42 protein-coding genes and 2 tRNA genes are annotated in these 41,301 nt (G+C 59.4%); 24 read left to right on the forward strand and 20 right to left on the reverse strand.

Annotated features, from left to right (window positions below; genetic code table 11):
* The coding region (locus tag OKC28_RS16320) for a hypothetical protein (protein WP_270690356.1) at positions 1-266 on the reverse strand (266 nt) is incomplete at its 3' end.
* Positions 266-757: a cell division inhibitor SulA gene (locus tag OKC28_RS16325; RefSeq protein WP_099993470.1), complete on the reverse strand. Its 492-nt coding sequence runs from the start codon at positions 755-757 to the stop codon at positions 266-268. The genes OKC28_RS16320 and OKC28_RS16325, both read right to left, overlap by 1 nt.
* Before the next feature lie 23 nt (positions 758-780).
* Between OKC28_RS16325 and OKC28_RS16330 the strand changes: the two genes are divergently transcribed.
* The 3 genes from OKC28_RS16330 (at position 781) to OKC28_RS16340 (ending at position 4,052) form a co-directional block, all read left to right on the forward strand.
* The gene (locus OKC28_RS16330; RefSeq protein ID WP_256688262.1) at positions 781-987 is read left to right on the forward strand and encodes a hypothetical protein; all 207 of its coding nucleotides are present in this window, start codon (positions 781-783) and stop codon (positions 985-987) included.
* 2 nt (positions 988-989) lie between these two features.
* Positions 990-1,187 (forward strand): DUF4250 domain-containing protein, encoded by a 198-nt coding sequence (locus OKC28_RS16335; protein ID WP_005311031.1) that lies wholly within the window; start codon positions 990-992, stop codon positions 1,185-1,187.
* A gap of 387 nt (positions 1,188-1,574) precedes the next feature.
* The gene (locus OKC28_RS16340) at positions 1,575-4,052 is read left to right on the forward strand and encodes a glycogen/starch/alpha-glucan phosphorylase (RefSeq protein WP_256688263.1); all 2,478 of its coding nucleotides are present in this window, start codon (positions 1,575-1,577) and stop codon (positions 4,050-4,052) included.
* A gap of 65 nt (positions 4,053-4,117) precedes the next feature.
* Here OKC28_RS16340 and OKC28_RS16345 read toward each other — a convergent pair whose 3' ends face one another.
* Both OKC28_RS16345 and trxC read right to left on the reverse strand, forming a co-directional pair.
* Positions 4,118-5,503, reverse strand: coding sequence for an SLC13 family permease (locus OKC28_RS16345; protein ID WP_256688264.1), 1,386 nt, complete (start codon positions 5,501-5,503; stop codon positions 4,118-4,120).
* Positions 5,504-5,660: 157 nt separating this feature from the next.
* A complete protein-coding gene (gene trxC / locus OKC28_RS16350; protein WP_034523445.1) occupies positions 5,661-6,095 on the reverse strand; it encodes a thioredoxin TrxC in 435 nt (144 codons plus the stop codon).
* A gap of 141 nt (positions 6,096-6,236) precedes the next feature.
* On the opposite strand from trxC, the gene OKC28_RS16355 reads away from it, so the two are divergent.
* The 4 genes from OKC28_RS16355 (at position 6,237) to OKC28_RS16370 (ending at position 13,375) form a co-directional block, all read left to right on the forward strand.
* A complete protein-coding gene (locus tag OKC28_RS16355; RefSeq protein ID WP_096119589.1) occupies positions 6,237-9,038 on the forward strand; it encodes a response regulator in 2,802 nt (933 codons plus the stop codon).
* 141 nt (positions 9,039-9,179) lie between these two features.
* The gene (locus tag OKC28_RS16360; RefSeq protein WP_256688265.1) at positions 9,180-10,916 is read left to right on the forward strand and encodes an ABC transporter transmembrane domain-containing protein; all 1,737 of its coding nucleotides are present in this window, start codon (positions 9,180-9,182) and stop codon (positions 10,914-10,916) included.
* Positions 10,917-10,992: 76 nt separating this feature from the next.
* On the forward strand, positions 10,993-12,744 hold the full coding sequence (locus tag OKC28_RS16365; protein WP_270690364.1) for an ABC transporter transmembrane domain-containing protein: 1,752 nt from the start codon (positions 10,993-10,995) through the stop codon (positions 12,742-12,744).
* Positions 12,745-12,901: 157 nt separating this feature from the next.
* Positions 12,902-13,375, forward strand: coding sequence for a DUF4442 domain-containing protein (locus tag OKC28_RS16370; protein WP_058394447.1), 474 nt, complete (start codon positions 12,902-12,904; stop codon positions 13,373-13,375).
* A gap of 145 nt (positions 13,376-13,520) precedes the next feature.
* On the opposite strand, the gene ybcJ is transcribed toward OKC28_RS16370, so the two are convergent.
* The 4 genes from ybcJ to OKC28_RS16390 all read right to left on the reverse strand — a co-directional run bounded on the left by ybcJ (position 13,521) and on the right by OKC28_RS16390 (position 16,559).
* Positions 13,521-13,754: a ribosome-associated protein YbcJ gene (ybcJ, locus tag OKC28_RS16375; RefSeq protein WP_005311045.1), complete on the reverse strand. Its 234-nt coding sequence runs from the start codon at positions 13,752-13,754 to the stop codon at positions 13,521-13,523.
* Positions 13,755-13,929: 175 nt separating this feature from the next.
* Positions 13,930-14,334, reverse strand: coding sequence for a MaoC family dehydratase (locus tag OKC28_RS16380; protein ID WP_021138287.1), 405 nt, complete (start codon positions 14,332-14,334; stop codon positions 13,930-13,932).
* The gene (locus tag OKC28_RS16385) at positions 14,331-16,115 is read right to left on the reverse strand and encodes a class I poly(R)-hydroxyalkanoic acid synthase (RefSeq protein ID WP_270690368.1); all 1,785 of its coding nucleotides are present in this window, start codon (positions 16,113-16,115) and stop codon (positions 14,331-14,333) included. The genes OKC28_RS16380 and OKC28_RS16385 overlap by 4 nt, the downstream gene beginning before the upstream one ends.
* A 93-nt stretch (positions 16,116-16,208) precedes the next feature.
* On the reverse strand, positions 16,209-16,559 hold the full coding sequence (locus tag OKC28_RS16390; RefSeq protein WP_021138288.1) for a phasin family protein: 351 nt from the start codon (positions 16,557-16,559) through the stop codon (positions 16,209-16,211).
* Positions 16,560-16,876: 317 nt separating this feature from the next.
* On the opposite strand from OKC28_RS16390, the gene OKC28_RS16395 reads away from it, so the two are divergent.
* The 3 genes from OKC28_RS16395 (at position 16,877) to pdxY (ending at position 19,515) form a co-directional block, all read left to right on the forward strand.
* Positions 16,877-17,440: a VC2662 family protein gene (locus OKC28_RS16395; protein WP_005311053.1), complete on the forward strand. Its 564-nt coding sequence runs from the start codon at positions 16,877-16,879 to the stop codon at positions 17,438-17,440.
* A gap of 78 nt (positions 17,441-17,518) precedes the next feature.
* Entirely contained in the window at positions 17,519-18,274 is a 756-nt protein-coding gene (locus tag OKC28_RS16400) for a DUF429 domain-containing protein (RefSeq protein ID WP_256688268.1), read from the forward strand.
* A gap of 377 nt (positions 18,275-18,651) precedes the next feature.
* Positions 18,652-19,515, forward strand: a complete 864-nt coding sequence (gene pdxY / locus OKC28_RS16405; RefSeq protein ID WP_256688269.1) for a pyridoxal kinase PdxY — start codon at positions 18,652-18,654, stop codon at positions 19,513-19,515.
* Positions 19,516-19,539: 24 nt separating this feature from the next.
* On the opposite strand, the gene OKC28_RS16410 is transcribed toward pdxY, so the two are convergent.
* From OKC28_RS16410 to cyaB, 6 genes are all read right to left on the reverse strand, one after another.
* On the reverse strand, positions 19,540-19,881 hold the full coding sequence (locus OKC28_RS16410; protein ID WP_256688270.1) for an antibiotic biosynthesis monooxygenase family protein: 342 nt from the start codon (positions 19,879-19,881) through the stop codon (positions 19,540-19,542).
* Positions 19,882-19,998: 117 nt separating this feature from the next.
* Positions 19,999-21,117 (reverse strand): glycerol dehydrogenase, encoded by a 1,119-nt coding sequence (locus OKC28_RS16415; protein ID WP_256688271.1) that lies wholly within the window; start codon positions 21,115-21,117, stop codon positions 19,999-20,001.
* A 227-nt stretch (positions 21,118-21,344) separates the two neighbouring features.
* Positions 21,345-21,851 (reverse strand): GNAT family N-acetyltransferase, encoded by a 507-nt coding sequence (locus tag OKC28_RS16420; protein ID WP_256688272.1) that lies wholly within the window; start codon positions 21,849-21,851, stop codon positions 21,345-21,347.
* 196 nt (positions 21,852-22,047) lie between these two features.
* On the reverse strand, positions 22,048-22,440 hold the full coding sequence (locus tag OKC28_RS16425) for an NUDIX hydrolase (RefSeq protein WP_096119579.1): 393 nt from the start codon (positions 22,438-22,440) through the stop codon (positions 22,048-22,050).
* 25 nt (positions 22,441-22,465) lie between these two features.
* On the reverse strand, positions 22,466-22,978 hold the full coding sequence (locus OKC28_RS16430) for a DUF4823 domain-containing protein (RefSeq protein ID WP_021138296.1): 513 nt from the start codon (positions 22,976-22,978) through the stop codon (positions 22,466-22,468).
* A 79-nt stretch (positions 22,979-23,057) separates the two neighbouring features.
* On the reverse strand, positions 23,058-23,600 hold the full coding sequence (gene cyaB, locus OKC28_RS16435) for a class IV adenylate cyclase (protein WP_256688273.1): 543 nt from the start codon (positions 23,598-23,600) through the stop codon (positions 23,058-23,060).
* A gap of 79 nt (positions 23,601-23,679) precedes the next feature.
* Between cyaB and OKC28_RS16440 the strand changes: the two genes are divergently transcribed.
* From OKC28_RS16440 to OKC28_RS16460, 5 genes are all read left to right on the forward strand, one after another.
* Positions 23,680-23,988: a hypothetical protein gene (locus OKC28_RS16440; RefSeq protein WP_256688274.1), complete on the forward strand. Its 309-nt coding sequence runs from the start codon at positions 23,680-23,682 to the stop codon at positions 23,986-23,988.
* A gap of 41 nt (positions 23,989-24,029) precedes the next feature.
* On the forward strand, positions 24,030-24,875 hold the full coding sequence (locus OKC28_RS16445) for a DUF5718 family protein (RefSeq protein WP_059111961.1): 846 nt from the start codon (positions 24,030-24,032) through the stop codon (positions 24,873-24,875).
* 139 nt (positions 24,876-25,014) lie between these two features.
* A complete protein-coding gene (locus OKC28_RS16450) occupies positions 25,015-25,347 on the forward strand; it encodes a YnfA family protein (RefSeq protein WP_058394434.1) in 333 nt (110 codons plus the stop codon).
* 45 nt (positions 25,348-25,392) lie between these two features.
* Complete coding sequence (locus tag OKC28_RS16455) at positions 25,393-25,860, forward strand: GNAT family N-acetyltransferase (protein ID WP_059111962.1); 468 nt, start codon at positions 25,393-25,395, stop codon at positions 25,858-25,860.
* 31 nt (positions 25,861-25,891) lie between these two features.
* The gene (locus OKC28_RS16460; RefSeq protein ID WP_059111963.1) at positions 25,892-26,341 is read left to right on the forward strand and encodes an acetyltransferase; all 450 of its coding nucleotides are present in this window, start codon (positions 25,892-25,894) and stop codon (positions 26,339-26,341) included.
* Positions 26,342-26,410: 69 nt separating this feature from the next.
* Here OKC28_RS16460 and OKC28_RS16465 read toward each other — a convergent pair whose 3' ends face one another.
* Complete coding sequence (locus OKC28_RS16465) at positions 26,411-27,799, reverse strand: DEAD/DEAH box helicase (RefSeq protein ID WP_058394431.1); 1,389 nt, start codon at positions 27,797-27,799, stop codon at positions 26,411-26,413.
* Positions 27,800-28,016: 217 nt separating this feature from the next.
* Positions 28,017-28,493: a glutathione peroxidase gene (locus OKC28_RS16470; RefSeq protein ID WP_234577153.1), complete on the reverse strand. Its 477-nt coding sequence runs from the start codon at positions 28,491-28,493 to the stop codon at positions 28,017-28,019.
* A gap of 277 nt (positions 28,494-28,770) precedes the next feature.
* On the opposite strand from OKC28_RS16470, the gene OKC28_RS16475 reads away from it, so the two are divergent.
* The gene (locus tag OKC28_RS16475) at positions 28,771-29,379 is read left to right on the forward strand and encodes a 2OG-Fe(II) oxygenase (RefSeq protein WP_256688275.1); all 609 of its coding nucleotides are present in this window, start codon (positions 28,771-28,773) and stop codon (positions 29,377-29,379) included.
* 202 nt (positions 29,380-29,581) lie between these two features.
* Positions 29,582-30,571 carry a D-alanine--D-alanine ligase gene (locus tag OKC28_RS16480; protein ID WP_256688276.1) on the forward strand — a complete coding sequence of 330 codons (990 nt, stop codon included), beginning with the start codon at positions 29,582-29,584 and terminating at the stop codon, positions 30,569-30,571.
* Between the two features lie 61 nt (positions 30,572-30,632).
* On the opposite strand, the gene OKC28_RS16485 is transcribed toward OKC28_RS16480, so the two are convergent.
* Positions 30,633-31,046: a VOC family protein gene (locus OKC28_RS16485; RefSeq protein WP_256688277.1), complete on the reverse strand. Its 414-nt coding sequence runs from the start codon at positions 31,044-31,046 to the stop codon at positions 30,633-30,635.
* A gap of 167 nt (positions 31,047-31,213) precedes the next feature.
* Between OKC28_RS16485 and OKC28_RS16490 the strand changes: the two genes are divergently transcribed.
* Positions 31,214-31,981 carry a tRNA-uridine aminocarboxypropyltransferase gene (locus OKC28_RS16490; protein ID WP_219592300.1) on the forward strand — a complete coding sequence of 256 codons (768 nt, stop codon included), beginning with the start codon at positions 31,214-31,216 and terminating at the stop codon, positions 31,979-31,981.
* A gap of 198 nt (positions 31,982-32,179) precedes the next feature.
* Positions 32,180-32,959, forward strand: a complete 780-nt coding sequence (locus OKC28_RS16495; protein WP_005311090.1) for a TSUP family transporter — start codon at positions 32,180-32,182, stop codon at positions 32,957-32,959.
* Positions 32,960-33,007: 48 nt separating this feature from the next.
* Here OKC28_RS16495 and OKC28_RS16500 read toward each other — a convergent pair whose 3' ends face one another.
* Positions 33,008-33,865, reverse strand: coding sequence for a LysR family transcriptional regulator (locus OKC28_RS16500; RefSeq protein WP_256688278.1), 858 nt, complete (start codon positions 33,863-33,865; stop codon positions 33,008-33,010).
* A 60-nt stretch (positions 33,866-33,925) separates the two neighbouring features.
* Positions 33,926-34,843, reverse strand: a complete 918-nt coding sequence (locus tag OKC28_RS16505) for a DMT family transporter (protein ID WP_256688279.1) — start codon at positions 34,841-34,843, stop codon at positions 33,926-33,928.
* A 123-nt stretch (positions 34,844-34,966) separates the two neighbouring features.
* Between OKC28_RS16505 and OKC28_RS16510 the strand changes: the two genes are divergently transcribed.
* The 3 genes from OKC28_RS16510 to OKC28_RS16520 all read left to right on the forward strand — a co-directional run bounded on the left by OKC28_RS16510 (position 34,967) and on the right by OKC28_RS16520 (position 38,696).
* Positions 34,967-35,887 carry a helix-turn-helix domain-containing protein gene (locus OKC28_RS16510; RefSeq protein ID WP_423055841.1) on the forward strand — a complete coding sequence of 307 codons (921 nt, stop codon included), beginning with the start codon at positions 34,967-34,969 and terminating at the stop codon, positions 35,885-35,887.
* 262 nt (positions 35,888-36,149) lie between these two features.
* Positions 36,150-37,787 (forward strand): ATP-dependent endonuclease, encoded by a 1,638-nt coding sequence (locus OKC28_RS16515; RefSeq protein ID WP_021138311.1) that lies wholly within the window; start codon positions 36,150-36,152, stop codon positions 37,785-37,787.
* Between the two features lie 189 nt (positions 37,788-37,976).
* Positions 37,977-38,696 carry a hypothetical protein gene (locus OKC28_RS16520; RefSeq protein ID WP_017412051.1) on the forward strand — a complete coding sequence of 240 codons (720 nt, stop codon included), beginning with the start codon at positions 37,977-37,979 and terminating at the stop codon, positions 38,694-38,696.
* An 86-nt stretch (positions 38,697-38,782) separates the two neighbouring features.
* Here OKC28_RS16520 and glgX read toward each other — a convergent pair whose 3' ends face one another.
* Entirely contained in the window at positions 38,783-40,846 is a 2,064-nt protein-coding gene (gene glgX, locus OKC28_RS16525) for a glycogen debranching protein GlgX (RefSeq protein ID WP_256688280.1), read from the reverse strand.
* 196 nt (positions 40,847-41,042) lie between these two features.
* On the opposite strand from glgX, the gene OKC28_RS16530 reads away from it, so the two are divergent.
* Together OKC28_RS16530 and OKC28_RS16535 are read left to right on the forward strand one after the other, a co-directional pair.
* Positions 41,043-41,119, forward strand: a tRNA-Met gene (locus OKC28_RS16530).
* Between the two features lie 102 nt (positions 41,120-41,221).
* Positions 41,222-41,298: transfer RNA gene (locus tag OKC28_RS16535), tRNA-Met, on the forward strand.
* The last annotated feature ends 3 nt before the right edge of the window (positions 41,299-41,301 follow it).

The following is a 41,301-nucleotide window of genomic DNA, read 5'->3' on the forward strand; positions in this document are numbered from 1 at the left end:
TGAAGCCAAGGCCACAGAAATACAGTGTAAAAAAAGCCAATAAAAACAATGCCAGTCAGGCTTAACTGACTGGCATTAACCTCAGGGTCGCCTTTTTCTATCGCCCCGCAGGTTGGCGTTGGTACTGGTTCAGGTGCACAGACCAGACGGGTCACTTCTGCTTGGTCACTCTTCGATTGCCCTTTTCTGGCGCTCTTGCCTGATCCCTTCTCCCCTTGGTCCATTTCTTCACGGCGATTCCGAGTCTCCAGGCTGTTCTGGACCATCAGTGGTTGAGGTAGACATCCTGTCCGCCGTAGGCCAGCGGGCCGCTGTGCACGGGGAGTAGCGTTCCTGCAGGCTCGAAAAAGCGGGTCAGCACCCCGAAGCGTTGCCCCAGTTTGCTCAGCTTGACGCGATCCAGCGAAACCTGTGCAGGCAGCCAGGTCAAGACGGCTGCGCAGTGACCATTGCCCAGACTCTGCTCCAGCATTAGCTGCCAGTTCTTGATCTTGGGGCTGTGAACCACCAGCACCCGAGCGGGGTTGATCCCCTGAGCCTGCAGCTGTTTGGCCACTGGCAGGCCTGGCGGGGCAATCAGCAGGATCCAGCCCGTGTCGCCATGGCTCAACCTCACCAGCTCATCAAGCAATGGCAGCTCATCGTTGGCAGGCGCGGTGTGGCACGCTTCTTCCACCTTGCTTTGATGGCGGGTTGGCCAGGGATTGCTCATGCTGACAGACGCGGCGAAAGGGAGGTGACTCATGGGCTGGCTCATATGTTTGTCCTGTATGGATAACCATGCTGTATGTGCATACAGTAGTTGCAACTCAGGTCAGTGACAAGCCATTTATGGCCAAAAATGTGATCAAGCTGGCAGGGGATGAACTCATATTATTGATTGTAAAAGATATTTTATTTTTACCGGGGCGCTTGTTTTTTAGGCTGTGGACAAAGCGGGAGGTGGCGCCCATGGTTATACAGTATCTGGATGAAGAGGAGAGATGAAGATGGACGTCAGTACCTTGCAACGGCTGGATGCCAATATCCTGCTCGGGATCATCAATGAAAAGCTGCGCCTGGAGTGTGATGGCCTGGAGGAGCTACTGGCTTATTACGACATGACGGAGGATCAACTGGCGACCCGGTTAATGCAGATAGGCTATCACTACGACCCCATGAGCAATCAGTTCAAGGCCCATGGTTGAAGGGGAGTCGATCGTCGTCATCGGGGGGCCAATCTTGCTTTATGAACAGCGCACATTGAAATCGTTTTCAATGTGCGCTGAATTTTCAGTTATTTTCATGGATTTTCAGTACTTGGCAATGATTGAAAACCTATTCACGGATTTATATTTGCATTTATTTGTTAAGTTGCTGATTTTAAATGAAATTAGCATTCCTGATTAATAAGTTTCAGGAAAGGGTTTTCAAGCTTGAACTGTCATTTTTATACGTTAAAGTGTGACTTGCGTTAACTTTTAAACTATCGGCTTTAGCTAGTATGCCCACGCCGGAACATATTCTGAGATAACAACAGCACCGGTCCCTGATGGGATAACAATTTTATTATTCTGTAACGAAGGAAATGGTTTATGGCTACCAAGAAGAAGACAGACCAGGATCTCCAACTGGATAAAGATCAGCTCAAGGCGAGTATCGTGCATCACCTGCGTTCTACCTTGGGTACAAGCGAACAGAAAGCCTCGCCAGAAGCGTGGTGGAAAGCGACCGCAGCCGCCGTCAACGAACAGGTGTACGAGCGCCTGACCCGTACTCAGCAGACTCATTTCAAGAAAGATACTCGTGCGATTCACTATCTCTCTGCTGAATTTCTGATGGGGCGTTTGACCTCCAACAACCTGCACAACCTCTCCCTGTACAAAGTGTGTGAAGAGGCGCTGGGTGAACTCGGTCTGGAACTGACCGATTTGTGTGAACAAGAGCCGGACATGGCGCTCGGCAACGGCGGCCTGGGTCGTCTGGCCGCCTGTTTCATCGACTCCCTGGCCACCCTGAACTACCCGGCTGTCGGTTATGGCATCCATTACGAGCACGGCCTGTTCCGTCAGGAGATTAAGGATGGTCGCCAGATCGAACGCCCGGACTCCTGGCGTGAATATGGCAATCCCTGGGAGATCTGCCGCCCGGAATCTGTGCAGGAGATCCCGCTCTACGGCTATGTGGAAACCGTGTTCGGCGACAAGGGGGGCCTGAAGAAGGTATGGCACGCAGGCCGCAAGATCAAAGGGGTGCCTTGGGATATCCCTGTGGTGGGCTTTGGCGGTCACACCGTCAATATCCTGCGTCTGTGGGAATCCCGCGCCTCCGAGTTTTTCGACTGGGACGTGTTCAACGCCGGTGGTTACATCGATTCCCAGGCTGAAAAAGCCCAGGCCGAAACCATCTCCAAGGTGCTCTACCCGAATGATGAAACAGATGCGGGCAAAGAGCTGCGCCTGATCCAGCAGTACTTCTTCTGTGCCTGCTCCATCAAGGACATCATGCGCCGCTACAAGCGGGTGCATGGCAGTGACTTCAGCAATTTTGCCGCGCAAATTGCCATTCAGCTCAACGATACCCACCCGACCGTAGCTATCCCTGAGCTGATGCGGGTGCTGGTGGATGAGGAAGACTTGAACTGGGATGCCGCCTGGGCCATCTGCTATCGGGTCTTCTCCTACACCAACCATACCCTGCTGCCGGAAGCGCTGGAGAAGTGGTCCGTCAGCCTGTTTGAGAAGGTGCTGCCCCGTCACCTGGAAGTCATTTACGAGATCAATGCCCGCTTCCTGAGCGATCTGGTCGAACCCAAGTGGCCAGGCAACGATGGCATCAAGGCCAAGCTCTCCATCATCGAAGAAGGGGATGTACGCAAGGTGCGCATGGGCAACCTGTGCGTGATCGGTTCGTCCAAGGTGAACGGTGTGGCCGAGATCCACTCCAAGCTGGTGAAAGAGGATCTCTTCCCCGAGTTCGCCGAGCTGTGGCCAGAGAAGATGTGCAACGTTACCAACGGCGTGACCCCACGTCGCTGGCTGCTGGCCTGCAACCCCGAGCTGGCCGAGCTCTATAACGAAGTGGTGGGCAAAGAGTGGCCGCTGCAGCTCGACAAGCTGCGCGCCGTCACCAAGTTTGCCGACGACAAGGCATTCCAGCAGCAGTTCATGACCATCAAGCGTCATAACAAGGAGAAACTGGTCAAGGTCATCAAGGCCGAAACCGGCATCGATGTGAGTGCCGAGGCGATCTTCGACGTCCAGATCAAGCGTCTGCACGAGTACAAGCGCCAACAGCTGAACCTCATCCATATCATGGCGCTCTACCGTCGTCTGCTGGCGAATCCTGACTATGACATGCACCCGCGCGTGTTCATCTTCGGCTCCAAGGCGGCGCCCGGTTACAAGCTGGCCAAGGATATCATCTACGCCATCAACAAGCTGGCAGAGCGGGTCAACAACGATGCTCGCATCCAGGGCAAGCTGAAAGTGGTGTTCATGCCGAACTACCGCGTGAGTCTGGCCGAGAAGCTGATCCCGGCGGCCGATGTCTCCGAGCAGATCTCCACTGCCGGTTACGAAGCCTCCGGTACCGGCAACATGAAGATGGCACTGAACGGCGCCATCACCATAGGCACGCTGGATGGGGCCAATATCGAGATCGCGGAAGAGGCGGGTGCCGAAAACTGCGCCATCTTCGGTCTGAACGTGGATGAGGTGAAGTCTCTGAAGGCGCGCGGCTACAACCCGTACGATTTCTACTATGCCAACTCCGAGCTCAAGGCCGTACTGGATTGGTTCGACACCGACTATTTCACGCCGGGCAAGCCGGGGGAACTCTCCTCCATCAAGCGCTCCTTGCTGGAAGGGGGCGATCCCTACCTGACCCTGGCCGATTTTGCTTCCTACTCCGATGCGCACAAGCTCATCGATACCTGGTACCGGGATCCGGCGCTGTGGGCGAAGAAGGCCATCATCAATTCGGCTACCATGGGCAAGTTCAACTCGGACCGTTCCATCCAGGACTACGTGGATCGGATCTGGAACCTGAAGAGCTGCAACGTACAAGGTTGATAACTTCTTGATATGAAAAAGCCCTCGCAATGCGAGGGCTTTTTGTTTCAAGGGCCACTTGGGGATCAGAGAATGTCGCCTACAAAGTAGGCCAGGACCGCCAGTAGAATGACAAAGACAATGTTGAGGGCCATCCCGGATTTCATCATCTCCTTCTGGCGGATATGACCGCTGGCGAAGACGATGGCGTTGGGTGGGGTGGCAACCGGCAGCATGAAAGCGCAGGAAGCACCTATGGCGATCAACACGGCCATGACGACAGGAGAAACCCCCAGGGCTTCGGCAACACCGGCAAACAGCGGGATGAGCAGGGCGGCGGTGGCGGTGTTGGAGACCAGTTCGGTCAGGAACACCACGAATGCCGCCAGCATCAGCAGAATGATGAAGATATTGGCATCGGCCAATACGGCCGACAGGTGACTGGCCAGGAAGGCACTGGTACCGGTTGCCTTGAGAATGGCACTCAGGGTCAGGCCACCACCAAACAACATCAGCACGCCCCAGTCGGTGTTCTGATTGATGTCATCCCAGCTGGCGACCCGGCTGACGGCGATGGCAATGATGGCACCCATGGCGATCAGGGTGTCAAATTGCGGGATGCCCCCCAGTGCCTTGGCAATGGGTTGAGAGCCGATCCAGAGTACGACCGTAGTCAGGAAGATAGCCAGGGTTACCTTGCGCTCGCGGGTCCAGTTGATGGTGACATCCTGGATCTCCACTCTGTGGTTGAGCTGCGGACGCGTCACCAGATAGAGCAGGGCAATGCCGCAAGGCATCAGGATCAGCACCACAGGCACACCAAACTTCATCCAGTCGGTAAAGCCAATTCCCATCTGGGCGGCGGCGATGGCATTGGGTGGGCTGCCGACCAGGGTGCCGATGCCGCCTATGCTGGCGCTATAGGCGATACCCAGCAGCACGAAGACGAAGGTGGCACGATCCTGCTGGCTGTCGAGACGCGCCAGCATGCCAATGGCCAGCGGCAGCATCATGGCGGTGGTTGCCGTGTTGCTGATCCACATGGACATGGCCGCCGTGATGGTAAACAGCAGTATGACACCCCAACCCAGATGGCCATTGGCCAGGTGCATTACCTTGCCTGCCATCAGGGTATCCAGCCCCTGCTTGGAGAGGGCGGCTGCGAGGGCGAAACCACCGAAAAACAGGAACAGGATGGGGTTGGCAAAGTCGGTGAGGGATTTGCCCATATCAAACACCCCGAGCACTGTGGCCAGCAGGGGCACCAGCAGCGCCGTGATGGTGACGTGCAGGGCTTCGGTCAGCCAGAGAATGGCGATGAAGACCAGGATCCCCAGCCCCTTGTTGACCATGGGATCAAACGGCAGCCAGGCCAGCATGGCACAGAGCAACAGCACATCCAGGATGACAATCCCGGATTTGATGTCCAGCCAGCGAGATGGAGTAGTCGAGGGTACAGCCGATGTGTGCATATTGTTCTCTCGGTTAATTTATGGTTGTTGTTGTGTTGCCGAGATTACAATTATTCCCCTGTTTGAAACAGGGGAAAGTCGTCAAACCATGCCGGGACTCACAGAGTCAAATCGGCAAGAAACACTTAAAAACAAAAATTAAACAATTATTTATCATTTAAGGCTGAATGACGGAGGTCACCCACTCCTTGAACAGGCTCTTGGGCAGAGAGCCGCTGCGTTGTGCCACCATCTTGCCCTGCTTGAATATCATCAGGGTGGGAATGCTGCGGATGGCGTAACGGGCTGCGATGGCAGCTTGTTGTTCCGTGTCGACTTTGACAAAACGGAAGTTGGGCTCAAGCTCGCTGGCAACTTGCTGAAAAATTGGTGAAAATTGTAAGCATGGTCCGCACCAGCTGGCCCAGAAGTCCACCACGACAGGAAGGTCGGATTGGATCAGGGTATCGAATTGATCCTCACGGCCGATGACAGGGGTGGTGCCAAACAGCGAGGACTTGCAGCGGCCACATTTCGCATTTGAATCCATTTTTTCGGCGGGCAGGCGGTTTCTGGTGAAGCAATGGCTACAATATGTAGTGATAAATGACATAATTGATTCCTGTAAGCATAAGCCCTGCAACATCTTTATTGCACTGACAGGGCAGAGTAACGGTAACATAGCAGTCAGTTATCTTTCACAGCCAGTGGTCCGTTGGCGGATACACGGTCATGACATGAGAATCGAGACGGGATGAATAATGTGACACGGGTCAATCGTGTTGTCCTGAGCCTGATCATCGTCGCGCTGCTGGCGTTTGCCGGCTATTGCTGGCAACTGCTCAGCCAGCAACACAAGGCCTCCGAGCTGAGTGTGGCAGCGGAATTGATCCTCAATCGGGTTAATACCGACACTATTTATCTGCTGGGGCGCGAGAAAGCCAATGACGGCAATGTACAGCAGCGCCTCAACCAGTTGTCGAGCAACCTGGACAGCTTCGTGCGCCAGGTGCGCAACGATCCGGATACGGCCGATAGTCCCAACTCCCAATCTCTGCTGCACGATATCGACAGCTACCTGCTGGACCTGGCCAAGCTCTACTCCATGGAGATGGCCATCCAGTATATAGAGCAGCCTTTTCAGAAACAGCTCAATGCCTTGCTGGCGACCCTGCCTGCCAGCTCTGCGCTGGCCATTGATCTGGTCGAACTGGCGCAGCTCAGCCACTACCTCAAGCGCAGCTGGGACAGGGGCGAGCAACGACAACTGCAAGCGCTGCAGCAACGACTCAAGACCGCCTATCCCGAGTATCCCCAGGTGGCCGGGCTTGCCCAGTTGAGCGAGGACGTCAGCCGTCAGGTGGTGGATTACCATGTGTTGCGCAACCAGGTCATCGACATGCATGAGCTGGATGGCTTGTCGGTCTGGAAACAAAGCAAAATGGAGCAAGCCTCCTCCCTCAAGAGCCGTTTCTACCTGATGGTGCTCGCGGGTGCCATGGTTTGCTTCGCGCTGGTAGCGGTGACCCTGTGGCGTCGCAACCAGAAGTTGAGCGAGCTGTCACGCCAGACCGGCTTGCTGGCGCAGGCAAAAAGCGATTTTCTGGCCAACATGAGCCACGAGATCCGCACTCCCATGAATGCCATCATAGGTTTCAGTTCCCTGGCGCTGCAAACCGAGCTGGATCAGCAGCAGCGGGATTACCTCAGCAAGATAAAGTCTTCGTCAGATACCTTGCTGCTGCTCATCAACGACATTCTGGACTTGACCAAGGTGGAGTCCGGCAAGTTGACCCTGGAAGAGATCGATTTTGACTTGAGCGAGCAGATAGATTCGCTCGCCGGCATGTTTGCCGATCTGGCCGAGCGCAAGCAGGTCGAGGTCATCATCAACAAGTCCCCGGCCGTGCCCGATTTCCTGCGCGGCGATCCGCTGCGCCTGGGCCAGGTACTGGTCAATCTGGTCAACAACGCCATCAAGTTTACCGAGCGGGGCGAGGTGGAAGTGGCCATCACCCTGGTCAACCAGCATCCCATGCGGGTGCGTTTCAGCGTGCGGGATACCGGGATCGGCATCGCCGAGGATAAGCAGGACCAGCTGTTCCAGCCTTTCACCCAGCTGGAGGCGGGTAACACCCGCAAATATGGTGGATCAGGTCTTGGCCTCAATATCTCCCAGCGTCTGGTCGAACTGATGGGCGGGCAGATCACTGTGCAGAGCAAGCCGGGGTCCGGCTCTGTGTTCCAGTTCGAGATCCCCATGACCAAGGCGGTGTACGGGGTATCGGGCCGCCGGGTCTTTTTCGAGCATCAGCCGCTCATTCTGGTGATGGATGACAATGAACTGGTGCTGGACCTGGCCAAGGATATTCTCGGCCGGGCCGGTGTCAGGGTCGTGGCTGTCAACAGCCTCTCCCGGGCGCGTCAGTTATTGCGGGAAGAGGGGCAGAATATCCGGCTGGCCATTCTGGACTGGCGCATGGGGCAGGAGGATGGCCTGGATCTGGCCCTCGAAATGTACCAGCACAGCCAGTGGCGGCGACTGCCTATTCTGATGACCAGTGCCTGGGCCAAGGAGGGGCTGCACGGGCGGATGGAGAGCATGGGCCTAACCCATTTTCTACCCAAGCCCATGACCGAGAATTCCCTGCTGGCCAAGGTGGATGAGCTGCTCAATGGCAGCTCCCATGATCATCAGGTCCGCCAGGCCGAAGCCCAGGGAGATCAGCAGCACTTTCGTGAGCTGCTGCAAGGTGTCCGGGTCTTGCTGGCGGAGGACAACAGAGTCAACCAGCAACTCATCATCGAGTATTTGCGCCGGATCGATGCCGTGGTGACCGTGGTAGGTAACGGGCGTGAGGCGGTCGAACGGGTAGCCGAGCAGCCTTTTGACGTCATCCTGATGGATTTGCAGATGCCGGTACTCGATGGGTTGGATGCGACCCGCCAGATCCGCAAGATGGTCGACAAGCATGACGTGCCCATCATAGCGCTGACTGCCAGCGCCATGCCCGGTGACAGGGAGCGTTGCCTCGGTGTCGGCATGAACGGTTATGTCACCAAACCGGTCAGCAAGCTGGATCTCTACAACAACCTGTTGCAGTGGGTGAAGAGCGCCAGCGGCGAGCGCCGGATCCCGCTAGAGGTGAAACCCCCTGATCTGATGGGAGTACTGGATCTGGAAGATGCCCTCAAACGACTGGAGCAAGACAAGGAGGCGCTGCAAATCCTGTTCAAGCTGTTTATGTCCGAGCACAAGGATGATCTGTGGGAGATCCGCTCCGCCCTGCGTCGCCAGCAACCCGAAGTGGCCTGCCGTCTGTTGCATACCCTGAAGGGGGTGTCCGCCAATATCTCCGCTGCTCGCCTGCAGATCATGGCCGGTGATTTGGAGTGGCGACTGCGCCAGCAAGAGGAGTTGACCGAGCCGGATCTGGAGCAGCTGCAACAGGTATTCAGTCAGACCCGGGAGGAGGTGTCTCACTTTCTGCTGACCGGAGAGCAGCATGAATCACCATACAGCCCCGTGGGGCAGCGAGATGATCGCTTATTGTAGGGAGACAAATAGCAATAATTCTCAAGCCAGTCACTTCAGGCTATCATGACCCTCTCGTATCGCCCCCTTCTGGGGGCGATTGCATTACGTTTCCCCGTGACGGGCGGCAGCCTTGGGCTGGCCGCGACAAAGGACATCTACGTGAGCGTATTCTCAAGGCTGGGCTGGTTCTTCAAGGAGCAGTGGCGGCGTTATCTGATCGCCATCTCCTTGCTGATGATGGTGGCACTGTTGACCGTGATCCCGCCCAAAGTGGTGGGTTGGGTGGTGGATGGCATCGCCAAAGGTTCTCTCGACAACGACACCCTGATGGGCTATCTGGCGGGGCTGTTTGTGCTCGGTCTGCTCATTTATCTGCTGCGCTACGTATGGCGGGTCATGTTGTTTGGTGCCTCCTACCGGCTTGCCTATGTGCTGCGCAACCGACTGTTCAGCCACTTCACCCGCATGAGCCCCGATTTTTACCAGCGCCACCGCACCGGCGATCTGATGGCTCACGCCACCAACGATATCCAGGCGGTCGAGATGACAGCCGGGGAAGGGGTGCTGACCCTGGTGGACTCCATCATAGTCGGGGTGCTGGTGCTCTCCATCATGTGCAGCCAGTACTCCTGGCAGCTGACCCTGCTCTCCCTGCTGCCCCTGCCTGTGATGGCATTCTTCATGAACCGCTTCGGTACCCAGATCTACAAGGAGTTCAAGGCGGCGCAGGGGGCCTTCTCCCGTCTCAACAACAAGACCCAGGAGGCGCTCTCTGGCGTGCGGGTGCTCAAGTCTTATGCGGTTGAATCCCTGGAAGACAAGGGCTTTGCCGAACTGACCCGACAGGCGGGGGCGTGCAACATGGCGGTGGCCCGCATCGATGCCAAGTTCGACCCCGTCATCTACCTCTGTATCGGTTGCTCCTACTTTCTCGCCGTTGCCGGTGGCAGCGTGCTGGTGGTGCGTGACGAGCTGACGCTGGGGGAGCTCACCAGTTTCACCATGTATCTGGGTCAGCTCATCTGGCCCATGTTTGCCATCGCCTGGCTGTTCAACATCATAGAGCGGGGCAGCGCCGCCTATTCACGCATCGAGAGCATGCTGGCCGAGCGCAGCGATATCGAAGAGCCGACGGAGCCGGCGATGTTTGTCTCTCCCTTCCCGCTCCAGGCCAAGGGGGTGAGCTATCAGCTGGAGCAGCGCACCTTGCTGCGCAATATCGACTTCACCCTCCACAGCGGTGGCATGCTGGGGATCGTCGGGCGCACCGGGGCTGGCAAGAGCTCGCTGCTCAAGCTGTTGATGCGCCTTGCCAATCCCACGTCTGGTGAGCTCACCATGGGCGCAGTGCCCATAGCGCAGCTGGCCCTTGGCGATCTGCGCGGCCAGTTTGCCTATGTGCCCCAGGAGCCGTTTTTGTTCTCCACCACCATAGCGGCCAACATCGCCCTTGGCCGGCCCGATGCCAGCCAGGAGGAGATAGAGCGGGTGGCGCGCATCGCCTGTGTGCACGATGACATCTGCCGCTTCCCCAAGGGCTATGAGACCGACGTGGGGGAGAAGGGAGTGACCCTCTCCGGTGGTCAGAAACAGCGACTTTCCATTGCCCGCGCCCTGCTGTTGGCGGCACCTATCCTGGTGCTGGATGATGCCTTGTCGGCGGTGGATGCCCATACCGAGCAGCAGATACTGCAAGCGCTCAAGGCCCATAGACGCACGCTGATCCTGGTCAGTCATCGCATGACGGCAGTGGAGCAGGCCGACGAAATCCTGGTGCTGGAGCAGGGCCACATCAGCGAGCGGGGCCGCCATGGCGCCCTGATGGCCCACAACGGCTGGTATGCAGACATGGTTCGTTACCAGCGACTGGAACAAGATGTAGAGGAGAGTTTGTGAACCCGACCATTGAATGGCGACTGACTGCCTGGTTGCGCCCGTTACTCGCGTCTGAAACAAGATGTGGGGAGACGCTGTGAATCCAACGATCAAACGCCTGCTCGCTTATTGCGCCCGTTATCCTCGTTGGCTGGTTCAGGCGGGGATCTGCCTGCTGCTGGCCACCGGCGCCGAAGTGGCCGGCCCTCTGCTCATCAAGCTCTTTATTGATGACTATCTGGCACCCCGCCAGCTGGTGTGGCCTCCCATTGCCGCCATCGCGGCTGGGTATCTTGGCCTGCAAGTGCTCTCGGCGGCGGGTTTCTATCTGCAATCCCTGCGTTTCAACCGCATCGCCCAGGCTGTGGTGCAGACCTTGCGCGAGCAAGTGTTTGCCACCGCGATCCGGCTGCCGGCCCGCTACTTTGACCAACATCGCTCCGGCTCGCTTATTTCCCGCATCACCAACGACACAGAGGCCATCATGAACCTCTATGTGCAGGTGATCGGCCTGCTGGTACAAAAAGTGGTGCTGCTGTGCGGCATCCTTATCTCCATGGCCCTGCTGGATGTGCGGTTGATGCTGGTGTGCGCCTGCTTGCTGCCGGCAGTGGCGGCTGTGATGTGGCTCTACCAGAAATTGAGCGTGCCCGTGGTACGGGCGACCCGCAGCTTGCTCTCCGACATCAACAGCCGCCTCAATGAGTCGCTGCAGGGAATGCCGGTCATTCAGGCCATGGTGCAGGAGCGCCACTTTGCCAATGCTTTTGCCGAGGTGAACCAGCAGCACTGGTCGGCGCGCCTCAAGAGCCTCAAGATCAACGGCATACTGCTGCGCCCCCTTATCGACCTCTTCTACATGATGGTGTTGATCGGCCTGTTGGCCCTGTTTGCCCGCGAGGGCTTGAGTGCCGGTGGGGCCATCCAGGTGGGGGTACTCTATGCCTTCATCAGCTATCTGGGACGGATGATAGAGCCGCTCATCGAGATGACCAACCAGCTCAACCAGCTGCAACAGGCCATGGTGGCCGGGGAGCGGGTATTTGCCCTGCTCGACGAGTCGCGGGAGAGCACGGATGGCGAGACCCAGTCCCTGCAGGGGCGGGTCAGCTTTGACCAGGTGAGCTTCTCCTACGATGGCCAGCAACAGGTGCTGCGGGAGGTGAGCTTTGCCGCTCGCCCTGGCCAGATGCTGGCGCTGGTGGGTCACACCGGCAGTGGCAAGTCCACCATCATCAGCCTGTTGATGGGGTTTTATCCGCTGGATCAGGGCACCATCCGCTTCGATGATCATCCCATGGCTGAACTGTCGCTGGCGGCGGTGCGCCGCAGCATAGGTCTGGTGCAGCAGGATCCCTTTATCTTCGTTGGAACTTTGGCGGAAAACCTGCGGCTCGGCCGTGACGGCATCGATGAGGCACGGCTCTGGCAGGCATTGACCGAGGTGCAACTGGCGGATTTCGTGATGAGCCTGCCAGAGGGGATCAACACCCTGATGGAGGAGGGGGGCAAGAACCTCTCCGCCGGTCAGCGGCAGTTGCTCTCCTTCGCCCGTGCCCTGGTGGGGGATCCGCGCATCCTCATCCTGGATGAAGCCACCGCCAGCGTGGATTCCCAGACCGAGCTGGCGCTCTCCACGGCGCTGGCAGCAGCCCGCCGTGGCCGCACCACCATCGCCATCGCTCACCGGCTCTCGACCATAGTCGATGCCGACGAGATCCTGCTGCTTTCCCGCGGTCAGGTAAATGAGCGGGGCACCCACGGTGAGCTGATGACGCAGGGAGGACACTACGCCCAGCTGTTCGAGATGCAGAGTCAGGGGGCCTGGCTGGAAGAGAAACGGGCCTGATCGCAAGGCCCGTTGTAAAAAAGAGAGGGAGCCCGAGGGCTCCCTCTCTTTTTTTGTGTTCACCGACAAGCAGCAGAAGCGTGATCGGCAACCTTGTAGAGCAGGGTGGTTGCGTGGCAACATGCTGTTTACATTAACTCATCGGATCAGTTTGCATATGGACCTGCAACGTTTCAAAGCCAATCTGGCGCTCCGGCTGTTTGCCTGGCGCTACATTCCCGTTATCGGCTTTTGTGCCCCCGTGATCGAACGGATGGATGCGAAGGCACTGCGCATTCGCATTCCCCTTGGCTGGCGTACTCGCAACCATCTGGGCAGCATGTATTTCGGCGCCCTGGCAACCGGTGCCGATCTGGTGGGGGGATTGCTGGTAATGGAGAAGGGACGGACAAGGGGCAAGAAGGTGCATTTTGCTTTTAAAGATGTGCAGGGGGAGTTTCTGAAGCGGCCCGAGGCGGATGTACAGTTTGATTGCGCCGCCGGGGAAGAGATAGATGCCATGATCGACGAATCATTGGCGACGGGGCAGAGAGTCAATCGTCCCATCCAGGTGGTGGCGACTTGCCCGTCACTGAATGGGGATGAGGCGATGGCGCGCTTTGTGCTGACCTTGTCGATCAAGGCCAGCTAGTCAGCAACCGGCTCACTTGCACCTCCAGGCAGAAGGGAAGCGGCCGGTCTTCTGGCTCGGTTCCGCTTGCATCACGACTGTCATGTCGCGGATGCAAGCTACTGGCTAGGCCACTTTTCTGATCTGCTGGTAGTGCTTGCGGGGATCAGAGGATCTCAGGGCTCACGCCCTCTTTCACCACGACTTTCATGCCGTTGAAGTTGACCACTTGCTCGGCCACTATCTTGCAGCGTTTGCGGGTCTCGACCTGACCGTCCACTTCCACCAGACCGTCGGCGACGAGCGCCTTGGCCGCGCCGCCACAATCGGCCCAACCCTGATGCTTGATAAGGTCACACAAGGCAACGAAGGGGTGGCCTTCGAGCAGAAACGTCTCCATGGGAAATCCTCTAGATGGATGAATGGTTGAAACAGCAGGGCGAGTATTTTAGGCAGTTCAGGCCAGCAATGAAAGGGCGGGGTAGAGAAGGCATCATAAAAGCAGCGTGACAGTGTGAACGACAAGCGTCAGCCCGGCGGGTGCCGGGCTGACTCAGGGAGTGCAAGTATTGAAGTCAGCCCACCTTCACCACGGCTTCTCCGGTCACGGCCAGAGCGCCGCCAGTGGCCAAGATGCGGGTGGCCAGGGTGATGATGGGCTTGTCACTGCGCATGGCGATGATCTCCACCTCGGCCGTCACCTCATCTCCCACAAATACCGGCTGCTTGAAGGAGAGGCTCTGCCCCAGATAGACGGCGCCCTTGCCCGGTAACTGCTGGCCCAGCAGCCCGGAGAAGAGGCTGGCCAGCAGCATGCCGTGCACTATGGGACGCTCGAATGGCGTGGTGGCGGCAAAAGCCGAGTCCAGGTGCAGGGGATTGAAATCCTCCGACAAGCCGGCGAAGGCCTCGACTTCGGCTGTGCCGAACCGTTTGGTCAGGCTGGCTTTTTGCCCAATTTCAAGGGGGAGTGTGTTCATGCGGGCTCCTCCTCCGGGGTGTTGGCAAAGACAGGGTTGAGCCGCACCTTGACGTAACCGCCGGGGGCCGCCTCCAGTCCCTCGCTCGGGATGCGGGCGGGTACGGATGTTGCCTTCTCTTCGCGCCCCTTGATGAAGGCCGCCATCTCGGGCCACCAGGAGCCGCTTTGATGGGTTGCCTGCTCAAGCCAGGCGTCCGGGGTGTCACTGTCGGCATTGCTGTGCCAGAAGCCGTACTTGTTGGCCGCTGGCGGGTTGATGATGCCGGCAATGTGGCCCGATTCAGCCAGGATGAAGCGCTGCTCGCCGCCAAACAGCTTCATGCCCTGCCAGGTGCCCTGCCAGAGGGCGATGTGATCGTCCATGGCCGAGACCAGCAGCACAGGGGTCTTCACCTTGGCCAGGTCGATGCGGGTATTGCGGATCTTGAGCTCCCCCTTCACCAGCTGGTTCTCCAGATAGAGACGGCGCAGCAGACTGTTGTGGGTCTTGCCCGCCACATTGGTGCTGTCGCTGTTCCAGTGCAGCAGATCGAACGCCACCGGGCTCTGGCCCTTGAGGTAGCTGTCGATGTAGTAATTCCAGTAGAGGCTGTTTTCCCGCAGCAGGCTGAAGGAGACCGCCAGCTGGCGTCCATCCATGATGCCCTTGGCCTCATTCTGGGCCTCCAGCGCCGCTATGATGGGCTCGTGGATGAAGATGCCAAGCTCCCCCGGTTGGGAGAAATCGAGCAGTGTGGTGAACAGGGTGGCGGAGCGCACCCGCTGTTTCTGGCGCCGTGCCGCCAGCCAGCCCATGGCGAGCGACAGGGCGGTACCGCCAATGCAGTAACCGATGCCGTGCACCTCACGCTCGCCGGTGGCCGCTTCCACGCCATCCAGCGCGGCGATCACGCCATCGACCACATAGTCGTCGAGATCGACATTGGCCTGCTCCACCCCCGGGTTGCGCCAGGAGATCATGAATACCGTCTGGCCCTGGGCGACCAGCCAGGCGACCAGAGAGTTCTGGGGCCGCATGTCCATGATGTAGTACTTGTTGATGAAGGGCGGCACTATCAGCACCGGCGTCCTGGCCACGGTTTCCGTGGTCGGGCTGTACTGGATAAGCTCGTAGAGCTCGGTGCGTTGCACCACCCGGCCCGGCGTCAAGGCCAGATCCCGCCCCAGTTCGAAGGCGGACTCATCGGTCAGGCGGATGTTGAGCTGATCGGCGCTGCGCTCCAGATCCTCGGCTAGCAGGGCCAGTCCGCGCACCAGATTCTGGCCGTCGGATTCCAGGGTGAGCCTGAGCAGCTCGGGGTTGGTGGCCAGAAAGTTGCTGGGCGCCATGGCATTGAGATATTGACGGGTAAAAAAGCGCAGCCGCTCCCGGCTCTTCTGGGGCACCCCTTCCAGCGCATCTACCGAGGCCAGCAGGTGCCTGGCGGTCAGCAGATAGGATTGCTTGAGGTAGTCATAAAGGGGCTGGTCACGCCAGGCGTCGTCCTTGAAGCGGCGATCGCTGCGCTCGGGCGTGATCACCGGCTCGCTCTCCTGGCCTGCGCTTTTGAGCAGGGTGTGCTGCATCAGCTTGAGCTGATCCTGCCACCAGTTCATCTGGGCATTGATCAGTTGCCAGGGTTGCTGAGTGCCCTGTTCCAGTACCTGGCCCAGATCGTCCAGATTGGTCTGCAACAGCGCCTGCGCCGTGCGCTCCGTCTGTGCCTTGGCCATGTCCAGCAACTTGTCGTTATAGTGGGCCAGGGCCTCGAACAGCGGGCCGTAAGATGATTGGCTCATGTTCTCTCCTTCACCCACACCCGTGACAGGGCGAGCCTGTCGTGTCGGGTCATGGGGAGATGTGGCTGCCCGCATTGGGCAGCCAGGGGGATATCAGGCCTTGCCCGTGCTCTTTTTGATGCCGTCGGCCGCCAGGGTATCCAGCTCTTCCTTGAACTGCAGACCCAGCGCATTGAGCTTCTGGATGTCATCCAGCATCTGGCGGGATAGCTGGCTGGCGGTTTCCAGCTGCACAGTGCCGAGGGCCGCCAGGCTCTGGGCATCCTGCACCTTGCCAACCGCCTGCAACTGGCTCAATCCCAGTTCGGCATAGGCATTGGCGGAAGCCAGCTGCAACCGGGTCAGTTGTTCAATATTGCTGGCCAGCAGCTGGTTGTAACGGGTGAGGGGGGCAGCAAAGCCTTGCATCTGCTCGGTAAAGGTCTTGATTACGTCCATATTCATCGCGCGTCTCCGTGGTTGACAGCAGGGTATTGCAAAAGGCCGACAGGCCCATTCTTTGGTTACATCCGTTCGACTACATCCTGAAGTCGTTGCGTGTCGTTTGCTCTGTTCAAACGCACGTTTGATCATTGTGTTACCAAATGAGGCTTGATGTAAATAATATAAATGTTAATTTTTGCTTAAATTTTGATTCTGGTCTGGCCAGGTGGCCGAGTGAATTCAGACGGGGAATGACGCAGCCACGCCTGCCCGGTCTCGTTCCTTCCTGCCAGTACTGATAGGCTGGCGCCACTCTCTGACCGTCAAGGAAAGCCCCGATGAAACCTGCCCACCTCTTGCTTGCCTGTGGTTCTTTAGCCCTGAGCGCTGTCTCCCATGCCAGCACCCCGATTCAGGTCTCGCTGCCCGGTGTCAATCTGCCTGCCTCCCATCAGGTCGAAGGCGCCAGAGCCTCCTTTCTCTATGGCCGCACTGGTCAGGTAAAAGGGATAGATCTGCCCATCTTGGCCCTCTCCGATGTGGATCAGTTCAGCGGCCTGCAGCTTGGCGTCTTCCTCGGTGCCGGACGGGTGCGCCATCAGTTCAATGGGGTGGCCATCAATGCCGTCAACTGGCACGAGGGACAGGACAAGGGGGTAAACCTTGGCTTCGTCAACCTGACCAACAATGTGCAGGGCCTGAACTGGGGCGCCGTCAACATCGCCAAGGGCAATGCTCTGGCCAACGTCGGCTTCGTCAACTATGCCGAACGCACCACCTTCCAGTTGGGTTTCATCAATGCCACCAAGCATCTGGACGGGCTGCAGATCGGTCTGGCCAACTACGCCGAGAACGGTATTTTCCCCATACTGCCGCTGATCAATTTCAAGAAATCTTTCTAAGGCCGGCTCCCAGCCTTGCTTTAGGGGCTGCAGCCATTACCCTGTGCTCCATTGATAGCGCGCAGAGGTGACACGGGCATGACAATGGAACACATGGACGCCATCGGTATCGGCTGGGATGTGAGAGGCTGGCAGGGCAATGCCCAGGCTGTGGCCGTGGTGGGCTGGCAGGCACGCGAGCAGCGCCTGCACTGGTTTGGGGTGTCGCCCCTGTTCCGGTTGAGCTCGCGGGTGGCGCCGGATCTGGATGCCCTGCTGCGCCCGGCGCTGCAGGACGAGATGAACCTGATGCAGGTGCTGGCTTGCCCGCAGCTGGCGTTGGGTATCGATGCGCCGCTCGCCTTTCCACGTGCCCTGGGCGATCTGCTGGCGGGGAGGGCGACCGAGTGCGCCGTGCCCCAGCGCGAAATTGACAACCCTTATGCCTATCGTGATTGCGAGCGCTGGCTGCACCGGCAATATGGCAAGAAGCCCCTCTCCGCGACCTTCGACCGGCTCGGCAACAACGCCACGCTGGCGCTCTCCATGCTACCCCGGCTGGGGGATCTGCAACTCGTACCCAAGCTGCAGTATCAGGCCGATCGCGCCGTGCTGGAGGTCTATCCCGCTTTGGCCAAAGTGGGTGGCAAGGCATCCGCTGTCAGGGCCGAGCTGCAACCCCATCTGCCTGCAGAGTTGGCGACGGGCACGGATCGCTACGACGCCGCCATCTGCGCCCTGATGGCGCTGCAATACGCCGCCAAGGGGACTGTGTCTCTGCTGCCACCCCTGATACAAGCGCCCGCCGACATGGTACTGGATGAAGGCTGGGTCTATCACTTCGCGCGCCCTTGAAAGCAGGGCCGGGTACTGACCTCTCGGCCTTGTTCTGCTCCTTTTCTGCAGGGTGTTATACAGGGTGCCCAGGTTTTTCTTTGCTTTCCTCAGTGCCATCACGCAGCCAGACCAGATGCTGATTTATTGCTCTCATATGCCATCAAGCAAAAGCATGGGATCACCCTGTGAAACTCGGTCAAGCCAGGGGGAGCCGCCCCTGGTCTGGCAGGGCTAAAACGGCACTGACAGGGCATGGGGTGGGATTGTGATGACAAATTCACCGTTTGATGGTGATTTTCGGGGCTAAATAGCGGTTTGTGCCGCACAAAAGTAGAAGTGCAATCTCCTCATCCGATATATTGCGCCTTTCCCTGATCTTCTCTGCGGTGATGTCGATGAAACGCATTCTCTCTATCCAGTCCCACGTGGTGTTTGGCTGTGCCGGTAACAGTGCCGCCGTGTTTCCCATGCGCCGTCTCGGCATGGAGGTGTGGCCCGTCAACACGGTGCAGTTCTCCAACCACACCCAGTACGTGGCGGGCTGGCAGGGGATGGCGATGCCTGCCGGTCATATCAGCGCCCTGGTAAAGGGGTTGAGTGATATCGAGGTGCTGGGCCAGTGTGACGCAGTGTTGAGCGGTTATCTCGGCTCGGCCGAGCAGGGGGACGAGATCCTGGTGGTGGTGGCCGCGGTCAAGGCCGCCAATCCCAATGCGATCTATTTCTGCGATCCCGTCATGGGGCATCCGGAGAAGGGGTGCATAGTCGCCCCGGGCGTCACCCGTTTTCTCACCGAGCAGGCGCTGCCGGTGGCCGACATCATGGCACCCAACCTGCTGGAGCTGGAAACACTGTGTGACACCCACCTGGCGGATCTGGCCCAGACCCGGGTGGCCGCCCATCAGCTGCTGGCCAAGGGGGTCAAGATGGTACTGGTCAAGCATCTGGGGCGTGCCGCACAGGAGTCGGGTCGTTTCGAGATGCTGCTGGCCACCCCCGAGGGCGACTATCTGATCGCCCGTCCGCTCTATGCGTTTGCCCGCCAACCAGTGGGGGTAGGGGATCTTATCAGTGCTCTGATGCTGGCCAATCTGCAGACCGGCTACGATGCCGTGACTGCCTTTGAGCGAACCAATGCGGCGGTGGACACTGTGATGCTGCACACCTGGCAGGCAGAGGCTTACGAACTGCAACTGATTTCAGCTCAGGATGCGTTTGCCGAGCCAGTGATCAAGGTGCGCGCCGAGCGGTTGGCCTGATCATCCAGGTTTGCGAGCCGATGATCACACGGCAGGCAGGGCTGCCGTGTTCACTCCCCACGTGACTGCCTGACAGTGTTCCACTCCTTGATAGTGTTCCACTGTGGGGAAGGGGTCGTAGAAATGGTGCAGCAGTGCCTTCCATTGCTGGTACTGAGCGGAGCCGCGAAAGCCCTGAGTGTGGTCTTCGAGCCGCTGCCAGCTGACCAGCAACAGATAACGGTGAGGATCGGTCAGCGAGCGTTGCAACTGGTGCCCGGCGTACCCTGGCATGGCACTGATGATGGTCTGGGCTTGCCCAAAGGCCTGCTCGAAGGCGGCGGCCTGACCCGGGACAACCTGCAGATGGGCGACTTCCAATATCATGATGACTCCTTGTCTTGAGAGGGGAAGCGTCATTTCAGCAGTTCAGGCCACAACAGACAAGGCCAGCCGTCAGGCTGGCCTTGTTCCTGGGCGATCATCAAGGGGTTTTATCCCGGATCAATCCCGTGGATAACGGGCCCGATAGCGCTCGGCCATGGCGTTGGCCGCTATCATGGCGTTGTAAACATCCTGCTCGCTCACGGCCATCGGCATATTGACCATGGTGTCGAGGGGATCGCAGGCAAGCGCTGCCACCTTGCGCCACTCGCTCTCGATGAAACGGGTCAGCCCCATCTCCTGCAAGGTCATGGGCAGACCGGCAACCTGGATGATGCGCATTACCTCATCGACCTCGGCCTGGGGGGCGCGCTCCAGCACCAGCTGGGTCAGCAGACCGAATACCACCTTCTCCCCGTGCTGTGCACGGTGCAAGTCAGGTACTACCGACATGCCGTTGTTGACCGCATGGGCTGCCGCCAGACCACCGGCCTCGGCGCCGACGCCGCTCAGGTAGATGGTGGCTTCAATGATCTGCTCGAGCGCCGGTGTGGTGACATGATGGTGAATGGCATCCATCGCCATTTCTATGTTTTCCCCCAGCAGCTCATAGCAGAGCTTTGCCAGGCCAAGTCCGGTACGGGAGGGGCGCTTGCCCACCAGGTTGATGCCATCGGCCCGATAGCAGGCGCGGGCCTCGAAATAGGTGGCAAGGGCATCCCCCACGCCAGCGGCGAAGAAGCGGGCAGGGGCCGCCGCTATGATGGCGGTATCGGCGATCACCACGTCCGGGTTCTGGGGGAGGAACAGGTAGCGCTCGAACTCGCCCGCCTGATTGTAAATTACCGCCAGCGCGGTACAGGGCGCATCGGTGGAGGCAATGGTGGGGAACAGCACAACGGGACGGCGCAGGTAGAAGGCAACCGCCTTGGACACATCCAGGGTCTTGCCGCCGCCGATACCGACGATCACGTTGGCACCCTGCTGTTCGGCGAGATCGCAGAGGCGACGGATCTCGATATCGGTGCATTCGTAGTTGAACTTCTCGACCCGTCCTTTCAAGCCCGCTTGCAGCAGACCGGCCAGCGCCTCTTCGCGCACCCGCTCCAGGATGAACTCATCGCTGACGAGCAGGGCGTTGTCGCCAAAATCTTTCACATGATAATGGAGTTGAGGCAGAAGGTCGTGACCTATGATGAACTTTTTGGGGGAGGTGACGGTACGAGGCAGAATAGGCATGCAGGATTCCTCAAGGCAGTGAGTGACACCCGTTAGGTATGCAAACGGGTCTTCCTGCCACACCATACGCCTCGCTCGCCATCAGGTGAAGGGGTAATGGCGCAGGCTCCTTGTCAAAATTAATCAACTGGCGTTTTTGATTGTTTTTGCAAAGGGGCGTGCCCTGCTTGAACAAGCGCGCCACGCCGCAGCACAATACGCCCTCCGGGGAAAGAGTGGGCGCCTCATCAGAGCTGCTTGTAGAAGAAGAGGGTGGCGGCCAGGGTACCGTCGGCATTGCGGGCAAAGTCCGGGATCTGGCCAACTTCCTGATAACCGAGCTGGCGATAGAGGCTGGATACCACGTCGCCGACCCGGGTATCGAGCACCAGCAGGGTGCGTCCCTTATCTCGGGCGCCTTGCTCCATGGCTGCCATCAGGGCGCGGCCGACGCCCTTGCCACGGGCGTGGCTGTGCACCATCAGTTTTTCTACCTCGGCCCGGTGGCGGCCATTTGCCTTGGTGCAAAGCGCCAGTTGCAGGGCCCCGACCAGGTGGTGCTGCTCGAAGGCAACCCAAAGCCGACGCCTGCCCGCTGCCAGCTCAGTCTCGATCCCTTGCCAGTATCCCAGTCCCTGATCTTCTGTCAGTGGCGGCAAAAATCCCACCGAGGCGCCATTGGCCACGCTGTCTTGCAGCAGGGTGATGAGCGCAGGCTTGATGCCCAGGGTGGTATCAACCTCAACTATGTCCATCGAGAGTCCTTGTCAAACGTGGTCACGACAGCGGGTCTGGCCCGCTGCGGCTGAATGCACAGATACAATCCAGTGTCATCAGCATGACTGGTCAGACTCGCCTTTTCTGATGCCGATTTCAAGTCGGGCACCTCTGCAGGGTGCGCAGGATCACGCTTGTCCATCAGCCCCACCACGGGTTCATCAGCCGCACGTCTTAGCGGATAAGGTTTTGCTCTGCCAGCCAGGCGAACAGCAGGCGGGACACGGGGGAAATCTGTTCGAGGTGGCGGCTATCGAGCCAGCGCAGTTCGGCGATCTCGGCCGAGGCAACAGGTGTACCGCTGGCATCACCGGTGTAACAGCGCAATCGGACCTGCACGCCTTCAGGCTTGCCATCGGCCTGGGCGCTGAATTCGCAGGCAAGGCGCAAGGTGTCGGCTTGCAGGGTCACGCTCAGCTCCTCTTCGATTTCTCGCATCAGCGCCGCTTCATCGCTCTCTCCCGCCTCGCGTTTTCCGCCGGGAATGTAGTAGATGGCCTTGCCGTGGGAACGGGCGCAGAGTAGTTGCTGATCCTTGAAGGTCAGCCAGGCGAGTTTGTCGATCATGATTGTGTCCCGGTGGTTCAAATGGTCAGTAGAGAGCATTCACGTATTTTTCAGTCGGTTCCGGCAGCAGATCTTGTGGATGATCGCCACCAAATGTAGCCCATTTGCTTTTTCCCTTAAATGAGCTGTTGGCTATGCTCTTTTTGCTCAAGGTATCGTAGATAACTACCTGAATTTCAATTACATCCGGTTTTCCAGACCATTCTGTTGCCCGTTCCTCCCAATGTAGAATGACGGGTTTCACATAATATCTGAACTGAGTCGGCTCAATGTTGGTCAGGCAAGGATCTCCATGACAACTGGTCGTGATCTCGACTCTGTGAGCCTTCTTGGAAAATGCCGCATAAATTGCCTGGGCCGTCATTTGCCCCGAATTCTGATACTGCGTAGTTTCATATGACCCATCTTGGGGTTGCGAAATGAGTACCCCCTGACTGGCATCGAGTTTATTGGTCATCGTTTGTACATCGGCTTGTTGATAGGTCGAGCTGCAGCCGACAGCAAGCAAGGAAAAAAGGGCACCGAGATAGGGTTTCAAAATACATTCCTTTGTTTAATCAGTTGTTTTTTGATGTTTAGATAAAGCGTGATTTTTATACCAAAGTTAAAAATATAACTTATTGATTAAGCTCACATAACTCCTTATAGGATCGATATTCTCGCTGCTTCAAGCCCAGCTTTATCGCCAGATGCTCCAACTCGGCTCTATATTCCTCCAACCGATCTTCGTCATCGGTCATGATGGCCAGCTCGGCAAAGTCGCCGAGCCCGTCCAAGTGATCCAGCGTGACGTGGAAAGGGCCGACAAAGTAGATACTGCGCCGCTTGCTGATGGCCAGCACCTGCTGATAACCCAGGGTCTGCAGCATGCTCGCAGCCTTGTCGGCGTCCGTGATATTGACCGCCTCGCAGCGATCCCGCTCGGGCCCCTTGACGATCCAGAGCTTTATGCCGGAAGGCTGCATGGTACGGATCACCAGGCTCTTGCCCCCTGTGGCCAGGGTAGGTTCCGGTGTGTCGAAGTAGCTGTCCTGCTCCAGATTGTTTTCCAGCATGACTTCCGGATCCAGCGTCTTGAGCGTGGAGATGAAGGCGGGTCTGTCATCCAGTCGATATTTGAATTCGACTTCATAGCGGCCCTGAAAATGATCCTGTGACATTGAGGCTGTCCTTGTAAGCTGCTGCCGTGTGCTGGATGGCAGCCTACCAAAGTTGAAGGGTTGGCCCAAGGTGTCAGCCTTGCTGGAGATGGAAACGATCTGTTTCCCATCGGGCTCGTTTGCGCTTTGCGATTTTCCAGCAGAGCGCTTTTTTGCAGGCGTTGCTGATCGGCGGATTGCCTTTGTCAGTGATCCGGCTGGCCGCCAGTTTGTCAGCAAGAGAGGGAATGAAAAACGGGTGTTAACAGGTGGTGAGTCCCTGGTTAGAGAGTCGCCAATGGGCGCCAAAAAGTTCGCGCTGGCGCACAGGATGGGGCGCCCGGACTGGGCGGGAACAGGCCCCTGTGGTTTAATCCTTGCCACTTTCGCGGTAGCTGCTCCCGCTTGATGGGCCAGCTACCCCCGCTTTGGCAAGATGCAGGTGATCAGATGCAAGTGACAGCAGAGAGCAAATTTATCGGACTCGGGGTGGCGGGCAACTTCGCCGGCCACCTGGAGCAGGCTGGAGAAGCCTCGGATTTCGTGGCTGTGGTGGTGCGTGATACCACAGCGCCCAAGGCGCTGTTTCCCTTCTATGTGCCGGGTCACCCGGGTCAGCTCGGCGTCTTCCCCCTGAGCGAGAAGGCCATCTTGCTGCCAGAGGCTGCGGTCAGTGGTGACGAGAAGGTGCAGATCGAGCCGGAAGTCGCGCTCTGGTGCGAGCTGGAGTACGCAGGTACCCAGGTGGTGGCCATCCATCCTCGCGCCTTTGGGGCCTATAACGACTGCTCCATTCGTCGTCCCAATGCCAAGAAGATCAGCGAGAAGAAAAACTGGGGGGAAGAGAGCAAGGGGCTGGCAGCCAATCTGCTGCCACTCAGTGGTTTTACCGCGGGTTGCGAGCTTGATGACTATCGCATCGCCTGCTATCTGGAGCGCAATGGCGAGCTCCACGTTTACGGGGTAGACAGCGCCGCCGTTGATTACAGCTATTTTCATCAACAGCTGCTGGACTGGGCCATCGACAAGTTCAACCATCAGCAGGATGAGGGCCCGGCAGAGCATATTCAGGGGCTGCTGGCCCAGGCTGGGCACCCTTCACATGCACTGATCAGCATAGGCGCCACCCGTTATACCTCGTTTGGTGAGACCCACTTCCTCAAGCCCGGCGATACGTCCTGCGTACTGGTCTATCCGGCCAGCCGTTATAGCGAAAGTGATATCCGCGAGGCCATTCGCACCCGCCAGTTCGGGCCGGATGTGTCAGCTCTGCTGCAAGCGGTCAAAACCCGCTAATACCACCACCTTCCCCCGTGCTCGCGGGGGAAGGCTCGCCTTCTTGCCATTCCAATCCCGCCTTTTTTCGCTGTGCTTACATAACCTGATGATTTATTTTAACATTCAGCCTGTTTAGCAAGGGCGATAGAGGCACATCATGGTAGAACTCAAAACGATCGGGCTGTTTCTGGTCACGGCGGTGGCCGAAATCGTTGGCTGTTATCTGCCCTATCTCTGGCTGACACAGGGCCGAAGTGTCTGGCTGCTGCTGCCAGCGGGTTTGAGTCTGGTGCTGTTTGCCTGGCTGCTTTCACTGCATCCGACCGCTGCCGGCCGTGTCTATGCCGCCTATGGTGGCGTCTATATCTTTGTCGCCATCCTCTGGCTCTGGCTGGTGGACGGTATCAGACCCACACTCTGGGATCTGGTGGGTTCGCTGGTGGCCCTGCTCGGCATGGCCATCATCATGTTTGCACCAAGGCCCGCTTAGAGTCCGGGGTGATGCTGTATCGGGAACAAGATCAGGAGGATCCCCATGGTGGTGATCAGAACGTGCAATGAACAAGACGTAGCAGGTTTGCTGGCCCTTTATCGGGAGCTGAGGCCCCATGATCCGCCGCTGGTTGAAGCCGAGGCGACTCTTGCCGCCTTGCTGGCCCAATCCCATGTGCGGCTTATCGTCGCCGAGGTGGAGGGTCAGGTTGCCGCCACCTGCCAGTTGGGGGTGATCCCCACCCTCACCAACGGTGGCAGGCCGTTTGGCATCATAGAACACGTGATCACGGCGGCCCGGTTTCGGCGCCAGGGGCTGAGCCAGAAAGTGCTCGAACAGGCGCTGGCCATCGCCTGGCAACAGGATTGCTACAAGGTGATGCTGCTGTCGGGGGAGGGGCGTGAGGCGGCCCACCGCCTGTATGAAAAGCTGGGTTTCAAGGCCGGCATCGAGAAGGGATTCGTCATCAAGCAAGTGGATGCCAAAGGCACAGCCGAGCCTCTTTGGTAAGGCTGTTCGCGCCACACAACAGAGTCATATTATGAAGATTGAACAAGCAAAGACGCGGGATCACTCAACCCTGATCAGCCTCTGGGAAGCCTCGGTGCGCGCCACTCATCACTTTCTGCCAGAGGAGGAGATTGATGTCCTCAAGCCGCTGATCCTTGAGCACTATTTCGCGGCCGTCGATCTGGTCTGTGCCAGGGATGAGGCCGCTGGCATCGTCGGTTTTTGCGGCGTGCTTGATGGCAATATCGAGATGCTGTTTATCGCACCCGAGGCAAGAGGCTGCGGTGTTGGCCGCCAGCTGGTGGCCCATGCCATCGACAGGCAAGGGGCGGCCCGGGTGGATGTCAACGAGCAGAATGCGCAGGCGCTCGGCTTCTACCAGCGCATGGGGTTCGTCGTGACGGGGCGCTCGCCACTGGATGGCCAGGGCAAACCCTATCCACTGCTGCATATGGTGCTGGCGGATTTCGAAAAGGTGTGATCTATCCCGCCAATAAAAAACCGCCGAGGCGGTTTTTTATTTTTCAGTGCGGGCAGCTCATGTCCGGCCTTACTCCTCGTTGGAGTTGTCCTGATAGCTGTCGCGCTGGGCCCGGGGCAGGCGGCGCATCGGGGTGAGCCCTGCGTCCACGCCACCGCGATCCTTCTGGCGCGCCGGCGCCGGTTGCTTGCTGCCATCGGCTTTGGGCTTTCCCCTGCCTTTGGCGGGCGCCTTGGCATTGTGCTTGGCGTTGGCATGGCCGCGATCCCGCGGCGGGTTTTGTACCGGCTTGCTGCCCGGCAGGGTCTGGCGAGTCGGTTTGCCACTCGGCTCATAACCGGCCAGGATCTCGCTCGGTATGCTGAGGCCGATCAGGGACTCGATGGCCTTGAGTTGATCCTGTTCATCCTGGCTGACCAGGGAGATGGCTTCGCCGCCACGACCGGCACGGCCGGTACGACCGATGCGGTGGATATAATCCTCGGCCACTTGCGGCAGCTCGAAGTTGATCACATGGGGCAGCTGATCGATATCGAGACCACGGGCGGCGATGTCGGTGGCGACCAGCACCCGTACCTTGCCTTCCCGAAAATCCGCCAGCGCCCGGTTGCGGGCACCCTGGCTCTTGTCACCGTGGATGGCGACGGTATTGAGGCCGTCTTTTTCCATCTGGTGGGCGAGACGGTCGGCGATCTGCTTGGTGCGCACGAACACCAGCACCCGTTGCCAGTTATTGCGGCCGATCATGTGGGAGAGCAGCTCGCGCTTGCGCTCGCGGTCGACCTTGATGATGCGCTGGTTGACCTGCTCGGCGGTGCTGTTGCTCGGGCTCACCTCGATCAGGGTTGGGCTCTTCAGCAGATCGTCGGCCAGCTCCTTGATCTCGTTGGAGAAGGTGGCGGAGAACAGCAGGGTCTGCCGCTCTTCCGGCAGCGCCTTCATGATGCGGCGAATGTCGGTGATGAAACCCATGTCGAGCATGCGATCCGCCTCATCCAGCACCAGCACTTCCAGCTCGGTCAGGGTGAGGGCGCGCTGGGTCAGCAGATCCAGCAGGCGGCCCGGGGTTGCGACCAGGATGTCGACGCCGAGCTTGATGGCCTCCAGGTTGGGCTTGATGCTGACGCCGCCATAGGCGATCAGGGTGCGAAACGGCAGGTGATGGGCGTACTTGATGATGCTTTCGCCCACCTGGGCGGCCAGTTCACGGGTCGGGGTCAGCACCAGGGCGCGTACCTGACGACGGCCACCACGGCCATGGTTGGCCATCAGACGGTGCAACATGGGCAGGGTGAAACCGGCCGTTTTACCTGTGCCTGTCTGGGCGCCGCCCAGCACATCCTGGCCTGCCAGCACAGCCGGAATGGCTTGCTGCTGGATGGGGGTTGGCTGTTCGTAACCCAATTCCTTGACGGCCCGCAGAATGTGCGGTGACAGACCCAGTTCGTTAAATGACATGTTCGAGAGAGACTCCTGAGGTGAGCCTTGGGCTCAACGAGTGACAGACAGGCGCTAACGCCTGGCCTGTCACAACATAAGACGCAGCGGACCACCTGGGCAGCCAGCCACGACATAGAAAAGATAATGGGGGCGTAATATAGCAGATGTGCGGCCTGCACGCAGCAGCCGTGTCACTTGCCCGGGCCGCTGCGTGGGTCTGGTCCCGTGGCGAGGCTCAGAGCAGTGCGCTTATCTCGTCCAGCAGGCTCTCTGGCTTGGTCTGGGGGGCGAAGCGCTCCACCACCTCGCCGTCGCGGTTGATGAGGAACTTGGTGAAGTTCCATTTGATGTTTTCCAGCCCAAGCAGCCCGGGCTTTTGCTGTTTGAGCCAGCGATAGAAGGGGTGGGCGTGCTCGCCGTTGACTTCGCACTTGGCCATGATGGGGAAGCTGACCGGATAATCCAGCGAGCAGAAGCGGGCGATTTCGTCCGCATCCCCCGGCTCCTGATGGCCGAACTGATCGCAGGGGAAGCCCAAGATCACCAGCCCTTTGGGACCCAGCTGCTGGTAGAGCGCCTCCAGCCCCGTGTATTGGGGGGTAAAACCACAGCGGCTGGCCACGTTGACCACCAGAATGACCTGACCTTGCAGGGCGGTGAGAGAGAATTCGGTACCATCGAGGCGTTGCAGGGGAAGATCGGGCAGAGACATGGTGCACTCCAGAGAGGATGGGGCCCATTCAGGGCAGTGGTTATGCACGTTAACGGGCCCGGGATCCCGAGGCAAGCAGCAAGTGCCGGGTTTGTCTCCCCTCATGCATCCTTTTGTCGAGCCAGATCACAGGGCGGCGAGGCCGGTACGATAAAGGGCGCCTTCTGTGGCGGGATAGCGTATTGATGGTGGGACTTCTCAGGAGAAGCAAACTGGTTTGTGCTCAGGCCAGGAAGTCGCTAAAAAGCGCCCTCTCTCCACTTATTGCGAGCCAATCTTGGACTATCAAGCCGTCATGGATGCCATTTACACCCGGGGATGGGTGATTGTGGATGAGTTTTTAACTGCCGTTGAGGTGGATGCCCTCAAAGCCTGTCTGCCCCATGCGTGGCATCCGGCCGGGATTGGACGGGAAAGTCTGCATCAGGGCAATCCCGATATTCGCCGTGATCAGATCCACTGGCTGGAGCCTTCCTTGGGGGCGCCAGTGGCGGACTATCTCGGTCGCATGGAGTCCCTGCGCCTCGCCGCCAACCGCATGCTGATGCTGGGGCTGTTCGATTACGAGGCCCACTTTGCCCGTTATCGCAGCGGGGATTTTTATGCCACCCATCGCGATGCCTTCGCCGGTCGGTCGAACCGCCGTCTCACCTCGGTTTTTTACCTCAACAACGACTGGCAACCTGAGGCGGGCGGTGTGCTCAGGGTCTATGACAACGACGAGCAGCTCTTGATGGATGTCTCTCCCAAGGGAGGGCGGCTGGTATTGTTCCTGTCGGAGGAGTTCCCCCACGAGGTACTGCCCGCCAATCGTGAGCGTTACAGCATAGCCGGCTGGTTTCGGGTCAATGGCAACGGCATGGGGCGTGTGGATCCGCCGCGCTGAGCCCTTTTCATCCCGTTTTTGACACAAGAGGGGATTTTTACGGGCCGTGGCTGCCTGATGGTGCCCCCATCAGCTGACAAGGCTTTATTTCCCTTGCTACACTGGCTCGCACTTATGTTCGTATCTGGCTTCGTCCATTTTTAGTGCGGTTGGATTATCACATTGTCATGACGAAGCCGCTTCTCCCAAGGGATCACATCTAATGAAGAACATGCATGTCTTGCTGCTGTGCGGCGGCGGCGGCGCCGAGCACGAAGTTTCTCTGCGCAGCGCCAATTTCCTTGAGCAACAACTCGGTTTGGTGCCCGGCGTCGAAGTGACCCGGGTCGAGATGTTTGCCGACCGCTGGCTCTCTGCCGACGGCCGCGAGTGCAAGCTGGGGCTGGACAAGCTGCTCTCGTTTGACAGCGTGGCCCGTCCGGTGGACTACGTGGTGCCCTGCATCCACGGCTACCCGGGTGAGACCGGCGATCTGCAATCCTTCCTCGAGCTGGCGGGCCTGCCTTATCTCGGTTGCGATGCCGAGGCGAGCAAGATCTGCTTCAACAAGATCAGCACCAAGCTGTGGCTCTCCGCCATCGGCATTCCCAACACCCCCTATCTGTTCCTGACCGAACAGAACGACGCCGCCCTGACCGAGGCAAAATCCGCCCTGGCCAAGTGGGGCAAGGTGTTTATCAAGGCCGCTTCCCAGGGCTCGTCCGTGGGCTGCTACTCCGCCAGCAACGAAGCCGACCTGGTGCAGGGGATCAAGGATGCCTTCGGTTACTCCGAGCAGGTGTTGATCGAAAAAGCGGTCAAGCCGCGCGAGCTGGAAGTAGCTGTCTACCAGTACGGTGACGAGCTCATTGCCACCTATCCTGGCGAGATCTGCGTGCCGCAGGACAAGTTCTACACCTATGAAGAGAAGTACAGCAGCGCCAGCCACACGGCGACCAGCCTCAAGGCCGAAGGCCTGACCCAGGCGCAGGAAGATGCAATCCACGAGTATGCCCTCAAGGCGTTCCGTCAGCTGAAACTGACCCACCTGTCGCGCATCGACTTCTTCCTGACGGAAGATGGCGAGATCTTGCTGAACGAAATCAATACCTTCCCCGGCATGACTTCCATCTCCATGTTCCCGAAACTGCTGGAGCATCACGGTCACAGCTTTGCTCACTACCTCGAGCAGATCCTGCGCAAACCCGCCTGATGGTTTGCCAGCAACAACAGAGGGGCCCACGGGCCCCTCTGTTGTTTGCAGCTTGTCCAGATCACATGGGAGCAGGGGTGAACAGCCAGATATGCGCCCCTTGTGGATCGGCAATCAGGGCCATGCGCCCGACTTCCGGGATATTCAGGGCCGGCACCACCACGGATCCTCCATGCTGGCTGACCTTGGCCACCCTGGCGTCCACGTCATCCACCGCTATGTAGGTTGCCCAGTGCGGCGGGACACCGGCCATATCGGGATTGTCACGGGTCGTCTGTACCCCGGCTACAGGTCTGCCTTTGACGACCAGCATGGGGTAGTTGCCTCCCTCCATGGCCATGGTCTGGCTCTCCCAGCCGAGCACTTCCGTGTAAAAGCGGATCCCGGCCTCGGCGTCCGGAACATAGAGCTCGTGCCAGGTGAAGGCAGAGCCTTGCGCCAGGGCATGTTCTCTTGCCATATCTTGTTCTGCCATCGTCTTCCTCCTGTGTCCCATGCGTGGGCGCATGGGTTGACGACCAAGTATAGAGAGGCGTGGCACCCCGGCTTGCCCCGGATGGGGGGCCTTGCTGCGCGGCGGACGGCTCGTTACAATCTGCCCCCCTTTTTTCCCGCAATGTGCACCGCCAGAGCCGCGCCCCCATGAAGCCAATCCCAGATCACGCCGTCAATCGCCTGCGCGTATGGCGCAAGAGCATCTCCACCCGTCCTTTTCTCGCCCGTGGTGGCACTGTGCCCCGCTGCGAGGCATGCCAGTTGCGCTCTGACTGGTGCGCCTGTGAATGGCGGCCAGAGCTCAAGGCCGAGGCCGGCTTCTGCCTGCTGATGTATGACAGCGAGCCCATGAAGCCCTCCAACACGGGGCGCCTCATCGCCGACGTTCTGCCGGATACCACCTGGGCCTTTCTCTGGAAGCGTACCCAGCCCCATCCTGAGTTGCTGGCACTGCTGGCCGATCCCGTCTGGCAGCCCTACGTGGTGTTTCCCGCGTGCGAGAAAAACCCGGCGCGCGTGACCGAACAGGTCATGCTCGCCCCCGGCAAGAAGCCGCTCTTTATCCTGCTGGATGGCACCTGGCCCGAGGCACGCAAGATGTTCAACATGAGCCCCTATCTGGATGGTTTTCCCGTGCTGGCGGTCAAGCCGGATGCACTCTCCACCTATGGCATGCGGGTCGCCAATTGCGACGAGCACCTCTGTACCGCGGAAGTGGCGGCCTGTGTGCTGGAGGTGGCCGGTCAGCTGCAAGCCGGACAGGCGCTGCAGCTCTGGTTCAATCTGTTCAGCCGCCGCTACATGGCGGGCCGTGTCAGCCGGGCGCCCGGTGAGGATGAAGTGCAACTGCAGCAGGCGTTGGCTGCGATAAAGGCCAGCGCACCGGCTGAGGCGCTGACTGATAGCGCCGCCTAATGGCGGGGAAGGGGAAAACAGGGCGAGATGAATAAGACTGATGAAAATATAGAATCAATTGGCTGCCACTGTTTCGTTAGCCTCATGAACCCATGGCCTTTAGGATAGCGGCCAAGTCAGCATGTCCGGCTTGTTTACACAGCAAATTCAACAAGGGGCCCCTCTTTTGCGGGCGACCCTGTCTCGCGAGGTCTATGGATGGAATTGGAACTGTTTACCCTGCTCGCCCTGTTCGGGGTGGCGCTGATTGCCGGCTTTATCGATGCCATTGCCGGCGGCGGTGGCCTCTTGACCGTCCCCGCCCTGCTGGCGACCGGCATGCCGCCGGCGCTGGTACTGGGCACCAATAAACTGCAGAGCAGTTTTGGCTCCTTCTCCGCCACCTGGTTTTATGCCCGCAAGGGGCTGCTGGAGTGGGCCATGATCTGGCCCGCGGTGATCTGCACCTTTATCGGTGCCGCCATCGGCACCCTGGCGGTGCAGACCATAGACGCCGCCATTCTGGAACGGCTCTTGCCCTTCCTGCTGATGGCGTTTGCCTGCTACTTCTTTTTTTCCCCCAGAGTGAGCGATGCAGAGAGCGCACGCCGCCTGACGCCCATGGTGTTTGCGCTGCTGGTGGGGGGCGGAGTAGGCTTTTATGACGGCTTCTTCGGCCCGGGCACAGGGTCGTTTTTTGCCATCGGCTTCGTGGCGCTGGCGGGTTTTGGCATGGCGCGGGCCACAGCACACACCAAGCTCCTGAACTTAACCTCCAACCTTGCCTCCCTGCTGTTTTTTGCCCTGGGTGGCAAGGTGGTGTGGAGCGTTGGTTTCTGCATGGCGCTGGGGCAGTTTATCGGTGCCCGTGTTGGCTCCAGACTGGTGCTGAAGAAAGGGGTCAAGCTCATCAAGCCCCTGCTGGTGACCGTCTCTGTGCTGATGTCAGCCAAATTGATGTGGAGCCAGTATCCCGAGCTGTTTGCCTGGATCCAGTGAGACGGTAGGTCTGCTTATCAACCCGTGCTCTCTACTGTTTGCACGGGTTTATTGACTCGGCCCGCTGAAATGATGAAAGTGCCTGCGCAGCGCACTCACCAGCCGCGCAATGCGTTCCCGCTTCAGGCTGCTCTGGCGATAGACCAGATGCAAAGGGCGCCCCAGCCCAGGCAGGGGGCGCGCCGTTTCCCCCTGTTCTCCCACCAGTGCCAGCAGACCTGCTGGCAGCAACACAGGGCCTATGCCTGCCTTGGCGAGTTCTATCAGCGCCAGATAGGAGTCCAGCTCCATGGCGGGCACCAACCCCAATTGCGCCAGCGGCTCGCGCAGATAGCGGTTGGAGGGGTTCTCCAGATCCATGGTCAGGATCTTGCGCTGATCTGCCGAAGGCGCCTCATGCTGATCGTCTCCCACCAGATAGAAGGGCTCCTCCAGCAATAGCTCGGCTCCCAGGCCATGGCCGGGAGGCAGACGGCCGGCACAGATGCCGAGCAGGGCGTCGCCACTGCGCACCCGCGCCAGGATCACCGGGGTATGATGGGTGGAGAGGGCAATATGGGGATCGCGGCCCAGATAGTCGTGCATGAAGCGGGCGAGGTAGCCCGCCAGCAGGGTTTCGGAGCAGGCGATCGGCAGGGGAGTCAGATCGGTGAGGGTCTGGCTGTCGGCCAGCACCCCCTTCATCTCGGCGAGACTCGGTGCCACCCGGTCGAGCAGCTCCCGCGCCTGGGGGGTGAGCCGGATCTGGCGGCCATCCGGCTCGATCAGCTTCTTGCCAAGGCGCAGCTCCAGCTGACCAATACGCTTGCTCACCGCCGACTGGCTGATGTAGAGGCGACTGGCCACTTTGGCCATGGTGCCTTCGCTTGCCAGCAGACTGAGTGTCTCCAGCCCTTCCAGTAACATCCTGCCCCCTAGTGTTGCCATCACGCAGTTCGAATGGTGCTACCTTAGGGGCTGACGGCGTCAGGAGCAAGTGTCGTTCACCGCCTTGGCAGGCCGCCAGCGCCACTCCCGCACGGGCGGGGCGAAGATCACCAGATTGCCGAGAAAACTGATCACAACGCCCACCACTGAGACCGTCTGCCAGACAAACCCTTCATAAAACGTCGAGAGCGTGAGCGCTACCAGCGGGAACAGCACTGTGGCGTAGGAGGCCTTGCTGGCACCAATCCTGCCTACCAGCGTGAGGTAGGCAGTGAAGGCGATGACAGAGCCGAACAGGGCGAGATAGACCATGGCCGCCAGATAGTGACCGTCGGTAGGTATGGTCAGGGACTGGCCGAGCAGGGTGACCCAGCCCAGCAGCAATATAACCCCGTACACCATGCCCCAGGGCACCAGTTGCAGCACGTGATAGCCGTGGCGCTGGCCGCGGGCAGAGACCAGATTGCCCAGCGAGAAGCAGAGGGTGCCGCCACAGGCCAGCAGCAACCCCTTCCAGCCGTTTGCACCCAGTTGCGCATCCGCCAGCACGGGCCAGAACAGCAACAGTGTGCCCAACAATCCCAGCAAGGATCCTTGCAGCCAGCGCAAGTTGGGGCGTTTGCCCTCGAACAGCCAGAGATTGAGGCCGTTGAAGATGCTGGCACTGGCGAAGATCACCGCCGACAGGCCACTCGGTATGTAGAGGGTGGCGTGATAGAAGCAGAGAAAGTTGGTGGAAAAGAGCAGGGCACCGAGCAGGGCTGCGTAGCGCTGGCCCGCCCAGGGCAGGCGCGGGAAACGGCCGCTGACGGTGAGCAGTGCAAACAGTGCCAGCGCCGCCAGCAGGAAGCGATAGAGCACGGACACCTCGATGGGAATGGGGCCGATCTGCCAGGCGATGGCGATCCAGGTGCTGCCCCAGATAAGGACGGTGGCAAGATAGAGCAGGAGATTCATAACACATCCGGTGAAGTGGGAATGGCATGGACCACAGCATGGGGCGGGCAAGGCTGTGCTGGCTTGCACCATCTTGCGGTTATTTCAGCCGGGCCGCAGCCTTTGGCGGGCTGGCGCGGTAAGATGGCCGCAAGGCATGATGGGCGAGGCAGCAAGGTGCAACAGATAAGACAGGCGGGCGTATTCGATGCACTGGTCAGCACGGGAGCGCGGCTGGAAGACTCCTGCTGGCTGGAGCCGGGCCTTGGGGTGGCCAGCTGGCGCAACTGCTACGATCAGACCCGCTATCACAAGCCGGGTCACCATACCCTGAGCGTCTATTTGCAAGGGGGCGAGCAGACTGAGCGCCTCGATGGTCCCGGCGGCCATGGTGGCACCGGCAAGGTGTGCATCATGCCGGATCACCACAGATCCGAGTGGCTGGTGCGCGAAGAGTTCCGCTTTTTCCACCTCTACTTCACGCCGGCCCACCTCACCCGCATCGCCGAACAGGCCTGCGACAAGGAGGGGCGCCATCTGTTGCTGGAAGACAAGACCTTCATCGACGACCCGCAGGCGGCAGCACTGGTGCAGGCCCAGCTGATGAAACTGGAGTGGCAGCACGGCGTCGATCGCATGGCGCTTTCCCACGGCGCCTGGATGCTGATGCTGCACGCCTACCGCCACCATACCCGGGAGGCGCCGGGCCTGCCCGAGGTACGTGGCGGCCTGGCACCCGGTGTGATCCGGCGGGTACAGGAGTACCTGCAAGCCCATCTGGCCGAGCCGGTTACCCTGGCTGAGCTGGCACAGCAGGCGAGCCTCAGCGAATATCACTTCGCCCGCATGTTTGGCCAGAGCCTGGGGTGTCCGCCCCATCGCTATCTGCTTGGGCTGCGGCTCAAACGGGCCAAGCAGTTGCTGGCAGGGCCCGACTCCCTGGCCAGCATTGCCATCCTGTGCGGTTTCTCCTCCCAGGCGCATTTCGGCAATCGTTTTCGCGAGGCATTTGGCCTCACACCAGGACAGTGGCGTACACAATTGTCATCTTCTCGTCACAGATAACGCTGAGACTCTGGGCAAAAGAGGTGTACCATCTGCCACTTACCCATTGAAAGGAATGCCCATTGAATTATCGCAAACGCCAGACCCGTACTCGTCACCTTTGGTTCAGCCACTGGAATGCTCCCCAAGATCGCACCTGTATTCCCACCCCTCCCGAACCCGTAGTGCCTCACAGTTCCCGCTGAAAATCGATACGACCCGATAGGTTTTTTCCGGCAACTTTGCCACTATTGCGCCATCTGAATGGATTGGATATGGCTGCATGTTTCTGGAACGCATTGAAGTCAAAGGTTTTCGCGGGATAAATCGCCTCTCGCTCGGGCTGGATAACACCACGGTTCTCATCGGTGAGAACGCCTGGGGCAAATCCAGCCTGCTGCGCGCCCTCTGGTGTCTGTTGGGGCAGGATGCCGAACCCTATCAGTTCAGCAGCGATGATTTTCACCAACCGGAAGATCCCGAACTCGCACCCGCCCGTCATCTGCAACTGGTGCTCACCTTCAGTGAACACAGACCCCAGATGTGTCTGCACTCCCATCGCCTTGCCCGTCTTGGCGCCTCCTGGGTCAAGCACAAAGACAAATTCCACCGCATTCACTACCGTGCCAGTGCCGAATTGCAGGCCGATGGTTCCGTGCTCACCACCCATGATTTTCTCGACGGCATCGGCAAGAGCCTGCCCATCGACAATGCCCATGAACTGGTCTGCCTGCTGATCACCATGAACCCTGTGTTCCGGCTGCGGGATGCCCGCACCGCACGCAACGGGGTCGAGATGTTGCAGTGGGGGGATTTGTCACAGAACCGGTTGAGCCAGCTCGCCGACAAGCTCATCGACGAACCCCAGCGCATCGGTGAGGCTGAGCTGAAAGAGGCGCTGCAGGCCGTGCGCCAGCTGATGGATCACTACTTCAACGCCCTTGCCCCCATGAAGCACAAGCCTCGCAGCCAGCGGGACATCGTCAATCGCCCCATGACACTGCGCAATCCCGGCAATCTGCAGACGCTGCTGCGCAATGCTGACAACCGGGCGCTGCAACTGGCGATGGCAGGCATGGCAGCCACCCTGCTCAACGCCCGTGGCAACCGCGAGCTGGAACAGGGGGCGCGGCCCATCATGATCCTGGAAGACCCCGAGAGTCGCCTGCACCCCACCATGATGGCGCTGGCCTGGGGGCTGCTGGAGCATCTGCCGGGCCAGAAGCTGCTGACCACCAATTCGGGCGACCTGCTCTCCTCCCTGCCTCTGAATCAGGTACGCCGTCTGGTGCGCCGCCAGCAGGACATCGTCTGTCATCAGCTGGGGGGCGAGCGTTACAGCAGCGATGATCTGCGCAAGATTGCCTTTCATGTGCGCATCAACCGCCCCATGTCGATGTTTGCCCGTTGCTGGCTGCTGGTGGAGGGGGAGACCGAGATCTGGCTGCTCTCCGAGCTGGCCCAGATCTGCGGTTACAGCCTGCGGGCGGAAGGGGTGCGCATCATCGAATTTGCCCAGTGCGGTCAGTCGCCCCTCATCAAGGTGGCGCGCGACTTTGGCATCGAGTGGCATCTGCTCACCGACGGTGACGAGGCGGGGATCAAATACGCCACCTCGGCCCGGGCGCTGCTCAAGGGGGAGCGGGAGCGAGACCGGCTGACCCAGTTGCCGGCGGCTGATATCGAGCACTACCTCTATCACAATGGCTTCGAGGCGGTTTTCAGGCGAGAGGCTGGGGTCGGTGGCCGTTCGACCCTCAATGCCGGGCGCATCATCAACAAGGCCATTCATCATCGCAGCAAGCCTGGCATGGCGCTGGCGGTGGTGGAGGAGGCTGAGCGCCTGGGGGGCGAGCAGATACCGCCTGTGATCCGGCAGATGTTTGCCAAGGTAGTGGCACTGGCGCGCGGTCAGGGCTGATGGTCTGTGCTGGCCGGCATCCAATGATGCCGGCCAAGTGTGGCCCCGCCTTGTCATCCCGATGGTGCTGAGCGTCAAATCCCTCGCAAGGCGCTTGCAGAGATTGGGGACGGGGATGGGTTTGGGTATACTCGGCCCCTTCTCTGGCGCCTCACAGGCGCATTCCGAATCTTTGCTGCTGGAGGCGTCATGTTCGTCCAACTCCCTTTTTGGCTTTTTCCCCTGACAGGTTTGATGGCGCTGGGGGCCCTCATTGCTCTCGGTATTGTGTTGTGGCGCGGTGATCTCTGCCCGGGCCAGCGCTCGCGGATCACGGCCCAGCTCTTCTCCATCTGGGTGATCACCGGGCTCTCACTGATGCTGGCGGTGGAGGCCAAGGTGGCGAGCTGGCTCGTCTGGAGCGGTGGCGCCGCCCTGATCCTGGGGATAGTGCTGTCCCTTGCCCAGTCACGGCTGGAGGGCAAGCGTGCCATCCCGTCCACCCTGCTCTGGCTGCCTGCCATGCCGCTGCTGGTCTATGGGGTCGGCTTGCTGCAGATCCAGGGCTGGCTGAGTGGCCTGCTGCAGATGACCTTGCTGGGGGCGGCCTTCGCACACCTGATGCTGCTGCGGGCCCGCCACCGTCTGCAGGCGTTCAATCTGTTGCTGCCACTGGCGGGACTGGTGGCTGCCATGCTGAGCCTGCTCTGGCTGGCCGTGCTGGTGGGCTGGCAGGGCAATGGTGCCGCGCTTGATGCCCTGATCCCCGGTGTGTTGACCCAGGCCATCTTGCTGATTGCAGCCCTGCTGCTCTGGTTCAGTCCCATCTACCTGCAAAAAGAGACGGCGCCCGTTGTGGTCTCCACCGCCCTGTGCGGTCTCGTCATTGCCCAGATAGCGGCGACCAGCGTGCTGCACCAGCTGACCTGATAGCGTACCGCACTGCATGAATAGAAAAGCCCACCCCGAGTCACTCAGGGTGGGCTTTTTGATGGTCGCAACAGTGCAATCCGGGCCTAGTAGAAGTCATCCGCCCCGCAGATAAAGAGGCAACTGCTGCGCGGCTGGGCCAGATACTCCCGGGTCAGCCCCTCCAGCGGCATGCCGAAGGTGCAGATGTCGTGGGGGGAGGGCAGGGCGGTATCCAGGATCCGGCGCCAGTAGCCACCCACCCCCTTGGGGGGGCTCGGCAGATTGAAGGTGAGCGGCTCCCAGTAGGCATTGAACAGCACATAGAGTGCCAGCTTGGTTTCGCTGGAGAGTGCCGACATGGCGATGGCGTGGGAGTGGGGGCTGAAGTCCGGCTGGGCGGCATTGACCCCGTGCCAGCAGATCTCGCTGTGACGCAGGATCTCGGTCAGCGACAGCGGCATGCTCTCCTGCTCCGGTCGCTGGAACAGGTGCTTGCGATACTGGATCAGCTCCTTCATGAAGCGGAACATCTCCTGCCCCATGACGCTGGGCTGCCAGTTCATCCAGCAGGTTTCGTTGTCCTGGCAGTAACCATTGTTGTTGCCATGCTGGGTGCGCAGCACCTCGTCCCCCATCAGCAGCATGGGGGAGCCCACCGACAACAGGGTGGCCACCATCATGTTCTTGGCCTGGCGTACCCGCAGGGCATTTATCTGGGGATCCTCGGTCGGCCCCTCCTGACCATGATTCCAGCTGAAGTTGTGATCGCACCCGTCCCGATTCTGCTCGCCGTTGGCGTCGTTGTGTTTGTGGTCATAACTGGCCCAGTCCCACAGGGTGAAACCGTCATGACAGGTGACGAAGTTGATGCTCTTCTCCGGGTCGGCGTGGTGATAGTGATAGATATCCGGGCTGCCGCACAGTCGCTCCACGAAGGGGGTGACGGCGTTGTCATCCCCACGCAGAAAGTGGCGCACGTCATCCCTGAACTGGCCGTTCCATTCACGCCAGCGCGCACCGGCCAGGCTGCCCACCTGATAAAGTCCACCCGCATCCCAGGCCTCGGCAATGAGCTTGATGTCGGCGATGCGGGGATCCGTGTCTATGGTGCGCAGGGTTGGTGCATTGGCCTGTGGCATGCCGGACTCGTCCCGCGACAAGATGGCGGCCAGATCGAATCGAAAGCCGTCCACGTGCATCTCCTGGCGCCAGAAGTGTAGGCTGTCCATGATCATGCGCAGCACCACGGGATGGGCACCGTTGAAGGTATTGCCGCAGCCCGAATAGTTGGTGTCCTTCTGATTGCTGTCGAGGATGTAGTAAGCCTCGTTGTCTATGCCGCGAAACGAGAAGATGGGGCCATCGTCGCCCCCTTCGGCCGTGTGGTTGTAAACCACGTCCAGGATCACCTCGATATTGGCTCTGTGCAGGGCCTTGACCATGTCCCTGAACTCGGTGAGCGGATCGCCACCACTGGCATATTGAGCATGGGGGGCAAAGAACGACATCGGGCTGTAGCCCCAGTAGTTGGATAGCCCCTTGGGGGCATCCTGGGGATCGAACTGGAACACCGGCAGCAGCTCGACGGCTGTGATGCCGAGGGATTGCAGATAGGGGATCTTCTCGATGAGGCCAAGATAGGTGCCGCGCAGGGCAGGCTCCACCCCCGAGCTCGGCGACTTGGTAAACCCCCCCAGATGCAGCTCGTAGATCACGGAGCGGGAGAGGGAGTGAGCGGGGAGCTTGTCCCCTTCCCAGTCATAGTCGCGGGTATCCACCACCCGGTTCTTGGCACACACAGCCAGGTTGCTGCCGGGACGGGCCGCAGCCCAGCGGTCGTAGGTCGGCCCCAGCTCAATGCTGCGACCATAGGGGTCCAGCAGTACCTTGTCCGCATCGAAGCGGGTACCGTAGTAGGGACGCCAGGGGCCCTGGATGCGATAGGCATAGCGCTGGCCCAGTGGAATGCCTTCGATATGGATGTGCCAGTAGTAAGCGGTGCGGTTGAGACGGGGGGAGAGCACTATCACCTCAGGGGTGTCATCATCGGCACGGGTGAAGAGCAGCAGTTCAACCCGACTGGCCAGGCGGGCCCAGATGGCAAAGTTGACGCCGTCGTTCTCGGGTGTGGCCCCCAATTGACGGCAATGACCGGCGGATATGCGCATGATAAGGCTACCTAAAAAGAGGAGTGACAAGCCTTTTGAGTGTAGTGCGCCAAGCTGGCCCCAAACCTGCTTGTCTGAAAAAACAGCGTCCTGTTGCAAATTCCTTCAATTTGTGCCGCTTTAACCTTCGAATGAAGTTTTTTTAGGATATTTACTTGCAATCTGAGCGCTGGCGCCTATTATTGGCGACCTCAGACGCGGGGTGGAGCAGCTCGGTAGCTCGTCGGGCTCATAACCCGAAGGTCGTCAGTTCAAATCTGGCCCCCGCAACCAACTATTTGTGCTCATGGCGAGGCTGATGCCAAGCGGTGAGCGTAAAGACAGCAAACTACTTCTGCTCGGTAGTGCGCGGTGATAAAGGCAGTACAATTCGGACGCGGGGTGGAGCAGCTCGGTAGCTCGTCGGGCTCATAACCCGAAGGTCGTCAGTTCAAATCTGGCCCCCGCAACCAACT

It is taken from the genome of Aeromonas sp. D3, from assembly GCF_027705025.1.
Lineage (GTDB): Bacteria > Pseudomonadota > Gammaproteobacteria > Enterobacterales > Aeromonadaceae > Aeromonas > Aeromonas salmonicida.

What these genes read in the sequence shown, in the direction of transcription:
- OKC28_RS16325 (WP_099993470.1), bottom strand. Translation starts at nt 757, where the DNA reads ATGAGCCAGCCCATGAGTCACCTCCCTTTCGCCGCGTCTGTCAGCATG.
- OKC28_RS16330 (WP_256688262.1), top strand. Translation starts at nt 781, where the DNA reads ATGCTGTATGTGCATACAGTAGTTGCAACTCAGGTCAGTGACAAGCCA.
- OKC28_RS16335 (WP_005311031.1), top strand. Translation starts at nt 990, where the DNA reads ATGGACGTCAGTACCTTGCAACGGCTGGATGCCAATATCCTGCTCGGG.
- OKC28_RS16340 (WP_256688263.1), top strand. Translation starts at nt 1,575, where the DNA reads ATGGCTACCAAGAAGAAGACAGACCAGGATCTCCAACTGGATAAAGAT.
- OKC28_RS16345 (WP_256688264.1), bottom strand. Translation starts at nt 5,503, where the DNA reads ATGCACACATCGGCTGTACCCTCGACTACTCCATCTCGCTGGCTGGAC.
- trxC (WP_034523445.1), bottom strand. Translation starts at nt 6,095, where the DNA reads ATGTCATTTATCACTACATATTGTAGCCATTGCTTCACCAGAAACCGC.
- OKC28_RS16355 (WP_096119589.1), top strand. Translation starts at nt 6,237, where the DNA reads ATGAATAATGTGACACGGGTCAATCGTGTTGTCCTGAGCCTGATCATC.
- OKC28_RS16370 (WP_058394447.1), top strand. Translation starts at nt 12,902, where the DNA reads ATGGACCTGCAACGTTTCAAAGCCAATCTGGCGCTCCGGCTGTTTGCC.
- ybcJ (WP_005311045.1), bottom strand. Translation starts at nt 13,754, where the DNA reads ATGGAGACGTTTCTGCTCGAAGGCCACCCCTTCGTTGCCTTGTGTGAC.
- OKC28_RS16380 (WP_021138287.1), bottom strand. Translation starts at nt 14,334, where the DNA reads ATGAACACACTCCCCCTTGAAATTGGGCAAAAAGCCAGCCTGACCAAA.
- OKC28_RS16385 (WP_270690368.1), bottom strand. Translation starts at nt 16,115, where the DNA reads ATGAGCCAATCATCTTACGGCCCGCTGTTCGAGGCCCTGGCCCACTAT.
- OKC28_RS16390 (WP_021138288.1), bottom strand. Translation starts at nt 16,559, where the DNA reads ATGAATATGGACGTAATCAAGACCTTTACCGAGCAGATGCAAGGCTTT.
- OKC28_RS16395 (WP_005311053.1), top strand. Translation starts at nt 16,877, where the DNA reads ATGAAACCTGCCCACCTCTTGCTTGCCTGTGGTTCTTTAGCCCTGAGC.
- OKC28_RS16400 (WP_256688268.1), top strand. Translation starts at nt 17,519, where the DNA reads ATGACAATGGAACACATGGACGCCATCGGTATCGGCTGGGATGTGAGA.
- pdxY (WP_256688269.1), top strand. Translation starts at nt 18,652, where the DNA reads ATGAAACGCATTCTCTCTATCCAGTCCCACGTGGTGTTTGGCTGTGCC.
- OKC28_RS16410 (WP_256688270.1), bottom strand. Translation starts at nt 19,881, where the DNA reads ATGATATTGGAAGTCGCCCATCTGCAGGTTGTCCCGGGTCAGGCCGCC.
- OKC28_RS16415 (WP_256688271.1), bottom strand. Translation starts at nt 21,117, where the DNA reads ATGCCTATTCTGCCTCGTACCGTCACCTCCCCCAAAAAGTTCATCATA.
- OKC28_RS16420 (WP_256688272.1), bottom strand. Translation starts at nt 21,851, where the DNA reads ATGGACATAGTTGAGGTTGATACCACCCTGGGCATCAAGCCTGCGCTC.
- OKC28_RS16425 (WP_096119579.1), bottom strand. Translation starts at nt 22,440, where the DNA reads ATGATCGACAAACTCGCCTGGCTGACCTTCAAGGATCAGCAACTACTC.
- cyaB (WP_256688273.1), bottom strand. Translation starts at nt 23,600, where the DNA reads ATGTCACAGGATCATTTTCAGGGCCGCTATGAAGTCGAATTCAAATAT.
- OKC28_RS16445 (WP_059111961.1), top strand. Translation starts at nt 24,030, where the DNA reads ATGCAAGTGACAGCAGAGAGCAAATTTATCGGACTCGGGGTGGCGGGC.
- OKC28_RS16450 (WP_058394434.1), top strand. Translation starts at nt 25,015, where the DNA reads ATGGTAGAACTCAAAACGATCGGGCTGTTTCTGGTCACGGCGGTGGCC.
- OKC28_RS16455 (WP_059111962.1), top strand. Translation starts at nt 25,393, where the DNA reads ATGGTGGTGATCAGAACGTGCAATGAACAAGACGTAGCAGGTTTGCTG.
- OKC28_RS16460 (WP_059111963.1), top strand. Translation starts at nt 25,892, where the DNA reads ATGAAGATTGAACAAGCAAAGACGCGGGATCACTCAACCCTGATCAGC.
- OKC28_RS16465 (WP_058394431.1), bottom strand. Translation starts at nt 27,799, where the DNA reads ATGTCATTTAACGAACTGGGTCTGTCACCGCACATTCTGCGGGCCGTC.
- OKC28_RS16470 (WP_234577153.1), bottom strand. Translation starts at nt 28,493, where the DNA reads ATGTCTCTGCCCGATCTTCCCCTGCAACGCCTCGATGGTACCGAATTC.
- OKC28_RS16480 (WP_256688276.1), top strand. Translation starts at nt 29,582, where the DNA reads ATGAAGAACATGCATGTCTTGCTGCTGTGCGGCGGCGGCGGCGCCGAG.
- OKC28_RS16485 (WP_256688277.1), bottom strand. Translation starts at nt 31,046, where the DNA reads ATGGCAGAACAAGATATGGCAAGAGAACATGCCCTGGCGCAAGGCTCT.
- OKC28_RS16490 (WP_219592300.1), top strand. Translation starts at nt 31,214, where the DNA reads ATGAAGCCAATCCCAGATCACGCCGTCAATCGCCTGCGCGTATGGCGC.
- OKC28_RS16495 (WP_005311090.1), top strand. Translation starts at nt 32,180, where the DNA reads ATGGAATTGGAACTGTTTACCCTGCTCGCCCTGTTCGGGGTGGCGCTG.
- OKC28_RS16500 (WP_256688278.1), bottom strand. Translation starts at nt 33,865, where the DNA reads ATGTTACTGGAAGGGCTGGAGACACTCAGTCTGCTGGCAAGCGAAGGC.
- OKC28_RS16505 (WP_256688279.1), bottom strand. Translation starts at nt 34,843, where the DNA reads ATGAATCTCCTGCTCTATCTTGCCACCGTCCTTATCTGGGGCAGCACC.
- OKC28_RS16510 (WP_423055841.1), top strand. Translation starts at nt 34,967, where the DNA reads ATGGCCGCAAGGCATGATGGGCGAGGCAGCAAGGTGCAACAGATAAGA.
- OKC28_RS16515 (WP_021138311.1), top strand. Translation starts at nt 36,150, where the DNA reads ATGTTTCTGGAACGCATTGAAGTCAAAGGTTTTCGCGGGATAAATCGC.
- OKC28_RS16520 (WP_017412051.1), top strand. Translation starts at nt 37,977, where the DNA reads ATGTTCGTCCAACTCCCTTTTTGGCTTTTTCCCCTGACAGGTTTGATG.
- glgX (WP_256688280.1), bottom strand. Translation starts at nt 40,846, where the DNA reads ATGCGCATATCCGCCGGTCATTGCCGTCAATTGGGGGCCACACCCGAG.